Source organism: Nonomuraea sp. NPDC052634 (assembly GCF_040678535.1).
In the GTDB taxonomy this organism is placed as follows: domain Bacteria; phylum Actinomycetota; class Actinomycetes; order Streptosporangiales; family Streptosporangiaceae; genus Nonomuraea; species Nonomuraea fastidiosa.
The window spans coordinates 56,528-100,610 of the sequence record NZ_JBFATY010000013.1; the positions used below are offsets into that span (position 1 = coordinate 56,528).

At 71.0% G+C, this 44,083-nt stretch carries 36 protein-coding genes (1 of these 36 only partly in view); 21 read left to right on the forward strand and 15 right to left on the reverse strand.

Features of this window, described 5'->3' with window-relative positions:
* On the forward strand, positions 1-377 hold the end of the coding sequence (locus AB0K67_RS35455; RefSeq protein WP_364068876.1) for a 4-hydroxy-3-methylbut-2-enyl diphosphate reductase. The gene continues 592 nt to the left of window position 1, outside the view; the window shows 377 of its 969 coding nt (coding positions 593-969); the start codon falls outside the window, past its left edge; it ends in the stop codon at positions 375-377.
* A gap of 4 nt (positions 378-381) precedes the next feature.
* On the opposite strand, the gene AB0K67_RS35460 is transcribed toward AB0K67_RS35455, so the two are convergent.
* Positions 382-891 carry a DUF6542 domain-containing protein gene (locus AB0K67_RS35460; RefSeq protein WP_364068878.1) on the reverse strand — a complete coding sequence of 170 codons (510 nt, stop codon included), beginning with the start codon at positions 889-891 and terminating at the stop codon, positions 382-384.
* Between the two features lie 17 nt (positions 892-908).
* Entirely contained in the window at positions 909-2,165 is a 1,257-nt protein-coding gene (locus AB0K67_RS35465) for a DNA recombination protein RmuC (RefSeq protein WP_364068880.1), read from the reverse strand.
* A gap of 96 nt (positions 2,166-2,261) precedes the next feature.
* Between AB0K67_RS35465 and AB0K67_RS35470 the strand changes: the two genes are divergently transcribed.
* The 11 genes from AB0K67_RS35470 (at position 2,262) to AB0K67_RS35520 (ending at position 17,629) form a co-directional block, all read left to right on the forward strand.
* Positions 2,262-2,984: a hypothetical protein gene (locus AB0K67_RS35470; RefSeq protein ID WP_364068882.1), complete on the forward strand. Its 723-nt coding sequence runs from the start codon at positions 2,262-2,264 to the stop codon at positions 2,982-2,984.
* 76 nt (positions 2,985-3,060) lie between these two features.
* The gene (gene ychF, locus AB0K67_RS35475) at positions 3,061-4,137 is read left to right on the forward strand and encodes a redox-regulated ATPase YchF (RefSeq protein ID WP_364068884.1); all 1,077 of its coding nucleotides are present in this window, start codon (positions 3,061-3,063) and stop codon (positions 4,135-4,137) included.
* A 217-nt stretch (positions 4,138-4,354) separates the two neighbouring features.
* Positions 4,355-4,654: a hypothetical protein gene (locus AB0K67_RS35480; protein ID WP_364068886.1), complete on the forward strand. Its 300-nt coding sequence runs from the start codon at positions 4,355-4,357 to the stop codon at positions 4,652-4,654.
* A 962-nt stretch (positions 4,655-5,616) separates the two neighbouring features.
* On the forward strand, positions 5,617-6,333 hold the full coding sequence (locus AB0K67_RS35485; protein WP_364068888.1) for a conjugal transfer protein: 717 nt from the start codon (positions 5,617-5,619) through the stop codon (positions 6,331-6,333).
* A 75-nt stretch (positions 6,334-6,408) separates the two neighbouring features.
* The gene (locus AB0K67_RS35490; RefSeq protein WP_364069128.1) at positions 6,409-6,660 is read left to right on the forward strand and encodes a hypothetical protein; all 252 of its coding nucleotides are present in this window, start codon (positions 6,409-6,411) and stop codon (positions 6,658-6,660) included.
* A gap of 55 nt (positions 6,661-6,715) precedes the next feature.
* Complete coding sequence (locus AB0K67_RS35495; RefSeq protein WP_364068890.1) at positions 6,716-10,717, forward strand: TcpE family conjugal transfer membrane protein; 4,002 nt, start codon at positions 6,716-6,718, stop codon at positions 10,715-10,717.
* A gap of 47 nt (positions 10,718-10,764) precedes the next feature.
* On the forward strand, positions 10,765-13,242 hold the full coding sequence (locus AB0K67_RS35500) for an ATP-binding protein (protein WP_364068892.1): 2,478 nt from the start codon (positions 10,765-10,767) through the stop codon (positions 13,240-13,242).
* Entirely contained in the window at positions 13,239-15,506 is a 2,268-nt protein-coding gene (locus AB0K67_RS35505; RefSeq protein ID WP_364068894.1) for a type IV secretion system protein, read from the forward strand. Before AB0K67_RS35500 ends, AB0K67_RS35505 begins: the two co-directional genes overlap by 4 nt.
* Positions 15,507-15,525: 19 nt before the next feature.
* Positions 15,526-16,152, forward strand: coding sequence for a hypothetical protein (locus AB0K67_RS35510; protein ID WP_364068896.1), 627 nt, complete (start codon positions 15,526-15,528; stop codon positions 16,150-16,152).
* Positions 16,149-17,243 carry a bifunctional lytic transglycosylase/C40 family peptidase gene (locus tag AB0K67_RS35515; protein ID WP_364068898.1) on the forward strand — a complete coding sequence of 365 codons (1,095 nt, stop codon included), beginning with the start codon at positions 16,149-16,151 and terminating at the stop codon, positions 17,241-17,243. The genes AB0K67_RS35510 and AB0K67_RS35515 overlap by 4 nt, the downstream gene beginning before the upstream one ends.
* Complete coding sequence (locus tag AB0K67_RS35520) at positions 17,240-17,629, forward strand: (deoxy)nucleoside triphosphate pyrophosphohydrolase (protein ID WP_364068900.1); 390 nt, start codon at positions 17,240-17,242, stop codon at positions 17,627-17,629. The genes AB0K67_RS35515 and AB0K67_RS35520 overlap by 4 nt, the downstream gene beginning before the upstream one ends.
* 639 nt (positions 17,630-18,268) lie before the next feature.
* On the opposite strand, the gene AB0K67_RS35525 is transcribed toward AB0K67_RS35520, so the two are convergent.
* Positions 18,269-18,703: a hypothetical protein gene (locus AB0K67_RS35525; RefSeq protein WP_364068902.1), complete on the reverse strand. Its 435-nt coding sequence runs from the start codon at positions 18,701-18,703 to the stop codon at positions 18,269-18,271.
* Positions 18,704-19,885: 1,182 nt separating this feature from the next.
* Here AB0K67_RS35525 and AB0K67_RS35530 point away from each other — a divergent pair.
* The gene (locus tag AB0K67_RS35530) at positions 19,886-21,244 is read left to right on the forward strand and encodes a hypothetical protein (protein WP_364068904.1); all 1,359 of its coding nucleotides are present in this window, start codon (positions 19,886-19,888) and stop codon (positions 21,242-21,244) included.
* Positions 21,245-21,417: 173 nt separating this feature from the next.
* On the opposite strand, the gene AB0K67_RS35535 is transcribed toward AB0K67_RS35530, so the two are convergent.
* From AB0K67_RS35535 to AB0K67_RS35565, 7 genes are all read right to left on the reverse strand, one after another.
* Positions 21,418-22,191 carry a succinate dehydrogenase/fumarate reductase iron-sulfur subunit gene (locus AB0K67_RS35535; protein ID WP_364068906.1) on the reverse strand — a complete coding sequence of 258 codons (774 nt, stop codon included), beginning with the start codon at positions 22,189-22,191 and terminating at the stop codon, positions 21,418-21,420.
* Positions 22,188-24,092 (reverse strand): fumarate reductase/succinate dehydrogenase flavoprotein subunit, encoded by a 1,905-nt coding sequence (locus AB0K67_RS35540; RefSeq protein ID WP_364068908.1) that lies wholly within the window; start codon positions 24,090-24,092, stop codon positions 22,188-22,190. The genes AB0K67_RS35535 and AB0K67_RS35540 overlap by 4 nt, the downstream gene beginning before the upstream one ends.
* Before the next feature lie 13 nt (positions 24,093-24,105).
* The gene (locus AB0K67_RS35545; RefSeq protein ID WP_364068910.1) at positions 24,106-24,894 is read right to left on the reverse strand and encodes a hypothetical protein; all 789 of its coding nucleotides are present in this window, start codon (positions 24,892-24,894) and stop codon (positions 24,106-24,108) included.
* A gap of 193 nt (positions 24,895-25,087) precedes the next feature.
* Positions 25,088-25,537, reverse strand: a complete 450-nt coding sequence (locus AB0K67_RS35550) for a response regulator (protein WP_364068912.1) — start codon at positions 25,535-25,537, stop codon at positions 25,088-25,090.
* A complete protein-coding gene (locus tag AB0K67_RS35555) occupies positions 25,537-26,685 on the reverse strand; it encodes an ATP-binding protein (protein ID WP_364068914.1) in 1,149 nt (382 codons plus the stop codon). The genes AB0K67_RS35550 and AB0K67_RS35555 overlap by 1 nt, the downstream gene beginning before the upstream one ends.
* A complete protein-coding gene (locus tag AB0K67_RS35560) occupies positions 26,682-27,815 on the reverse strand; it encodes a fused response regulator/phosphatase (protein WP_364068916.1) in 1,134 nt (377 codons plus the stop codon). Before AB0K67_RS35560 ends, AB0K67_RS35555 begins: the two co-directional genes overlap by 4 nt.
* A 45-nt stretch (positions 27,816-27,860) precedes the next feature.
* Positions 27,861-28,790, reverse strand: a complete 930-nt coding sequence (locus tag AB0K67_RS35565; RefSeq protein WP_364068918.1) for a LysR substrate-binding domain-containing protein — start codon at positions 28,788-28,790, stop codon at positions 27,861-27,863.
* A 133-nt stretch (positions 28,791-28,923) separates the two neighbouring features.
* On the opposite strand from AB0K67_RS35565, the gene AB0K67_RS35570 reads away from it, so the two are divergent.
* From AB0K67_RS35570 to AB0K67_RS35590, 5 genes are all read left to right on the forward strand, one after another.
* Complete coding sequence (locus AB0K67_RS35570) at positions 28,924-29,673, forward strand: succinate dehydrogenase cytochrome b subunit (RefSeq protein WP_364068920.1); 750 nt, start codon at positions 28,924-28,926, stop codon at positions 29,671-29,673.
* A complete protein-coding gene (locus AB0K67_RS35575) occupies positions 29,670-31,592 on the forward strand; it encodes a fumarate reductase/succinate dehydrogenase flavoprotein subunit (protein ID WP_364068922.1) in 1,923 nt (640 codons plus the stop codon). Before AB0K67_RS35570 ends, AB0K67_RS35575 begins: the two co-directional genes overlap by 4 nt.
* Entirely contained in the window at positions 31,589-32,329 is a 741-nt protein-coding gene (locus AB0K67_RS35580; protein WP_364068924.1) for a succinate dehydrogenase/fumarate reductase iron-sulfur subunit, read from the forward strand. Before AB0K67_RS35575 ends, AB0K67_RS35580 begins: the two co-directional genes overlap by 4 nt.
* Before the next feature lie 511 nt (positions 32,330-32,840).
* A complete protein-coding gene (locus AB0K67_RS35585; protein WP_364068926.1) occupies positions 32,841-33,263 on the forward strand; it encodes a hypothetical protein in 423 nt (140 codons plus the stop codon).
* A gap of 334 nt (positions 33,264-33,597) precedes the next feature.
* The gene (locus AB0K67_RS35590; protein ID WP_364068928.1) at positions 33,598-35,064 is read left to right on the forward strand and encodes an ATP-binding protein; all 1,467 of its coding nucleotides are present in this window, start codon (positions 33,598-33,600) and stop codon (positions 35,062-35,064) included.
* 120 nt (positions 35,065-35,184) lie between these two features.
* On the opposite strand, the gene AB0K67_RS35595 is transcribed toward AB0K67_RS35590, so the two are convergent.
* Positions 35,185-35,805, reverse strand: a complete 621-nt coding sequence (locus AB0K67_RS35595; protein ID WP_364068930.1) for a TetR/AcrR family transcriptional regulator — start codon at positions 35,803-35,805, stop codon at positions 35,185-35,187.
* A gap of 79 nt (positions 35,806-35,884) precedes the next feature.
* Between AB0K67_RS35595 and AB0K67_RS35600 the strand changes: the two genes are divergently transcribed.
* Positions 35,885-37,327: a DHA2 family efflux MFS transporter permease subunit gene (locus AB0K67_RS35600; RefSeq protein ID WP_364068932.1), complete on the forward strand. Its 1,443-nt coding sequence runs from the start codon at positions 35,885-35,887 to the stop codon at positions 37,325-37,327.
* Here AB0K67_RS35600 and AB0K67_RS35605 read toward each other — a convergent pair.
* From AB0K67_RS35605 to AB0K67_RS35620, 4 genes are all read right to left on the reverse strand, one after another.
* Entirely contained in the window at positions 37,273-37,671 is a 399-nt protein-coding gene (locus AB0K67_RS35605) for a hypothetical protein (RefSeq protein ID WP_364068934.1), read from the reverse strand. The genes AB0K67_RS35600 and AB0K67_RS35605 overlap by 55 nt on opposite strands.
* Before the next feature lie 4 nt (positions 37,672-37,675).
* On the reverse strand, positions 37,676-38,830 hold the full coding sequence (locus AB0K67_RS35610; RefSeq protein ID WP_364068936.1) for an RtcB family protein: 1,155 nt from the start codon (positions 38,828-38,830) through the stop codon (positions 37,676-37,678).
* A gap of 228 nt (positions 38,831-39,058) precedes the next feature.
* Complete coding sequence (locus tag AB0K67_RS35615; RefSeq protein ID WP_364068938.1) at positions 39,059-39,862, reverse strand: NAD(P)H-binding protein; 804 nt, start codon at positions 39,860-39,862, stop codon at positions 39,059-39,061.
* Positions 39,863-39,957: 95 nt separating this feature from the next.
* Complete coding sequence (locus AB0K67_RS35620) at positions 39,958-40,578, reverse strand: phosphotransferase (protein WP_364068940.1); 621 nt, start codon at positions 40,576-40,578, stop codon at positions 39,958-39,960.
* Between the two features lie 272 nt (positions 40,579-40,850).
* Here AB0K67_RS35620 and AB0K67_RS35625 point away from each other — a divergent pair, with 272 nt between their 5' ends.
* Both AB0K67_RS35625 and AB0K67_RS35630 read left to right on the forward strand, forming a co-directional pair.
* Positions 40,851-42,539 carry an ABC transporter ATP-binding protein gene (locus AB0K67_RS35625; protein ID WP_364068942.1) on the forward strand — a complete coding sequence of 563 codons (1,689 nt, stop codon included), beginning with the start codon at positions 40,851-40,853 and terminating at the stop codon, positions 42,537-42,539.
* A 6-nt stretch (positions 42,540-42,545) separates the two neighbouring features.
* A partial coding sequence (locus tag AB0K67_RS35630) for an ABC transporter ATP-binding protein (protein WP_364068944.1) occupies positions 42,546-44,083 on the forward strand: 1,538 nt, incomplete at its 3' end.

The following is a 44,083-nucleotide window of genomic DNA, read 5'->3' on the forward strand; positions in this document are numbered from 1 at the left end:
GCGACGACATCTGCTACGCCACCCAGAATCGCCAGAGCGCGGTGAAGGAGATCGCGGCCGAGGCGCAGCTCGTCATCGTCGTCGGCTCTGAGAACTCCTCCAACTCCAAGCGGCTGGTCGAGGTGGCGAAGGACTACGGCGCCGACGCGGCGTACCTCGTCGACAACGCCGACTACATCCAGGACGAGTGGCTCGAAGGCGTCACCACGGTGGGCGTCACCAGCGGCGCGTCGGTGCCGGAAGAGCTGGTGCAGGGGGTGCTGGCGCGGCTGGCCCGCCACGGGTTCGACGACGTCACCGAGGTCGAGCCGGTGCAGGAGAGCATGCGCTTCGCGCTGCCCCACGAGCTGCGCAAGGACTTGCGGGTCGTCTCCTAAGTCTTCAGTCCTCGCCGCGCGGGGTGCCGTAGACCCGGGGCTCGAAGTAGCCCTCGGGCTCGGGTACGAACGTCTGGCGCGGGCGCGCCGCCTCGGCGCCCGCCCGCAGCTCTTCGCGCAGCTCGCGTACGTTGTCGCGCAGGCCGCGCCGCCAGGCGATGCCGAGCACGATGGCCGAGCCGGCGAAGAGCCACGGCGCGCCGCGCGTCATCGAGGTGTAGAGGCCGAGCGCCAGCGACTGCACGATCGACACCGATCCGAACGCCCTCCCGAGCTCGACGAAGAGCGTGGCGCAGAAGAACGTCAGCGGCGGGGTCACCACCAGCGACAGCAGGTCGCGCTTGTTGACCATCAGCACGCCGAGCGTGCTCGCGAGTACGAACGCGGCCCCCACGATGTGCTCGACGCCGAGCAGGGCGGCGAGCACGTAGCCCGCCAGAGTGGCGACCAGGGCGAGCGCGATGGCACCACGAGCCGTCAGCCTGACGGCGGAACGCCTGCCCTTCTCAGCCACGGTTGGCCCACCCCCATTTACTGCGACCCGTTGGCCAACTTACCGTTCGCGTGGGTTATCGGAGATGAGGTTTCGAGCAGTTCGGGGGAGGCCAGGGGCCTGGGCAGCCCTTCGAGCATCTCGGGAGTGTCGAGTTCGCCCTCGACGACGCCCAGCTCGTTAAGTTTGCGCGCGGTGACCAGGACGCGGCTTTCGAGCGATCCGACCGACTTGTTGTACGCCTCCACCGTCCGGGTCAGCGCCCGGCCCAGCGACTCGACGTTCCTGCCCAGCGAGGCCAGCCGCTCGTACAGCTCCTTGCCCAGCTCGAACACGGTCCGCGCGTTCTGGCTGAGCGCCGCCTGCTGCCAGGCGTAGTGCGCGGTGCGCAGCATTGTGATCAGCGTGGTCGGGGTGGCGATGTGCACCCGGCGCGCCATCGCGTACTCCAGCAGCCCGGGGTCGCGTTCGAGCGCCGGGGCCAGGAACGCCTCACCGGGGATGAACAGCACCACGAACTCCGGCGACGGGTTGAACCCCTGCCAGTACGACTTGGCCGCGAGCCGGTCGATGTGCTCGCGCACGTGCCTTGCGTGGGCGTCGAGCCGGGCCGAGGCGATCGCCTCGTCGTCGGTCTCGGCCGCCTCCAGGTAGGCCGCGAGCGAGACCTTGGAGTCGACCACGATGTTCTTGCCGCCGGCGAGCCTGACGACCATGTCGGGCCGCATGGAGCCCTCGGTGACCTGCTCGTCGAAGTCGCAGTAGCGCTGCATGCCGGCGATCTCGGCGACCCTGCGCAGTTGCAGCTCGCCCCACCGCCCCCGCGCCTCGGGCCGCTGCAGCGCCCTGACCAGCGCGGTCGTCTGGGCGCGCAGCTGCTCGTTGCTCTGCCTGACGAACTCGATCTGCTTGGCCAGCTCCGCCCTGGCCACCCGCTGGCCCGTCTCGGTGTCGCGCAGCTGCTCCTCGACCCGGGCGAGCGCGTCCTTCAGCGGCTCGACCAGGTGCTCGACGGCCTGCTTGCGCTGCTCCAGCTCGCCCGCCGCCTCCGCGCGGGTGGCGGCCAGCCGGGTCTCGGCGAGCTCGAGGAACCGTACGTTGTTGACGTCGAGCGCGCGGGTGGACAGCGCCTGGAAGCGTTCGGCGAGCTGCTCCTCGACGTAGACGAGCTTCTCCTCGGCGGCCCTGGCCCTGGCGTCCGCCTCGGCCACCCGCACGGCCGCGCGGGTGCGCGCCACGAGGAACCCGACGAGCAGCCCGATGGCGAGACCGATGACAAGCGCGACGACGTCCATCCCAGCGATGATGGCAAAACTTGGGCCCGCGCTTCTTCCCGACACGCTTGGGCGTTCCGCTTGTGCCGCCGGTTCGCGGTCACGCAGAGTGAAGCAATGGATACGCTTGCGAAGGCGGCGGCCGCCTGCGGGGCCGTGACGTCCGTGCTGATCGCGCTGGCCGGGGCCGTCATCGCATGCGCGCCGGCGAGCGGGCGCGAGACCCAGCGGCCCGTGCTGCGCTGGTCGCCGGGCGCGTGCGTGACGGCCGAGTACGCGCTGACCGCGTGCAACGGCGGACGCTCCGAGGTGATCGCGATGGCCTCCGACCCGCCGGGGCCGGGCGACTGCCCAGAGGACACCGATGACGTGCTGCGCGTCGGCCAGGGCAGGGCGGCGTGCGTACGCAACTTCGTCGAGCCGCACCCCGGCGCGCCCGGAGGCGGCGGTGGCCTGCTCAGATCCGGCGACTGCGTCTCGCTCGACGGCCGCGAGCTCCCCTGCTCGGGCCCCGGCTGGTACGGCCGCGCCATCGCACTCGCCACCGACCAGGACGCCTGCCCGCCCGGCACCCTCGACACGCTCGAAGCCGGCTCCCAGGTCGTCTGCCTCGGGCGGGGCGGGCAGGTGCTCGACAGGGGCGCCTGCGTGGCCAGGCCGCCCGCCGACGTGACCGCGAGGTCCGCGCTCGTCCGCGTCCCCTGCGACGATCCGCGCGCCTGGGCGAAGGTGCTCGCGTTCACCACCTCGCCCGAGGACTGCCCCCGGCGCTCGGGCCACTACCTCCGCGCCGCCCGTGGCTATCGTCCGGTTACCTGTCTGTACGTCGCCAGCGGATAAACTCGCTGACCGTGAACGAGCGCAGCCAGGCGACCACCAGCAGTCAGAGACCTCAGCGAGAGACGGAGCCGCTCCGATGAGTCTGTCCATCGGCATCGTCGGGCTTCCCAACGTCGGCAAGTCCACGCTGTTCAACGCCCTGACCAAGTCCGGCAACGCGCTCGCGGCCAACTACCCGTTCGCCACCATCGAGCCCAACGTCGGCATCGTCGGCGTGCCCGACGACCGGCTCCCCGTGCTGGCCAAGATCTTCGGCTCGGCCCGCATCCTGCCCGCCAAGGTCGAGTTCGTCGACATCGCGGGGCTGGTCAAGGGCGCGTCCGAGGGCCAGGGGCGAGGCAACCAGTTCCTCGCCAACATCCGTGAGACCGACGCGATCTGCCAGGTCATCCGCGTCTTCAGCGACCCCGACGTCACCCACGTCGACGGCGAGATCTCTCCCAAGCGCGACATCGAGACCATCAACACCGAGCTGATCATGGCCGATCTGCAGACGGTGGAGAAGACACTGCCGCGCCTGCAGAAGGAGGCCCGCCACAACAAGGACAAGAAGGCCGCGCTCGAAGCCGCCGAGGCCGCGAAGTCCGTCCTGGAGACCGGCAAGACCATCTTCGAAAGCGGCCTCGACGGCGCGGAGCTGCGCGAGCTCCACCTGCTGACCGCCAAGCCGTTCCTGTACGTGTTCAACCTCGACGCCGACGAGCTGACCGACACCGCGCTCAGGGAGCAGCTGTCGGCGCTGGTGGCCCCGGCCGAGGCGGTGTTCCTCGACGCCAAGATCGAGTCCGAGCTGGTCGAGCTCGACGAGGAGGAGGCGCTGGAGCTGCTGCAGTCGGTCGGCCAGGAGGAGTCGGGGCTGCGCCAGCTCGCCCGGGTCGGGTTCGAGACGCTGGGCCTGCAGACGTACCTGACGGCCGGGCCGAAGGAGACCAGGGCCTGGACGATCCGCAAGGGCGCCACCGCGCCGGAGGCGGCCGGCGTGATCCACACCGACTTCCAGCGCGGCTTCATCAAGGCCGAGGTGGTCTCCTTCGACGACCTGGTGGAGGCCGGTTCCATCGCCGCCGCCCGCGCCGCCGGCAAGGCCAGGATCGAGGGCAAGGACTACGTCATGCAGGACGGCGACGTCGTCGAGTTCCGCTTCAACGTCTGAGCCGTCCCGTCACTGACACCCCGGCCGCCGTCAATCACCCTGAGTGATCTTTCCTTGCGGTAGGTTACCGACGGCGGTCGGCGGTGCAGCCCGTCTTCGGCGCGTGATCTCCCGGTGGTGGCCGGATGTCTGCCGCCGGGAACGCTGACGCGTCAACCGTTTTGGGCCCCCGCGCGTCGAATCGTCACGGCGTTCACGCTGACTCGGGAGGCCCTCAATGATCCGGCGCATCATCAGGAAACGACGCCCGGCACCCACACTGACCGGCATCAGCCTGGAGGAGGAGCTGGCCCTCATCAGGGTCGAGCTCATGTACGGCCTGCGCGTCGACCGCGAGGAGTACCTCCGCAGGAAAGTGGACGAGCGCAACGAGATGGTCACCCGCATGCGCGAGCGTGAGCCCGCCGAGATGCTCGCCGACCTGCGCGGCTCGCTGGAGCGCACGGTCCGCCCGACCGTCGTCGACCTCCACAGCCGCCGCCAGGCGCGCAGCCACCAGGACCCCGAACCGGCCTGACGGGGACGTTTCCGTACGCTTCCGTACGGTCCTCCGCCAGGCCGCCGGGCTGTACCGGCCGCCGGGTGTACCGGCCGGCGGGCTGAACCGGCCGGCGGGCCGTCCTCCGCTAGGCCGCACCGGCCGCCGGGCTGTACCGGCCGCCGGGGCGTCCTCCGCCGCACCGCCCGCCAGGCCGTACCGCCCGGCGGATCGGTGCCGCCGCTGGCCGCCGGGCGGAACCCCTCCGCCGATCGTCGGGTGGGACCTCGACGTGCCGGGCGGAACCTTGATCGACACCTCCGAGTGAACTCCCCAGGGGAGATCGATCCGGACCTGAGACGCGGGGCTTGTAGCGGGTACGTGGTCACTTGTGCACGACTCATGCCGAATCCGCAGGTCGCGACAGTCCATGCCTGTTTTGGACAGGAATCCGTGGCCGCCACGCTACCGGTTTTTAGGCATCTGGCCTGGTCAAAAGCCGTTTCTTCCGGGAACTGACAGGAATCGGCACTGTGGCCTGTCATACGGGCTCGGTTTGCCGTGCGGACTGTCATGCCGCAGCATGGGCGTGGCTTTCCTGGAAGAATGGCGGAGACCGGATAGGGTGACTACTTCACCGCGGATGATGGGGATCGGCACTGGACGACACCGCGCCAGCCGGGGGGATCGGCGCGAGCGGAGGCGTGATGGCTCGTAGGTCTACCGTCCACGATCCTCGGATCGCTGACGGCCCCGGGCTTCCCGCAACCCTTGACTCAGCTGACTTCGACGCGCCGCCACCGCGCAGGCCGCGGCGCGGCGGCTGGTCGGGTGGCGGCGGACGCTGGCTGGTGTGGACCGGCCGCGTCATTCTATGGGCGCTTATTGTGGTTATCGTGGTGAATGGGATTCGTGCCCCATTTGAGCGGTTTACCCAGCAAGAGCCCGCGACGTCCAATGGCGCCGCACCAGCCGACCATGGATTCCCAACCGAGCGGGGCATGGCATTCGCCGCCCAGTTCGCCGGGGTCTATCTGAATTTCAACCCGGAAGACGCCGCGAGCAGGTCGGGCAAGCTCGCCGCATTCCTCGCCGCGGGCATGGACCCGCAGATGGGCTGGGACGGCTACGGCAAGCTGTCCGCCGTCGCCATCCAGCCGTACGACATCGAGGTGAGCGACGCCCAGAACGCCGTGGTCAGCGTGGCCTTCCAGACAGGGCCGCGCCGCATGATCCTCACCGTGCCCATCTACTACTCCGGCGACTCCAGCGGGCGCTTCGCCGTCTCGGGCCGCCCCGCCGTCCTGCCCGCGCCCGCGCCCGCCGACGTGCCCCAGGCCGCCGCACCGGAGACCGACGACGCGGCGGCGGCGGAGCTCAAGCCCCAGCTCGAAGGTTTCTTCAAGGAATACGCGTCCGGCGACACGGCCGGGCTGCAGCGTTACGTCGCCGCCGGCAAGAGCCTGCCCAGCTTCGGCGGCGCGTTCACCTTCTCGCAGCTCAAGGAAGTCGTGGTGCCTGTGGGGGGTGCCACAAGAGAGATCCAGGCGGTCGTGGTGTGGGCCGTGCCGAACGGCAGTGCGACGCCCTCTCCCGACGCCACCGACCCCGCCGCGGTCGGCGGCACGCTGGAGCAGGCCTACCGGCTGACCGTCGAGAAGCAGGGCGACAAATGGTTCGTCGCCGACATCCGCGGCGGCGGCCGATCCGTTGGATAGACGCACGGCCGCGCTGCTGAACGGTACCCCCCGGGAGGACAAGAAGTGATCTTGAAGACCATAGTGCTCACCTTGATGGAGATGACGCCGACGCCGACCTCCACGGGCATCGACACCGGGGGTCTCGCCGACTTCCTGCGGGCGTTCTTCGCGCCGCTGTTCCTCGTTGTCGTCTCCGTGGTCGCGCTCTTCTTCCTCTTCACGCGGGAGATCACCCGTTTTGTGCAGTTCCTGATCCTGGCCGTGGCCATCGGCGTGATCTTCTACGTTCCCAACATCATCGAGGTGACGGCGAGGGCGATCGCGGGCGCACTAGGCATCAGGTAAGGGTTGAGACCGTTCTCCGGCGGTCATTAACGAGCGGGTGGAGAGGAGGACCGCGTTGGACCTGCCCACGTATACGAACATCTGGCGTATCGAGAAGCGGCTCTACAAGCTGTACGACCTGCGCCTGCCGATGCCGCTGCCCATCGTCTGGATCGGCGTGTTCGTCGGGGTGTTCGTCCCGTGGTCCCTCCTGCTGGTCCTGATCGGCGTGCCGGTGGAGATGCCCTGGCACGTGCTGTTCCTGGTGCCGCCCGGCATCGTCACGTGGCTGTCCACCCGTCCCGTCATCGAGGGCAAGCGCCTCACCGAGCTGCTGGAGTCCCAGCTGCGCTACCTCGGCGAGCCCAAGGCCTGGTACCGCCTCGCGCCCTCCTCCGAGCCCGACGTCGTCACCTTCTCCGGGCGCGTCTGGCGTGCCGCGCCGCGCCGCGCCAAGGCCACGAAGGCCACGCGGGCGGGCAAGGTCGCCAAGACGGCGCGCAAGGAACGCCAGGCGGAGCGCCGGCGCGCGGGCCGTCCGGTCACCGGGCCGCGCCAGGTCCGTCCCGCCGTCGCCGCCGCTGCCGCCGCCGCGTCGCAGGCACCCGTGGCCGAGCCGACGTCCGCCCGTACGGGGTGGGGGTCGCGCAGGGGGACAGCGCCCGCTCTGAAGGCTTCGGGGCTGCCCGCGGGCACCGGGGCCGGGGGCGGGTCTGTACGGCGCGAGGAGGGGCTCTCAGGGGGCTCTGGGCGTGCTCAGGAGCTTCAGGAGCCGGTGCCGCTCGTGGACGAGGTCGTCGGCACCGCCCGCCGCACCGGAGCCACCGATCGGGCCGTGCCGCGCGACGCCGATCACGCCGTACTTCCGGACCTCGACGACTTCACCGAGCCCGCTGACTTCGAGCCGGACACCCCTCGTGAGGGGACGCCGGACGCCTCCGGTGGGGCGACGCGCGACTTCGAACCGGACGCCTTTGGCGGGGCGACGCGCGACTCCGAGGCGGACACCTCTGGCGATGCGGCGCACTCCTCCGACAGCGCGAGAGCGAGTGACCGTGGAACGGGAAGCCCTACGCGCGGAACCCCGGTGGGCGGAAGCTCAGCGGGAGGAAGCTCCGCGCGGGGAAGCTCTGTGGGAGGCAAGCCGATCGACACGGAGGCGCTGCGGCGGCTGCGCAAGCTGGCGGCCAGCGCCGACGCACCGTCCGAGTCGGCGGGCCGCGCCGATCCGGCGGCACGGGCGGACGCGGCGCCCCGTGCCGAGGATGACGCGCGTACGCAGGACGCACGGCACGAGGAAGAGATCGCCCGCGACCAGCACAGGAGAGGCCAGCCGCCCCGGCTCAACCCCGCGCTGCTGCTGTCGGGCACGCATCGCGTCTGGCCTCCGCTCAACGCGAACGCCAAGCCCGCCCCGCGCCCGTCCCGCCGCGAGGACGCCGACCAGACGGCCCGCCCCACCGAGACCGCCCGCGACACCACCACCGACCTCACCCCGACTGCGACCGACGCGCCGGTCGGTCCGGCCGACGCCACGCACGCCCCTGCCGACGCGACGAGCGCCCGGGCAGACGTCGCGGGCGGCCCGAACGAGGCGACGAGCGCCCGGGCAGACGTCGCGGGCGGCCCGAAAGAGGCGACGGGCGCCCGAGCGGCCGTGGCGAGCGATGCGGCTGCGGGCGGCCCTGCGAAGGGCACGGTCGGCCCTGCGGAGCACGACGCTCTCCCGCCGCTCCCCAAGATGCCCGTCGACGAGTCCAGGCCGCGCGAGCGTGCGGTGGCGGGCGAGGTCCCGGCTCGGACGCCCGCCCACGACACCACCCCGGCGGACGGCACGGACGGCGGCCGGGCGATCGGTGAGGATGCCGAGCCGGCTACCGAGCCGGCTACCGAGCCGGACACCGCCCAGCCGGACAGCGCACAGGACGTGGTGCTGCGCACGGGCGAGCAGCAGGTCGCGCCCGCGGAGGACGGTGCCGACGACGCTCGGAGTGCCACCGCCTCGGAGAGCCGGGTTGACGATGGCCAGCGCGATGTCTCCTCGCAGCAGAGGGCCGACGATGGCCGGCTTGAGGCGCCCGCGAAGGCTCGGACCAACGACGGTCGGAGTGCTGCCGCCTCGGAGAGCCGGGTTGGCGATGATCAACGCGACGCCGGCTCGGAGGCCGGTGACGGCGAGCGAGGTGCTTCGACGGCGGACCCGGCGGGTGACCTGCGAGACGCCCCGGTCGCCGAGCAGGCGGGCCCCGACCGGCAGAAGGATGCCGCGGTCGAGCCGAGCCCGGCCACGAGCGATCCCGGCGAGCGCACAGTCGAGCCGGCGGTCGCGGAGACCGTGGAAGACGACCAAGCCGACCGGGAAGCGGCCCCCGCAGCCGTGGCGGCCCGCGCTGAGGCGGCAGGCGAGCACGAAACCCCGTCGGTGACCGCCGCCGAAGAGACCGTCAGCCACCCGGCCGGCGCGGCGGCTCCCGAGGGTCGTGGTGAGCACGCGGCTGAGCCGACGGACGGCGAGCAGGCCCCGCAGGCGGCCGAGGGTGAGCAACCGGCGACCACAGTCCGCGGGCGGTCGCGCTCGGCGGCCGGCCGTAAGGCGGCTGCTGAGCGGGCGGTTGCGGGCAGCGAGCCGGGGACGGCTGGACGGTCGGCCGCTGGTGATGAGCCGGAGGCGGCTGGGCGGTCGGTCGCTGGCGGTGAGCCGGAGGCGGCTGGGCAGTGGGTCGCCGGTGGTGAGCCGGACGCGGCTGAGCGGGCGGTTGCCGCCCGTGAGGTCGCCGTTCGTGAAGCCGAAGCGGTTGAAGCGCGGGTGATCCCGCTGGAGCGGGAGCGTCGTGCGCACAGGGAGGCCGCCGTTGAGCGCTCGGGCGAGGCGGCCCGTGAGCGTCCGAGGCGTGCGGCGGACTCGCAGGAGTCCGGACGCGGCGCGGCGGCGCAGGAGTCCGGACGTGGCGCGGCGCGGCAGGCCGAGGCAGGTGGCCGGCAGGCGGAGGCCGGCGATCGTCAGGCTGGGCGTGAGGCGGCGCGGCACACCGAGGCCGACGGACGGCAGGCAGGACGGCAGGTGGCGCGGCAGCGGGGGGATGTGGCCGCGCCGGTGCCGGGGCCGAGGGCCGGGGAAGGCCGGGTGCGCAGGGTCGAGTCCGTGGTGGGGCGCGACTCCGGCGGCTGGCGGCGGATCGCCCAGGTGGTCGTCGGCGGCGCCAGTGTCCGTACGGACGGCTCGGAGCTCGACGAGGCGCGGGCGAAAGCCGTGTTCAGCGGCAGCCGCAGGATCGTCGTCCTGGGCTGCACCGGCGGCGCCGGGCAGAGTACGACGGCGCTCATGCTGGGCCACACGTTCGCGCAGTACCGGGACGACCGGGTGGTCGCGGTCGACGCGAGCACCGGCGGGGGCGGACTCACCAGCAAGATCGAGCCGGAGACCCCGGAGACCCTGACGTCGTTGCTGTCGGGTCTCGACCGGGTCAGCGGCTATCTCACGATGCGGGGATACACCACGCGGACCGCCTCGGGGCTCGAGGTGATCAGCGCGGACACCGACGCGGGCGCCGAGCAGCGGCTCGCGGACCGGTCCTTCTTCTCCGACCGCCGGATCGGCGAATCCATGCGCCTGCTCGACCGCCACTACAAGCTGGCCGTCATCGACCCGGCCGCCTCGCTGGCGGCCAGGCTGCTGCCGTACGCCGACCAGCTCGTGCTGGTGGTGCCGGCGAGCGAGGAGGCGCCGGAAGCGGTCGCGATGACGTACGAGTGGCTCGACGGGCACGGCTGCGCGGAGCTGCGCAGGCGCGCGGTGATGGTGGTCAACGGCGTCAGCAGGCGTTCGATGGCCGACGTCGAGCAGGCGGAGTCGGTGGCCAGGGGCAGGTGCCGGGCCATCGTCAGGGTCCCCTGGGAGGACGACCTGGCGCCCGGCGGTGCCGAGGTGGTCGATCCCGGGCAGTTGCGCGCGGCCGGGCGGCGGGCCTATCTCGCCCTCGCCGGTGTGGTGGTCGCGGGCTTCGCGGCGCAGACCGTACGACCGAGCGAAGAGGAGATGGCGAGTGACCCCCCGGGCACGAGAATCGGTGAGCGATAAGTGAACAAGCGAGCAGGTCTGGCCCGTTCATGCGCCGAGGGGGCGGCATGAGCAGGGCGTCCCGAGCGCATCAGCGCCTCGCGGTCCGCTACTTCGACGACCGCATCCTGCTCACGGACACCTGCGCATGGGCGTACTTCCGGCTTCCGACGGTCAGCTACGAGTTCGTCACTCCGGAGGAGCGCGAGGCGCTGGCCACCAACATCACGATCGCGCTGGCCGCGATCAGGATGCCCGACGCCGAGGTCCATCTGCGGGTCGCGCACCGGGCGTATCCGGCGGCGGAGTGGGCGATGGCGCTGAATGCCACCTCCGACGAGGGGCCCGGCTGGCGCGACTACCTGGAGGAGATGTACCGGCACGTCTGGGCGAAGGACTTCTGGACCAAGGAGGTCTACCTGGGCGTGCGGCTCGGGCCGCGCGGCAAGCAGCTCGGCAGCGGCGTGCTCTCCCAGCTCTTCGGCTTCTACCAGAAGACGGAGAAGGCGCTGGGCATGGAGGACGACCACGTGCCCGACAGCGAGATCAGCCGGTGGACCGAGTCCGCGGAACGCCTCGGCAGGGCGCTCGCGTCCAGCGCGCTGTACGCCCGTCACGCCACCTCCACAGAGGTGGCGTGGCTGTTCCAGCACGCGGCGGCGGGGGCGATCGGCGATCCGCCGCCGTCGGCGAGCCCAAGGCGGCGCTGGGGCAGGGGCGAGATCGAGTCGCTGGTCGAGGGCGAGATCCACAACGGCAGGTCGCTGCTGCGGATCGTGCAGCCGCAGGGCGACTCGTACGTGGCGTACCTGTCGTTCGCGCGCTTTCCCGACCTGATGCCGTTCCCGGACGGCGAGCCGTGGATGCACTTCGCGGACCAGCTGCCGTTCCCGGTGGAGATCTCCTCGCGGATGCGGCTCATCCCGCCGGTCAAGGCGTCGAAGGACGTGGCGCGCAAGCTGGCGCACGCCCGCGACATGGACCACCACATCCGTGAGGCGGGCGCGGAGGCGCCGCTGGCGCTGGCCGAGCAGATCGACGCCGCGCGCATGCTGGAGCACGGCATCACCAAGGAGCGCCTGCCCTTCGTGTACGGCTGGCACCGCCTGATCGTCTCGGCCCCCACCGAGGACATCTGCGTGCAGCGGGTGGAGGCGGTGGTCGAGCACTACCGCGACATGGGCATCGACGTGGTCAACTCGACGGGCGACCAGTTCTCGCTGTTCTGCGAGTCGCTGCCGGGCGAGAAGGTCAGGGTCAACGCCTACGCCCAGCGTCAGCCGCTGCGCACGATCGCGGGCGGCATGGCCACGGCCACGGTGGAGCTGGGCGACCGGCTGGGCGAGGGCAGCGAGGGCTGGCTGGGCCCGTACATCGGGGAGACGGTCGGCAGGGCGCGCAGCATCGTGCACTTCGACCCGCTGGTGGCGGCGACCCGCAACCGGCCGACGGCCATCGCGATCACCGGGGAGCCGGGCGGCGGCAAGACCACGCTCGCGCTGCTGATGATCTACCAGATGGCGCTGCGCGGCGTGACGGTCGCGGTGATCGACCCGAAGGGCGACGCGGAGTCGCTGGTGAAGCTGCTGGAGAAGCGCGGGCGCAAGGCGAGGGTGATCCCGCTCGGCTCGGCGGCGCCGGGACTGCTCGACCCGTTCTCGTTCGGCGACGACATCGCGGCGAAGAAGACGATGGCCACCGAGACGCTGCGGCTGCTGCTGCCGCGCATGTCGGAGGAGCGCGAGTCGGCGATGATCCAGGCGGTGGCGGCGGTCTCCAACGGCCCGAACCCGTCGCTCGGCAAGGTCGTCGACTATCTGGAGCAGGCCGACGACGCCGCGTCGAAGAACCTGGGCGCGGTGCTGCGCTCGATGTCGGAGATGCATCTGGCGCGGCTCTGCTTCGACCCCTCGGGCGGCGAGCAGATCGACACCGAGGGCTGGACGACGGTGTTCACGCTGGGCGGGCTGACCCTGCCCGACGTGGCCACCAGCAGGGAGGACTACTCCTACGAGCAGCGCCTCTCGGTGGCCCTGCTCTACCTGGTCTCCCAGTTCGCGCGCAGGCTGATGAACGGCCTCGACCGGCGCGCGCCCAAGGCGATCTTCCTGGACGAGGCGTGGGCGATCACCTCCACGCCGGAGGGCGCCAAGCTGGTGCCCGAGGTGAGCAGGATGGGCCGCTCCCGCAACACGGCGCTCGTCCTGGTCTCGCAGAACGCCGGAGACCTGCTGAACGAACAGGTGACCAACTGCCTGTCGTCGGTCTTCGCCTTCAGGTCCACCGAACGGGTGGAGGTGGACCACGTCATGTCCCTGCTCGGGGTGGAACCGCTGGAAGAGCACAAGGCCGTGCTGCGCTCGCTGGGCAACGGCGAATGCATATTCCGCGATCTGGATGGCAGGGCGGGCCGTATCGGAGTAGACCTGATCTCCGAGGAGCTGCTCCGCTGGCTCGACACGAACCCGACACACGACAAACCCGACGGCGCCGGGCATGATGATCTTCAAGGGGGCGTGGGCAGGGCGCAGGAGGTACGGTCATGAAGATCCGACTACCCAGACGGCTGGCACTGGCGCTCGCGCTCGTCACCGGGATCCTGGTGGTGCCGATCGTGGTGGGCGCCGCCTCCACGCCGGCGGCCGCGGCCCCCTGTGACCTGTCGGGCCCGCTGTCGCCCGAGATGGTGGGCAGCGGCGTCGACGGCCTGATCCAGCCGCCCCCGCCCGAGGGCGGCCCGCAGGCCCCGACCACCAACTACGCCCAGTTCGGCATGAGCGGGCAGTTCTGGCACACGCACGAGCTGACCTGCTCCGATTACGTGGCCGTGCTGGGCAACATGTGGGCCAACGGCATCTTCACCGCGGCCAAGGCGATCGACCGGCTCACGATCACGACCTATCAGGCGGCGGCGACCGAGGGCCCGCTCCAGTCGATCAAGGACGTCGTCGACGACATCGTCACGAACCTGGCCAACGCCATGTACTGGCCGTACCTGCGGCCGATCGTCATCCTCGGCGCCATCTGGCTGGCCTGGTACGGTCTGATCCGCAAGCGGGCCACCACCACCGCGGAAGGCGTCATCTGGATGGTGCTGGCGGTCACCGTGGCGGTCTGGTTCTTCAGCCGTCCCGGCGACTTCACCGGCCTCGGCAAGGTCGTCACGGACAAGACGGGCGAGGTCGTCAACTCCGCCTTCGCCGGTCTGCCCGGCGCGGGCGGCGCGTCCTGCCTGCAGCCGCCGGGACAGCCCGACGCGCAGGTCAAGGCGGGCGGCTACGCGCAGGCCGGCACGCCCGGCGTTGAGCAGAACGCCGACGCCCTGTGGTCCACGCTGGTCTGCAAGCCGTGGCTGGTCGGCCTGTTCGGCACCTCCGACCCGCAGCAGCCCATCGTGCGCGACTGGGGCCGCAAGGTGCTGGAGATGCAGTCGGTCCCGCAGGCCGTGGCCGGGCAACCGGCGCCCGACGTGGGCGCCCGCCAGTCCGAGTACGCCGACTTCGCCGACAAGCTGCGCAACGACCCCCGCTACGCGACCTTCTCGGGCCGCGACTGGTCCAACCGGCTCGGCGTGGCCGTCGGCGCGTTCATCGCCGCGCTGGTGGCCGGGCTGCTCATCTTCCTCGTGGCGGTCTCGCTGCTGGTGCTGAAGGTGGGCTTCCTGCTGCTGCTGATACTCGGGCCGATCTTCCTGCTGATCGGCGTGCATCCGGGCAGCGGCCGCATTATCGCCATGCGCTGGGTCGAGATGCTCATCGGCACGCTGCTGCGGCAGGCCGTGCTGACCATCGTGCTGAGCGTGCTCATCTACGGGTACGCGCTGATCATCTCCACCGCCATGCCGTGGGGCATGCAGGTGCTGTTCATGGCGCTGCTGACGATCGCGGTGTTCTTCTACCGGCGGCCGTTCCAGCACCTGTTCGCCTCGATCAACGGCCACACCGTCACCACCCGCATGCTGGGCGAGGCGGCCAGCTCGCCGGTGCTCGAGCGGTCGGCCGGCGTGCTGCCGCCGGTCGCCTCGGCCAGGATCGGCCGCTGGGGCCTGCGCAAGGCCGAGCCGGTCATCAGGGCGGCCGGCATGGTCAGCGGCACGGGCGCGGCGGCCTCGGCGGCATCCGCGGCCGCGGCCGGGCAGGTTCGCGTACAGGAAGGCGAGGGCACGCCCTCCGGCGCCCGCGTGCCCGCGACGGCGGCCCCGCTGGACACCGACCAGCAGGGCGGCAAGGCGGCGGGACGGGCGGTTCCCGAGCCGCGCAGGGGCACCGCGCCGCCGCTCAACCTGGGCGGCACCTCCGGGCGTACGCGGGGTCCCGGCGGCCCGCGGGTCGGCGGTTCCGGCTCCAACGGCTCGTCCGGCGGCTCCGGTGTCGCGGCCGGGTCGGGCGGCGGCTCCGGCGGCGGCTGGTTCGGCGGCGGGTCAGGCGGCGGGTCAGGCGGCGGCTGGGCTCGGCGCGGCGGATCCGCGAACGGCACCCGTAGCACCCGTACGTCCCGCTTCAGCGGATCGGGCTCCGGAGGCTCCCGGTCGGGCGGCAGCCTGTTCGGCGGCGGGTCGCGCTCGGGCGGCAACGGCTCACGCTCCGGCGGCGGGCTGTTCGGCGGCTCGTCACGCTCCTCCTCCGGCGGCGGCAGGTCGGGCGGCGGTACCTCGCCGGGCACCCGGATCTTCGGCTCCGGCGAGACGTCATCCCGCGCATCGGAAGCGCCTCCGCTGTGGCTGCGCAGCAGCCGCGACGGCGGCGACTCCGGAGGCGACAGCCCTTCCGTGCCGTTCTGGCTCAAGCCGAGCAACCCCGACAAGGACTGAGACCCCGGAGAACTGAGATATGGCGCAGCCAGGTGACAGGCGGGGGGTGGCCTTCGCCGCCGTCGTCGTGGTCATCGCGGCGGTCGGCATCTACCTGACCATGTGGCCCGACTCGCCCGACCAGGAGGCGGCGGAGCCGGCGGCCCCCAGCGCCACCAGCACCGTCGTGGCGACCAGCACGCCGCTGGCGACCGCGAGCTCCGCGCCGTTCGACGTGTACGCGTACCTGCCGATGACCAAGGAGCAGCTCGCGGCGGCGGCGGATCTCGCCGAGCGGTTCACCGCCGAGTACGGCACCTTCCGCTACGACGAGGACCCGGCGGCGTACGCGGCCAGGCTCAAGGCGTACACCACGCCCGAGCTCGGCAACACGCTGGCCAGGACCCTCACGTCGGCGGGCACCGTCGAGCAGAACCACGACGACGAGATCGTCTCCACCGCCACCGCCCAGCTCAAGGAGATCAGGCAGGTCGAGAAGAACTCCATCGTGTTCGTCGTCACCGCCACCAGGCAGATCTCCGCCAAGAGCGGCGAGAAGCAGGCGAACGAGGAATACGCCGTCACGGTCAGCCAGTCCGGCAGCGACTGGCGGATCTACGACATCCTTCCGTCCACCGAGGGCCAGGAGGGAGACACCTCGGGGTGAAGCTCACACGAGGCCGCATCGCACTGCTCCTCGGCCTGGCCGGGTTACTGCTCCTGGCCGCGGTCGTCGTCTCGCCGCTGCTGCTCATGTCGATGCCGTCGTTCCTCAGCAACGGCGGCACCACCGTCGACTGCGAGGACCAGGTGCAGGTGGAGGAGGCGTCCGACTCGGCCACCTCCGACATCCCGCCCGAGTACTTGGAGCTGTACAAGGAGTACGGCAAGAAGATCGGCGTCCAGTGGAACGTGCTGGCCGCGGTGGGCAAGCGCGAGACCGACCACGGCCGCTCCAACCTGCCCGGCGTCAAGAGCGGCACCAACCACGCGGGCGCGGCGGGGCCGATGCAGTTCCTCATCTCCACGTGGGGCGGCAAGGCCAGGATCTCGATGTCGTCGAAGTTCAACGGCTACGCCTCCGACGGCGACGGCGACGGCATCGGCGACGTCTACAACCCGGCCGACGCCATCCTCGGCGCCGCCAAGATGCTCAAGCGCAACGGCGCGCCGGAGAACGTGCGGCGGGCGCTGTTCGTCTACAACCGCGCCTGGTGGTACGTCGACCAGGTCGAGGAGATCGCCAGGAAGTACGCCAAGTCGGGTGAGGTGAAGGTGCCGCCGCAGGCGACCGACGACTGCGACGACCCCCTCGTCGAGGCGGCGCCGAGCGACGTGGTGGCCAAGATCCTCCAGTACGCGCTGGCGCAGCGCGGCAAGCCGTACCTGTGGGGCGGCACCGGTCCCGACGCGTTCGACTGCTCCGGCGTCATCTACGCGGCCTACCGGGAGGCGGGGCTGTCGATCCCGCGTACGACGTTCGGTCAGTGGCCGTTCGGCGTACGCATCAAGGAGGGCGACGAGCAGCCCGGCGACCTGGTGTTCTTCAACTCCGGGCCGGGCACCTCGCCGGACAACCCCGGCCATGTCGGCCTCGTCGTCTCCAAGGGCAAGATGCTGGAGGCGCGCTGCCGGCTGTGCGGGCCCATCAAGGTCACCAGCTACATGGCCAGGCAGGACCGCGTCGGCTTCACCCGTCCCCTGCAGAACCCCGATGTGCAGGAGCAGCTGAAGAAGCTGCAGAATCCAGCGCTATGAGAACAGTCGTCGCCGCCGTCATCGTGGCTCCGGGCGGGCGGGTGCTGGCCGCGCAGCGCGCCGAACCCGCCGCGCTGGCGGGCGGCTGGGAGTTCCCCGGCGGCAAGGTGGACCCCGGCGAGAGCGACGAGGCGGCGCTCATCCGCGAGTGCCGCGAGGAGCTCGGGGTCGAGGTCACGGTCGGCCGCCGGGTGGGCGCCGACTGGCCGCTCGCCGAGGGGTACGTCATGCGCGTCTGGCTCTGCTCGCTGGCCGCCGGCGAGCCCGTCGCCAAGGAGCACCTGGCGCTGCGGTGGCTCGGGCCGGGCGAGTACTACGACGTCGCGTGGCTTTCGGCTGATCTGCCCATCATGCGGGCGGTGGAGAACCTACTCCCGCAGGATTAGGACATCACCCTCTGTGACACAATGATAACTACTTGTCATTTGTCGTCGCGGTGGGGGAGTGGGAGCGATGCGGCGTGGGTGGATCGTCGCCGGCGTGCTGACCCTGGTGGCGGTGCCGTCCGTGCCCGTGGCGGCGGCCGGGGTGTCGCTGGTGCTCGAGCGGGTCAGCGGAGGCGAGGACGTCGGCAAGTGGGTCAGGACCGGGGACGTCCAGCGCTTCCGGGTGCGGCTGAACGGGATGGGCAAGGGCGCCAAGGTGGCGGTCGCGGCCAACCCGGTGGAGGCGCTGACCGAGGTTTCGTGTGCCGCCGATGCCCGAGCTGTGACCGGTGGCGGGCATGGGTCGGGCTCTCAGACGACGGGTTCCAGGGCTGCGGGCTCCGGAGCTGCCGGGGCGTCCGGTTCCGTGGCATCTGGTGCTGCGGCGTCTGATTTTGCGGCGTCTGATTATGCGGCGTCTGATTATGCGGCGTCTGATTTTGCGGTGGCGGGTGGCGGGCCGGCGGCCTCCGGGGTGGCGGGCTCCGAGGCGGTCGGTCCCAAGGCGGCGGGGAGGCTGGCGGCGCGGGCGCTGATCGCCGCCGGGGCGGCCGAGCCGACCGGTCCCGTGCCTCTGAGCGCGGCACTCGCCCCGTCCGCTCAGCAGGCCCTGCCGAGCGGTACGGCTTCCTCGGGCACGACGCTGGGCGAGCAGGCGTCCTCCGGCGCGAGCCTGCACGGGACGGCGGCCGGGGCGGGGGCGAGCGGGACCGTGCCCACCGGTCCGACTGCGGGTGCGACGGTGGCCGAGGGCGCGGTCGTGCCGGGCGCTCGCGTGTGCGCGCTGGGCAAGGTCTCCGGGACGAAGGCGGTCGACGTGACCGTGCGGGCGCCGGAGGGGTCCAAGCGCGTGGTGGTCGCGGCGGTGGCCAGGGTGCGGGACGGCGGGAAGCTGACGACCATGAGCAAGACGGCCGCCGTACGGGTGCGGGGGCCGATCACCGGTGACGCCGCCACCTTCAGCGGCCCCGCCCAGCGCCTGCCCGCCACCGCCGCACGAGCCGCCCAGGGCTCGCACCCGGCCCAGTCCGCCACCCCGCACAGGGACCTGACACGCGCGGCCGGGAGCCAGGCGGACGCGACACAGGCGGGCGGAACGCCCGCGAGAGCAGACGGAACGCCCGCCGGGCCAGGTGGAACACCCGCCAGGGCAGACGGAATGCCTGCGAGGGCAGGCGGAACGTCCGCGAGGGCGGCGCAACAGGGCGAGGCGCAGGCCGGCGCGACTCAGACGGGCGAGGCTCACACCGACGTGGCACGTACCGGACGGGCGCACGTCGCGGCGACTCCGCGCGACGCGGATCGCGACGTCTCGGGCGCGAAGCCCGGAAGGCGGACGCGCACGAGCACGGGCGCGTCACCAGGCAGGCGGACGCGCGCCGGTGCGGCGAACGCGAGACGAACCACGCGCGGCGGCGGAACGGCGAACGCCGGAAAACGCGCACGCGCCGACGCGGCGGCCTCGCCGGCCACCGGGCCCGCGACCACGACCGGTGACGCGGGCACGAAAGCGGCGAGCGGTGCGCACAGGGCTGCGGCCCGAGCGGCGGGGGACGCGAGCGCGGATGCGGCGAGCGGCGCGAACGGGGGCGCAGCGGCCCGAGCGGCGGAAGACGCGAGCGCGCAGAAGGACGTGGGCGCGGGTACCACCGGAAGCGTGAGCCCAGGGACGACCGGAGACGTGACGGGCGGAGCGCCGGGGCTGGTGTTGCCGGACGCCGCGCCCGGAGGGGCGGCCGGCACGGGGAGCGCGTCCGGCGACGTCACGGGTTCCGTGCCGGGCGTAGGCGGATGGCCCGGCGTGCCTGGTGCCGCTGGGGGTGGATGGGCTGCTGCGCCTGGTGGGGCGGGTGGTCAGCAGGCCGTCGCGCCCAGTGTCGCGCCGCCTGGGAGTACGGCGGGTGACGCCGGAGGTGCCGGGGCGTTGCCGGGAGGTGAAGCTCCGTTGCCGTGGGAAATGGGCGTACGGGCGAAGCCGGCCAAGCCAATCGCGTGGGTGAGCCCCATTGATGGCCCGAAGGCGTTTCCCCTGGTCGTGGCGGCCATCGGCGTTCTGATGTGCGGCTTGTGGCTCGTTGTCACGGTACAAAAACGGCGTAACCGGAGAAAGGTGCTCTAATTTCGTCTTTACTGTTACTTTGACCCGACTAGTATTCCCTTGACCAATGTTTCGGGAGTACGCGGAGGGCATCGGTGGCACGCACACGAGCGACAGCCGTGTCCGCTATCGTCCTTGCGCTCGGGCTGTCGGGTGCCGGTGCCGCGCCGTTCATCATGCAGAGCGCGAGCGCCTCCGTAGTCGCAGCCGACCCGGTCGAGCCGTGTGACGTGGGTCAGGTGTGCGATCTCGACCCGCCCGACGACGTCACCGTCACGGTCACCACTACCATCGGTGAGCCGCCACCGCCCGAGGAGGAGCAGGAGGCCCCGGCGACGACGGTCACCAAGACCGTCACCGCGAGCCCCGAGCCCACGACGACCAAGACGGTCACGGCGAAGCCCACCAAGACCACGAGCACGCCCACCCCGACCAAGCCGAGCACCCCGGCCACCACCCAGGCGCCGCCGCAGCAGCCGCTGCCCACGCAGCCGGACATCGAGGTCCCCCCGGTGACCCCGACGTCCAGCACGCCCACGCCTGACGCGGCGGTCGAGATGCCGACGGTCGCGCCGACCGACCCGGTCACCACCGCGCCGCCGCCCAGCCAGTCGCAGGCCGCCTCCACCGAGGAGGTACCGCTCGAGCTGCGGCAGGCCGCCCCCGAGTACGACCAGCGCACGCTGACGCAGAAGCTCAGCATCCCGGCGCTGGTGCTGGTGCTGCTGGCGCTGTTCGGTGTGCTCATCTTCGAGGGACGGCTGCGCAGGATGGCCCACGCGGCGGCCGTGCGGAAGGCGGGCCCGCAGCTGCCCCCGGACGCGCAGCCCATGCCGCCCGGCGGCTACCCGGCGGGCCCCGGCTACGCGACGGCGCACATCGCCGCCCCCGGCTACCCGGGCGGCACGGCGTACGCGCCCATCATCAGCTTCGTGCCGGTGCAGACGTTCCCGACCGCTCCGCCGCCCGGCTACCAGGACCCCAACCAGCCCTACCCGCACGGCTACGCGCAGGAGCCGGCGCCGCCCGCCGAGCAGCCGCAGGAACCGGTGGTGCTCGGCCCGGACCAGTTCGACTCCTACAGCGAGCCGCCGAAGTCCCGTGAGCGCGACCTGTTCGAGCCGGCGATCCCGCCGGAGCCGCCGGCCTCGGACATTCCGCCGGGCGGGGCCGGCCCGTTCGATCCTGACAAGGACCAGCCGCTCGGGCCGGCCTCGGCTGCGGAGCCGGGTGACTCCGAGCCGTGGCAGCAGCACCAGCGCGGGCTGTTCGAACCGGCCAAGGAGTACGAGCCGCCTCCCTACCTGCCGGCCGACGGGGAGGCGACGACCGTGCAGCCCGTTGCGCAGCAGCCCCAGCCGGAGCCGCCGCAGGCTCAGGCGGAAGAGCAGCAGCAGGAGGCGCAGCAGCAGGACGCGACCCAGGTGATGCCAGAGGCCGGCGCCAAGCGCCGCCTCTTCGGCAGGAAGAAGAAGTAGCGTCCCGCCGCCTCTTCCACGGCAAGCAGCGAAAGCGAAGGGCCGGAAGCCCCAGTCGGGGTTCCGGCCCTTCGCCTTGTACGAGACCCTTCGTCTGGTACGCGGCGGCCCATGCGCGGGCCCCGGCGGGCGAGCCACGTGGGCGGCCCGCCGGGATCGCGGCGGCCCTGCGGCTACGGCTTGGTGGTGCCGGAGCTCGCGCCGCGCTTAAAGATCTTGTTGCCCAGCCACACCAGCGGGTCGTACTTGCGGTCCACCACGCGCTCCTTCATCGGGATCAGCGCGTTGTCGGTGATCTTGATGTGCTCGGGGCAGACCTCGGTGCAGCACTTGGTGATGTTGCAGTAGCCGAGCCCGTGGTCCTGCTGCGCGGACTCCTTGCGGTCGGCCACGTCGTACGGGTGCATGTCCAGCTCGGCGATCCGCATGAGGAAGCGGGGACCGGAGAAGTTGGTCTTGTTCTCCTCGTGGTCACGGATGACGTGGCAGACGTTGTTGCACATGAAGCACTCGATGCACTTGCGGAACTCCTGCGAGCGCTCGACGTCCACCTGCTTCATCCGGTATTCGCCCGGCCGGACGTCGGCGGGCGGTGTGAAGGACGGGATCTCCCGGGCCTTCTGGTAGTTGTAGGACACGTCGGTGACGAGGTCCTTGATGACGGGGAACGTCCGCATCGGCGTGACCGTGATGGTCTCGTCCTCTGAGAAGGTGGACATCCGGGTCATGCAGCCGAGCCGCGGCTTGCCGTTGATCTCCATGCTGCACGAGCCGCACTTGCCGGCCTTGCAGTTCCACCGTACGGCGAGGTCGGGTGCCTGGGTCGCCTGGAGGCGGTGCAGGATGTCGAGGACGACCTCGCCCTCGTTCACTTCGACCGTGAAGTCCTCGAGCCGGCCCTCGCCGCCCTCACCGCGCCAGACCTTGAACTTTGCCTTGTAGCTCATGACGTCTTCGCTATCCTGTCGAATTCGGCCATCTCTTCGTCGGTGAGGTACTTCTTCAGCTCGTCACGGTCGAACAGGGTGATGAGGTCGTCGCGCATCGGCGGCTGGACCTTCACCTCCACGTTGATCGTCGAGCCGTCCTCGGTGGAGCAGACGAGCAGCTTGCGGCGCCATTCCGGGTCCATCGCGGGGAAGTCGTCGCGGGTGTGACCGCCGCGGCTCTCCTCGCGCATGAGCGCGGCGCGTGCCACGCACTCCGACACCAGCACCATGTTGCGCAGGTCGATGGCGAGGTGCCAGCCGGGGTTGTAGATGCGCGAGCCGCCCGCGCCGACCATGCGGACGCGCTCCTTCAGCTTCTCGATCACACCGAGGGCCTCGGTGATCTCGTTGGCCTTGCGGATGATGCCGACCAGGTCGTTCATCGTCCGCTGGAGCTCGTGGTGCACCTCGTACGGGTTCTCGCCGCTGCGGCCGAGCGGCGCCAGCGCCTCCTCCTTCGCGGCATCGACCTGCTCGGCGGCGACCTTGGGCCGGGCGGGCAGCGAGTCGACGTACGCGGCCGCGCCCGCGCCCGCGCGGCGGCCGAAGACCAGCAGGTCGGACAGCGAGTTGCCGCCCAGCCGGTTGGAGCCGTGCATGCCGCCGGACACCTCGCCGGCCGCGAACAGGCCGGGCACGCAGGACGAGCCGGTGTCGGCGTCGACCTCGACGCCGCCCATGATGTAGTGGCAGGTCGGGCCCACCTGCATGGGCTCGGCGGTGATGTCGACGTCGGCCAGCTCCTTGAACTGGTGGTGCATCGACGGCAGCCGCCGCTTGATCTCCTCGGCGGGCAGCCGGGTGGAGACGTCGAGGAAGACGCCGCCCTGGGGGGAGCCGCGCCCTGCCTTCACCTCGGCGTTGATGGCCCTGGCGACCTCGTCACGGGGCAGCAGCTCCGGCGGGCGCCGGTTGTTGGCCTGGTCGGTGTACCAGCGGTCGGCCTCTTCCTCCGTGGTCGCGTACTTGTCCTTGAAGACCTCGGGGATGTAGTCGAACATGAAGCGCTTGCCCTCGGAGTTGCGCAGCACGCCGCCGTCGCCGCGGACGGACTCGGTGACGAGGATGCCGCGCACGGAGGGCGGCCAGACCATCCCGGTGGGGTGGAACTGGATGAACTCCATGTTGATGAGCTTCGCGCCGGCGAGCAGGGCCAGCGCGTGGCCGTCGCCGGTGTACTCCCAGGAGTTGGAGGTCACGACGTACGACTTGCCGATGCCGCCGGTGGCGAGGACGACGGCGGGCGCGTCGAAGAGCACGAAGTTGCCGCTCTCGCGCCAGTAGCCGAACGCGCCGGAGATCGCGTCGCCGTCCTTCAGCAGCCGCGTGATCGTGCACTCGGCGAAGACCTTGATGTAGGCCTCGTAGTCGCCGTGCTTTTCGTAGTCCTCCTGCTGGAGCGCGACGACGCGCTGCTGCAGGGTGCGGATGAGCTCCAGGCCGGTACGGTCGCCCACGTGTGCGAGCCGCGGGTACTCGTGACCGCCGAAGTTCCGCTGGCTGATCTTGCCGTCCTTGGTGCGGTCGAACAGCGCGCCCCACGCCTCCAGCTCCCAGACGCGGTCGGGAGCCTCCTTGGCGTGCAGCTCGGCCATCCGCCAGTTGTTGAGGAACTTGCCGCCCCGCATGGTGTCACGGAAGTGCACCATCCAGTTGTCGTCGGGGTTGACGTTGCCCATCGCGGCGGCGGCGCCGCCCTCGGCCATGACCGTGTGCGCCTTGCCGAACAGCGACTTGCAGACGATGGCCGTGCGCTTGCCCTGCTGGCGGGCCTCGATCGCGGCCCGCAGGCCGGCGCCTCCTGCGCCGATGACGACGACGTCGTACTCGTGGCGCTCGATGTTGTGCGTGTTTTCCACTTGAAAGCTGTCCTTACGCGTACGGGAAGGCGATGATGCCCTTGGCCACCAGGCGGACGTACAGGTCGGCACCCATGACCGAGAACATCGAGGCCCACGCGAGCTGCTGGTGCTTGGCGTTGAGCTTGGAGACGAACGTCCACGCCTTGTAGCGCAGCGGGTGGCGGGAGAAGTGGTTGAGCCGGCCCGCCGTGATGTGCCGGCAGGAGTGGCAGGAGATCGTGTAGGCGTTGATCAGCACCGCGTTGAGTATCAGGATCCAGGTGCCCAGGCCGAGCGGCTTGTGCACGAGCGCCAGCACCGCGTCGTAGGCCAGGACGAGGCCGATGACGATGGCCGCGTAGAAGAAGTAGCGGTGGATGTTCTGCAGGATGAGCGGGAAGCGCCGCTCACCGGTGTACTTGCCGTGCGGCTCCTGCACCGCGCAGGCGGGCGGCGACAGCCAGAACGAGCGGTAGTAGGACTTGCGGTAGTAGTAGCACGTGAGACGGAACCCGCCGGGCAGGCCCAGGATGAGCAGGCCGGGCGAGAGCGTGTACCAGTCGCCGATCGGCGCCCATCCGAACAGCTGGGCACCTTCCGGGCACGTCGCCGCCGCAAGGCACGGCGAGGCGAACGGGGCGATGTACGGATCGTAGAAGATGCTGTTGTCGATGATCGCCCATACGCCGTAGACGAGGAAGGAGGCGAGCCCGAGGAACGTCACGAGCGGGGCCAGCCACCATCTGTCTGTTCGCAGGGTGCGTACTCTGACTTGCGCACGCTGCCGTCGAACCGGAGCTTCGGGCGTCGTCTGGGTCATCGCGGACCTCTCCACCTCCCGCGGACCCTTCGCGCAGGGGGTCCGTGGTGTCGTTTCGCTGGGCGCGCTCACACGGCGGGATCCGCTCGGGCGCGCGTTGGTGGGGGATACGTTACGACGACAGGATCGTTTTTTGTGAGCGAGGTCACTCACTTTTTCGATGACTTGCTGTGATTCCCGTCACGTACCCGTGTCAGAGGCGCTGCCCCTGCGCCGGCAACTTAACCACCGTCACGAAAAAATCATCGATTTGCCGGACAACACGGATAAACTGCTCGAAATCTACTGGTTTTGTGACATAAGCATTGGCGTGGAGGCGGTAGCTCCGGAGAATGTCCTCCTCCGCCTCTGAGGTGGTCAGCACCACCACCGGGATCGTCCGCAGCACGGCGTCCGCCTTGACCTCACGCAGCACCTCCGTCCCGCTCATGCGCGGCAGGTTGAGGTCGAGCAGGATCAGGTCGGGGCGCGGCGCGTCCGCGTAGGCGCCCTCCCGCCGCAGGAACGCCATCGCCTGCTCGCCGTCGTTGACCACGCTGAGCCGGTTGCGCACCTTGTTGAGGTCGAACGCCTCCTTGGTCAGCAGGATGTCACCGGGGTCGTCCTCCACCAGGAGCACCTCGATGGGCCGCCATTCGTTCATCACGTGTCTCCCGCGGCGGGCAGCGTCCAGCGGAACGTGGCGCCGTGGCCGCCGGGCCCGGTCGCGTCGCCGTCGAGCCAGAGCCGCCCGCCGTGATACTCGACGATCTTCCGGCACAGCGCCAGCCCGATGCCGGTGCCGGGGTAGACGTCGCGGGCGTGCAGCCGCTGGAAGATGAGGAAGATGCGGTCGGCGTACTTGGACTCGACCCCGATGCCGTTGTCGGAGCAGCGAAACTCCCACATGCCGCCGTCGCGCCTGACCCCGATGTGGACGCGCGGCGGCTCCTCGGAGCGGAATTTCACGGCGTTCTCGATGAGGTTCTGGAAGAGCTGGGTGAGCTGCGTCTGGTTCCCCAGGACCGTGGGCAGCTCGTCACGGGTGATCGTGGCCCCCGACTCCTCGATCGCGGCCGACAGGTTGTCCAGCGCCCGGTCCAGCGCCGCGCCCGACTCGGTCGGCGTGCGCCCGCCGGTGACCCTGCCCACCCGGGAGAAGTCCAGCAGGTCGTTGATGAGCGCCTGCATCCGCTTGGCGCCGTCCACGGCGAAGTGGATGTACTGCCTGGCCCGGTCGTCGAGCCGGTCGGCGTAACGCTGCTCCAGCATCTGGGTGAAGCTCGCCACCTTGCGCAGCGGTTCTTGGAGGTCGTGGCTGGCCACGTACGCGAACTGCTCGAGCTCGCCGTTGGACCGGCGCAGCTCCTCGGCCTGGTCCTGGGCCGTCCGCCAGCCCGACAGGATGCGGCCGCGCATGGAGTCGATGTGGCTGGACAGCTCGGCCAGCTCGGCGGGGCGGTCCACGTGCAGGTCGCGGTCGAAGTCGCCGGCGGCCACCGCGCGCACCTGGTCGGTGAGCTGATCGATGGGCTTGAGCACCGCGTACCTGACGACCAGCGCGAGGCCCGCGGCGCAGACCAGCAGCAGCACGAACACCACGATCAGCGCCACGATCAGCCGGTCTACCTGGTCGGCCACCTCGCGGCGCGGGTTCAGCTCGGCCGTGCGCGCGGCCATCGTCATCACCGTCGCCACCCCGGCGGCGAACGTCAGCCCGGCCAGCGCCCCGAACAGCAGGAACCAGCGGGCGACCGGCACCCGGCCGAGCCCAATCGGCTCCTTGGGGGGAGGAAGCGGGTGGATGCTCACGTCTTCTTCCTCCTCAGCATGACCACGGCCAGGTCGTCGGTGAGGGTGCCGACCTGGCCGATCAAAGCGTCGAGGTCGGCGATGCCGTGCGCGCGTACCAGGCCGACCAGGCCCTCCACGCCGAGCATCCGGCCCTGCTCGTGCGCCGACGCCTCGATCAGGCCGTCGGTGTAGAGCATCATCGACCACTCCTCGCCCAGCGGCACGTCGATGACCGACCACGCGGCGTCGGGGAAGATGCCGAGCGGCGGCCCGGACGGCGTGCCGTCCACCACCTCGACCGTGCCCTCCCGCACCAGCACGGGCGGCGGGTGGCCGACCACGCGCATGGTGGCCTGGCGCAGATCGGGCGAGATCGTGGCCATGCACAGGGTGGTGAAGATCTCGGGCGCCTGGCGCTCGGCCCGCAGCAGCGCGTCCAGCGTGCGCAGCAGCGTGTCGCCGGTCTGCCCGGACAGCACCAGCGTGCGCCAGGCGATGCGCAGCGCCACGCCGAGCGCGGCCTCGTCGGGGCCGTGCCCGCACACGTCGCCGATCACCACGTGCACCGAGCCGTCGGGGGTCTGCACGGTGTCGAAGAAGTCGCCGGCCAGCGTGCCGCCGCTGCCGGGCAGATAGCGGGTGACGTGCTCGATCTCCCGCGTACGCAGCAGCGGATCGGGCAGCAGCGCGCCCTCCAGCCGCGCGTTCTCCTTGGCGGTCAGCTCCGCCTGGACGAGCTTGAGCTGCGCCACGTCGGCGCGCTTGCGCTCCATCGCGTACCGGATGGACCTGGCCAGCAGCCTCGCGTCCACGTCGCCCTTGACCAGGTAGTCCTGCGCGCCGGACTGCACGGCCGCGACGCCCACGTGGACGTCCCTGAGCCCGGTCAGCACCAGCACGGCGGTGAACGGCGCGAGCGCGATGACCTCCTCCAGCGCCTCCAGCCTGCTGGCGTCGGGCAGCGACAGGTCCACCAGCACGCACTGGATCTCGGGGGTCAGCTTCTGCCGCGCCTCGCTCAGGCTGCGCGCGCGGAAGATGCGGGGCGGCGCCGCCGCCTCCTTCAGCAGCTCTTCGACCAGGAAGGCGTCACCGTCGTCATCCTCGATGAGGAGCAACGTCAGCGTTTCGGAGAGATTGGCCGTCAAAACACCTCTTCGGGGAGTGCGGCGCCCAGGCGGTGCCCTTGGTGCTCATTCTGCGATGAGCTCGACCCCCTGCGGAAGCGTGCCGTCCCGGCCGGCCTCCACCACGTACGACAGCAGCGTCTGCCGGAACGCCTGCGCGGCGCTGGTCGGCTCCACGTCCTTGCGGTGCGCCAGCGCGATCGTCCTGCTCAGCCCCGGCGGCGCGAGCGGCGTGCCGCGCAGCCCCGGACGGCCGTCGAGCACCATCGACGGCACCACCGCCACGCCCAGCCCGGCCTCGACGAAGCGCAGCACCGCGTCCATCTCGCCGCCCTGCACCGCGAGCTGCGGCTCGAACCCGGCCTGCCGGCAGGCCGCGAGCGTCGCCTCGCGCAGGTCGTAACCGCGCCTGAACATCACCATCTGCCGGTTCCGCAGGTCTTCGATGTGCAGGTAGGGGCCCTTGAGCCGCTCGTGCACGGGCGCGACGACGACGAGGTTCTCACGCAGGATCTCCTCGGTGACCAGCGAGGGGTCGTCGCTCTGCAGCGGCATGATGATCAGCGACAGGTCGAGCTGCCCCCTGGCCAGCGCCTTGACCAGGTCACGTGAGCCGCCCTCCTCGACCAGCAGCTCGATGCCGGGGTACGAGCGGTGGAAGCGGGCGAGCGCGTCGGCCACCAGCCCGGCGCACAGCGAGGGCGTGGCGCCCAGGCGTACCCGGCCCCTGCGCAGCCCGGCGAGCTGGGCCACCTCCTGCCTGGCGGTGTCGGCGTCGGCCAGGATGCGGCGCGCCAGCGGCAGCAGCGCCTCACCCGCCGCCGTCAGCGTGACGTTGCCCCGGGCGCGGGAGAACAGCCGGGCCCCGAGATCCTCCTCCAGCGCCTTGATCTGCTTGCTCAGCGAGGGCTGCGCGACCCGCATGCGCTCGGCCGCCTGGGTGAAGTGCCGGGTCTCCGCGACCGCCACAAAGTACGCGAGCTGCTGGAACTGCATGTGATTTTCCTCGCATCCGCGCGTGACGGGAACTCCGAGAAAGCCTCATCTACCCGCATCATAGCCCTGAGCTATCGAAACCAGGTCCACGATGACTTGGACGGATCATTGCTGGATACCTAGCTTTTGGGATGTGACTGCCACGATAGAGCGCGGCTCCGCCACCGCGCCTGTTTCAGCCCCCAAGAAAACCCCGGCGGGCAAGAGGCCCGGCGGGTTCTTCAGTTCGTCCAACGGCAAGAAAGTCGTCATGGCCGTCACGGGCGCCGTGATGGTGCTCTTTCTCGTCGGCCATATGCTCGGCAACCTGAAGATCTTCTTCGGCCGTGAGTCCTTCAACGAGTACGCCCACGCGCTGCGCACGCTGCTCGAGCCCCTCGCGCCCTACCGCACGCTGCTGACCATCGTCGAGATCGTCCTCGTCGCCTCGGTCGCGCTGCACATGTGGGCCGCGATCTCGCTCTCCCGCCGCGCGGGCAAGGCCAGGCCGGTCAAGTACGTGACCAAGAAGTCCCAGGCGAGCGGCTACACCACGCACATCATGCGCTGGGGTGGCGTGACGATCGTGCTCTTCGTGATCTGGCACCTGCTCGACCTGACCTTCGGCGTCGTCAACCCCAAGGGCTTCGACTCCGAGCCCGCCGACCGGATGATCGCCGGCTTCGACGCCTCCCGGTGGTGGGTGACCCTGATCTACCTCGTCGCGGTCGTCATGGTCGGCCTGCACCTGCGTCACGGCATCTGGAGCGCCTTCCAGACGCTCGGCTGGGCCAACCGCAACCGCTACCGCGTCCTGCGCGCGACCGCCGGCGTCGTCTCGGCCCTGCTGGTCCTCGGCTTCGTGGCCCCGCCCCTCGCGATCACGTTCGGAGTAGTCAAGTGAAGTACACCGAAGGCCCCGAGATCCGGGACACCAAGGCTCCCTCCGGGCCCATCGAGGAGCGCTGGGAGAAGCGCAAGTTCAGCGCCCGCCTGGTGAACCCGGCCAACAAGCGCAAGCTCAACGTGATCGTCGTCGGCACCGGCCTGGCGGGCGGCTCCGCCGCCGCCACCCTCGGCGAGCTGGGCTACAACGTCAAGTCCTTCTGCTACCAGGACTCGCCGCGCCGCGCCCACTCCATCGCCGCCCAGGGCGGCATCAACGCCGCCAAGAACTACCGCGGTGACGGCGACTCGATTTACCGGCTCTTCTACGACACCGTCAAGGGCGGCGACTTCCGCTCCCGCGAGTCGAACGTCTACCGCCTCGCCCAGGTCTCGGTGAACATCATCGACCAGGCCGTGGCGCAGGGCGTGCCGTTCGCCCGCGAGTACGGCGGCCTGCTCGACACCCGCTCCTTCGGCGGCGCCCAGGTCTCCCGCACCTTCTACGCCCGCGGCCAGACGGGCCAGCAGCTCCTGCTGGGCGCGTACCAGGCGCTCGAGCGGCAGATCGCGGCCGGGACCGTCACCATGTACGCCCGCCACGAGATGCTCGACCTGATCGTCTCCGACGGCCGGGCGCGCGGCATCATCGTGCGCGACATGGTCACCGGCGAGATCGAGCGGCACTTCGCCGACGCCGTCGTGCTCGCCACCGGCGGCTACGGCAACGTCTTCTACCTGTCGACGAACGCCAAGGGCTGCAACACCACCGCCATCTGGCGGGCCCACGAGCGCGGCGCGTACTTCGCCAACCCCTGCTTCACGCAGATCCACCCGACCTGCATCCCGGTGTCGGGCGAGTACCAGTCGAAGCTCACCCTCATGTCGGAGTCGCTGCGCAACGACGGCCGCGTCTGGGTGCCGAAGCGCAAGAACGACACCCGCGCCCCCGGCGACATCCCGGAGGAGGAGCGCGACTACTACCTGGAGCGCATCTACCCCGCCTTCGGCAACCTGGTGCCGCGTGACATCGCCTCCCGCGCCGCCAAGAACGTCTGCGACGAAGGCCGCGGCGTCGGCCCCGGCGGGCTCGGCGTCTACCTCGACTTCCGCGACGCCATCAACCGGCTCGGCCGCGAAGCCGTCGAGAAGAAGTACGGCAACCTCTTCGAGATGTACGAGCGCATCACCGGCGAGAACCCGTACGACGTGCCGATGCGCATCTACCCCGCCGTCCACTACACGATGGGCGGCCTGTGGGTGGACTACGACCTGCAGTCCACCATCCCCGGCCTGTTCGTCATCGGCGAGGCCAACTTCTCCGACCACGGCGCCAACCGCCTCGGCGCGTCCGCCCTCATGCAGGGCCTCGCCGACGGCTACTTCGTGCTGCCGACCACCATCGGCGACTACCTCGCCGACGGCCCGTTCGGCGACGTGGACGAGGAGGCCGTGGCCGAGGCCGAGATCCGCGTCCGCAGCAAGATCGACCGGCTCATGTCCGTGAACGGCACCAGGACGCCCGACTCCTTCCACCGCGAGCTCGGCAAGCTCATGTGGGACTACTGCGGCATGGAGCGCACCGAGGAGTCGCTGCGCAAGGCCCTCGAGCGCATCCCCGAGCTGCGCGAGGAGTTCTGGAACAACGTCAAGGTGACCGGCACCGCCGAAGAGCTCAACCAGGTGCTGGAGAAGGCCGGCCGGGTGGCCGACTTCTTCGACCTGGCCGAGCTCATGTGCCTGGACGCCCTCGTCCGCACCGAGTCCTGCGGCGGCCACTTCCGCGCCGAATCCCAGACCGACGACGGCGAGGCGCTGCGCGACGACGAGAACTTCGCGCACGTGTCCGCCTGGGAGTACACCCCCGACGGGCCGGTCCTGCACAAGGAACCGCTCGAGTACGAGTACGTCAAGATGACCCAGCGGAGCTACAAGTGAACCTGACCCTACACGTCTGGCGTCAGAAGGGCCCTTCGGACGAGGGTCGCATGGTGACGTACAAGGTTGAGGACGTCTCCCCGGACATGTCGTTCCTGGAGATGCTGGACGTGCTCAACGAGCGCCTCATCCTCGAAGGCGACGACCCGATCGCCTTCGACCACGACTGCCGCGAGGGCATCTGCGGCATGTGCGGCATGGTCATCAACGGCGTACCCCACGGCGAGCAGCGCGCCACCACGACGTGCCAGCTCCACATGCGCCACTTCGAGGACGGCGCCGAGATCACCATCGAGCCGTGGCGCGCCGCGCCGTTCCCGGTCGTCAAGGACCTGGTGGTGGACCGCAGCGCGTTCGACCGCATCATCCAGGCGGGCGGCTTCGTCTCCGTACCGGCCGGGTCGGCGCCCGACGCCCACAGCATCCCGGTCCGCAAGGAGGACGCCGACGCCGCCTTCGACGCGGCCACCTGCATCGGCTGCGGCGCCTGCGTGGCGGCCTGCCCCAACGGCTCGGCCTCCCTCTTCGTCGCCGCCAAGATCACCCACCTCGGCCTGCTTCCGCAGGGCCAGCCCGAGCGCCTGTCCCGCGCCAAGGCCATGGTGGACCAGATGGACGCCGAGGGCTTCGGCGGCTGCACGAACACCGGCGAGTGCACCGCCGTCTGCCCGAAGGGGATCCCGCTGGACGCGATCGCGCGGATGAACAGCGACTACCTGAAGGCGAACTCCAAGTAGCCCTTTTCGCGTAAGGGGTGGGTGGGCCTGGCTCCACCCACCCCTTGCCCTTTTTCCGTGGTCGCCTGGCTGATTCCCGCCCTTGGTCCAAAGGGCTTCGCTTCGGGGGCGCTTAGCGCCGGGTGGGCAAAGGCTGTTTTGTTCTGTGGCGCCTGTCGGCGCACGCCTTCGGCTGGTGGTTCATCCCACCCCGTTGCCCGCCGATGCGGTGGGCCTGCGATGCCCACCCCGGACCGCGGGAGCGTCCCTTCGGAGGTGACCGGGGGAGTCCCTGCGGGTGTGGGCTGGGGGTGTTTCTGTGGGTAGTTGACCGAGGGAGTCCTTTGGGGGTTGGCCGGGCCGGGACGCTGGATGTCGGCTGAGGTGTCTTTGAGTGGTTGACCGCGGTGGGCCTTAGGGCTTCGGCCTGGGCCACGATCGCCGTGTCCGCCTTCGAGGACTATCGGCCGGAGCGGCCGTTCGGGCTGCTGCTCAGCGCGCAGGTCTGGCACTGGATCGATCCGGAGATCCGTTGGGAGCGGGCGGTCGCGGCGCTCGCTCCGGGCGGGGTGCTGGCTCTGTTCTGGAACGCGACCACCTCAAGGATCCCGAGCAGGCGGCCGAGGTGCTTGCCGCGCATCGCCGGTATGCCCCGCACATCACCCCTAAGACCGAGCCTGCCGACGACGGCTTGTTCTCCAGATCGTGGTGGTACACCGACCTGGAGAAGCTGCCTGAGTTCGGGGACCTGTCGACGCGTTTCTACCGGTCGGAGCGGACGCTCTCAGGGGCCGACTACGTCGCGTACCTGTCCACGCAGTCGGCCTATCGGATGCTCGACGACGCCACCCGCGCGGATCTCTTCGCTGCGCTCGAGGAGGCGGTCGGCGAGCAGGTGACGATGGGTGTCGACACCGCCCTGTACCTGGCCCGCCGCACGCGCTTCACCGGCTGAGTGTCCTCCCGGTCCGGGGCGCCGGCGGCCGATCCGGCTGTCATGGAGACAGCCGCCGGTCTGCTCGCCTCCCGCTCCGCCTGCGTCCGTTCGGTCGTCGTCTCGTCCGTCGGCCGTCCGGGACCTCCATCGCCTGGTCACGCTGCTGGACCGCGAGCCGTGCGTGATGGGAGCCGACAGCTGGTCGAGGTCGAGCGATCGTCAGGGGCATGCGGCCAACCGGAGCCTCGGCCCCGAGCCCCGATAGTCACGAGCAGCAGATGGCAGGGCTAGCAATGATTGTTATACCTATTATAGTTGCAGCCATCATTCTCAGCGTCAATAAGGGGCCATCATGGACAAGCCGGCGCGGTTGTTCGGGCGGGACGAGGAGTGGGCGGCGCTCGCCGACTTCGTCGAGGCGCCCACCGAGGGCGCGACGCTTGGCCTGGTCTACGGGCGGCGCCGCCAGGGCAAGACGCTCATGCTCGAACTCCTCGCCCAGGCCACGGGCGGTCTGCTGTTCGCGGCGACCCAGCAGAGCGAGACGCAGAACCTCGCCGATCTGGGCGCAGCCTACGCCGCCCATCGCGGGCTGCGGCAGCCGGTGTCGTTCCGCGACTGGCGGGAAGGGCTCGACGAGCTGCTGCGCCTCGGCGATGAGCGCGCCGTGCCCGTGATCATCGATGAGTTCCCGTATCTCATCGCCGCCACCCCGGCGCTGCCGTCGTATCTGCAGCAGGCGCTCAGCCCCACGGGGCACGCCAAGGAGCGGACCCGCACGCGTCTGATCCTGTGCGGCAGCGCGCTCACCACGATGGCCGAGCTGCTGGGCGGGGGAGCACCGCTGCGCGGGCGGGCGGTGCTCGAACTGGTGGTGCGGCCCTTCGGGTTCAGGGACGCGGGTGCGTTCTGGGGGCTGACGGAGGATCCCGAGCTGGCCTTCCGGGTCCATGCGCTGGTCGGCGGCACTCCCGCGTACCGGGAGATGTGCGGTGGCTCGGGCCCGGACGGAGTCGACGCCTTCGACGGCTGGGTGCAGCGCCGGTTGCTGAACCCGGCGTCGGCGATGTTCCGCGAGGGCGGGCTGCTGCTGCGGGAGGAGCCGTCGATCGCCGACCCCACCTCGTACGCCGCCGTCCTGGCCGCCATCAGTGCGGGCAACCACCGCCGCACGGAGATCGCCGCCGCCTTGGGACGGCCCGTCAGCGCGCTGGGCCACCTGCTCTCCGGCCTGCGCGGCATCGGGCTGGTCGAGCAGGTGGACGACGCCCTGCGGCAGAAGCGCAGCGTCTTCAAGATCGCCGAGCCGATCGTCCGGCTGCACCAGCTGGTCACGCAGCGGCGGGAGCCCGAGCTGGTCGCCGGCAAGGCGGAGCAGGTCTGGCGGTCGAGCGCCGACACCGTGGCGTCCAAGATCTACGGCCCGCACTTCGAGGATCTCGCCCGCGAGTGGTGCTTCCTGCACGCCTCGGCCGACACGCTGGGCGGATTCGCGAGCGCCGTGCGGCCCAGCGAGGTGAGCTGCCGGGCGCACCGGTGCGGGCACGAGCTCGATCTCGTGGTCACCGAGACGAACGCGTCCGAGGCCGACCGCATCATCGCCATCGGCGAGGCCAAGGGCACGCTGACTCCGATGGACGTTCCGCAGCTGCAGCGGCTTGAGCATCTGCGCGCGCTGCTGCCCGACGCCCAGGTGGACGCGCCGCCGAAATTGCTGCTGTTCGCCAGGGCAGGGTTCACGGGCGAGCTGGTGGAGGCGGCGCGGGGGCGGCGGGACGTGGAGCTGGTGGATCTGCGGCGGCTCTACTCAGGCGACTGAAGGCCCGGGTTTCTCCCGGTGCGCCGGTAACGATGAGGCGGTTCGGACCACTTCCCAGTGTCAGGAAGAACGGTGATCCGAACGAAGGGGCTGGGCGGTGGCGCCCTTAGCGGGGCGAGGTCAGGAGACGTCCCAGGCGCGGGCGAACGCGTCGACGGCCGCCTGCGCCATGGCGTCCAGCTCCGCCTCCGGCAGCGTCCGGGTGCCGAGCTGGGTGCGGGCCTCAAGAGGGCCGAGCAGCAGCGCGAGGAACTGTTCGGCGGCGAGGTCGGGGTCGCCGGCGCGGAGGCGGCCGGCGAGGGTGAGCCTGGCCAGCCGGTCGGCGAGCGCCCGGGTGAGCCGGTCGGGCCCGCTGTCCTTGACGATGTCGAGGATGTCGGGGAAGTGGGTGACCTCGGAGTAGAGCAGCCGCCGCAGCGCGCATGAGCGCCCGTCGGTGTGCAGCCGGAGCAGGCGGCCGGCCGCCTGCTGCAGGGCGGCGCGCAGGTCGTCGCCGGGGTCGGCGAGCGGTTCGAGCGCGGCGATGCGCTCGTCGAGCACGGCCCGCGCGGCGGCCTCCAGGGAGTGCCGGAACAGCGTGGCCTTGTCGGTCATGTGGTTGTAGACCGTCGGCTTGGCCACCCCGGCCTCGCGGGCGATGGCCTGCACGCACGCCTGCGCGTAGCCCTCACGGGCGAAGACGGTGAACGCGCCTTCCAGGATCGCCTGGCGCTTGTCGATCCGGCCGCGAGTGGTGCTCATGCCCTCGATTGTACTCATGAGTTCAGATCGGTGAACGAGAGGGTTGTGCTCAGACGGATGAGGTCATTACGTTGAACCCATGAGTTCAAATGAAGACGGCCGGATGGACGGGCGGTTGCTCGCCACCATCGCCGTGGTGCTGCTCGGCGGCATGCTGGGCATCCTCAACAGCACGATGGCCGCCGTCGCCACCGAGAGCCTGGCCTCGATCTTCGCGACCTCGCTGAGCACGGTCGGCTGGGCGTCCACCGGGTTCCTGCTCGCGGTGACGGCCACCATCCCGTTCACCACCTGGGCCGTCGACCGGTACGGCGGCAAACGGCTGTGGCTCGCCGGGCTCGGCGTGTTCATCGCCGCATCGCTGGCCGCCGGGCTGGCGCGGGACGTGGGCAGCCTGATCGCGTTCCGGGTGGTGCAGGGCTTCGGCGCGGGCCTGCTCGACCCGCTCGTGCTGATCCTGCTCGCCAGGGCAGCGGGACCGCGCAGGGCCGGGCGCGTGATGGGCCTCATGGGCGTGGTGCTGTCACTCGGACCCGTACTCGGGCCGATCGCCGGCGGGGCGATACTCGGATCGCTGTCGTGGCGGGCGATGTTCCTGCTCAGCGTGGCCGTCGGAGCCGTCGCGCTGGTGCTCGCCGTGCGCGTGATCCCACCCGACCCGCAGGAGGGCACGGATCCCGCGCGGCTCGACGTGCTGGGCCTCGCGCTGCTCGGCCCCGGGTTCGCGGCCGTCGTGCTGGGGCTGTCGCAGACGGCGGAGCAGGGCGGGTTCGGGGCCTGGCAGGTGCTGTTGCCGCTGGTCGCGGGGGCCGCGCTGCTCGTCGCGTACGGCGGGCACGCCCGGCGCGGCGAGCGCCCGCTCATCGACCTGGGGTTGTTCCGCAGCCGCGGCTTCACCGCCAGCGTCACGATCATGGGGCTCGGCGGCATGGGCCTGTACGCCGGTCTCTTCGCGCTGCCCCTGTACTACCAGCAGGCGCACGGGCACGGCGTGCTCGCGGCCGGGCTGCTCATGGCGCCGCTCGGGCTCGGCGGCTCCATCGCCATGCCGCTGGCCGGCCGGTTGTCGGACCGGCTGGGCGCGCGCGGCCTGGCCACGGGAGGCGCGGTCGTGGCGCTGCTCAGCGCGTACGGGCTGACGCTGATCGGACCTGGCACGCCCGAGGTGTGGCCCGCGCTGGCGGCGCTCGCGTTCGGCCTGGGCAGCGGCTGCTTCAGCGCGCCCACCATGGGCTCGCTCTACCGGACGCTCCCCGGGCCGATGGTGGCCCAGGGCAGCTCCGTGCTGTACATGCTCAACCAGCTCGGCGCCGCCCTGGGGGTCGCCGTCGTCACGCTCGTCGTCCAGACCGCGGCCGGGACCATGAGCGGGCTGCGCGGCGTGTTCTGGATCTCGTTCGCCACCGTCGCCATCGTCCTGGCGCTCATCCCGCTGCTGCCCGGCCGGGCGGCGGCTCAGGCGCCTGCTCAGGCGGAGGCCGGACGCTCCCGGATGAAACCCCACAAGAAGGGGATCAGGTAGTCCGGCGGCCCGCCCAGGAACGCGGTGAGGTCGTCCTCGGTGACCTCCAGCCTCATGGCGCGCCCCGGCCGTCCGGGGTCCCAGCCCTGCTCCAGCGCCCGCCTGATGGAGGCGGCCACCAGAGCGGGCGTGACCGGGATCGTGCGCCGGCCCAGCCAGTTGTCCGGCCGGGCGCACGGCAGCGACACCACCAGGAGGTTGCCCGGCGCCTCCGTCCGTTCGACGGAGAACGTCAGCGGCGTCCAGGCGTTGCCCTGGCAGGAGGACGGCTTGCGGCGCACCCGCCAGCGGTAGTCACCGCCGTCGACGGTGATGCGCCGCGAGCCCTTCTTCGGCATCGCCACCGGCTCACCCCTTGTAGTTGAAGATCTGGCGCAGCGTGTGCTGCACCTCGACCAGGTCCTGCTGGTCGGCCATGACCTGGTCGATCGGCTTGTACGCGTCCGGGTGCTCGTCCACCAGGGCCGCCGCCCGGTCGGCGTTCCAGGTGCGGCCGCTCATGGCCTCGGTCAGCGACTTCACCGACAGCTCACGCTTGGCCTTCGTCCGCGACATGCGGCGTCCCGCGCCGTGCGAGCACGAGTTGTAGGAGTCGGGGTTGCCGCGCCCGCGCACGATGTACGAGCGGGTGCCCATCGACCCCGGGATCACGCCCTCGTCACCGCGGTCGGCCTTGATGGCGCCCTTGCGGGTGATCCACAACGACTTGCCGAAGTGGGTCTCCTGCTGGGTGAAGTTGTGGTGGCAGTTGATCGTCCTGACCCGCTGCCCCTTGCCGACGACCTTGAACAGCGCGTCGATCAGCACCCGGTCCATCCGTGCGCGCGAGGCCATCGCGTAGCGCTGCGCCCACAGCATGTCCTCGATGTACGCGGTGAACTCCGGCGTGCTCTGCACCAGGTAGGCCAGGTCGGGGTCTTCGAGCCCGACCTGCTGCTTCTTCATCAGCTTCTTGGCGTTCGTGATGTGGTACTGGGCGAGCTGGTTGCCGATGCCGCGCGAACCCGAGTGCAGCACCGTCCAGACCCGGTCGCGCTCGTCGAGGCAGACCTCGACGAAGTGGTTGCCGGAGCCGAGGGTGCCGAACTGGTCGGCGACCTTCTTGGTCTGCTTCGGGCTGAGGTCGGTGTGGGGCAGGCCGAGGTCGCTCAGCGTACGGTCGATGCCGGGATCGTCGTGACCCTTGCCGACGCCGGCCGGGATGCGCCGCTCGACCAGCGGCATCAGCGCGGCGAGCGAGTCGGGCAGGTCGGCGGCCGTGAGCGTGGTCTCGGTCGCCACCATGCCGCAGCCGATGTCCACGCCGACGGCGGCGGGGATGATCGCGTTCTCGGTCGGGATCACCGAGCCGACCGTCGCACCGATGCCGACGTGAGCGTCCGGCATGAGAGCGACGTGACCGGCGACGAACGGCAGGCGGGCAGTGCGTGCGGCCTGCATGATCGCGCCTTCGTCGATCTCGCTGGCCCACGACAGCAGATTGGGTGCGGGCTGGTTCGGCATGAAAGGGATCTCCTCACTGAGTCGTGATCAGTGTGTCGTGACCAGAGAGGATTTCCCACCTATTTTACGGTTCGGGGGGTTGCGCGCCCGGGGGCGATCGCCGTACGGGCGCGCCGAAACGCCAGGTCAGGCTGTTGGTGGGGCGCCGCCCGCATGGGTGGCCGGCGGCCCCAGCGAAGCAAGCCCCCGTTGGGCGGTCCCGGCGAGGCAGGCTCCCGCTCGGCGGTTTCAGCGCCAGGCCCCTGCGGCGGCGGCCTCCCGCGCGTACGACTCGAAGGACTTCGGCGGGCGTCCCGTCACCTGCTCGACCGCGTCGGAGGCCGGCTGATCGCCGAGCGCGCGCAGCGCGGCGAACGCCTTCGCCGCCTCGATCGCCTCCTCCGCGAACTCGTTGACCGCGATGTAGTCCTCCTCGCCGCCCCGGTAGCGCACCTCACGGCCGATCGCGCGGCCGATGATCTCCGTGGCCTCGCCGAACGACAGCGCGCGCGGGCCGGTGATCTCGTACGAGCGGCCGGCGTGACCGTCCTGCGTCAGCGCCGCCGCGGCCATCGCCGCGATGTCGCCCGCGTCCACGAACGCCTGCCGCACCTCGCCGAGCGGCAGCACCAGCTCGCCCGCCATCACCGCGGGCCGCAGGAAACCCTCGTCGAAGTTCTGGTCGAACCAGCTCGGTCGCAAGATCGTCCACGCCGCGCCGCAGCCGCGCACGGTGCGCTCGGCGGCCAGCAGGCGCTCGTCACGCATCGCCTCGATGGCGCCGCTGGACAGCAGCACCACCCGCTCGACGCCGCGGCTCACGGCCAGCGACACGAACTCGGAGTCGATCGGGACGCCGTCGGGCGCCATGAGGTAGACGGCCGACGCGCCGGTGACGGCAGGCTCCCAAGTGGCGGGGTCGGACCAGTCGAACCTGGTCTCGCCGCTCCTGGACGCGGCCCGCACGGTGTGCCCGCCGGCCCGCAGGATCTCCGCAACGCGGCGGCCGGTGGAGCCGGTGGCGCCGAGGACAAGGATCACGCTTTCCGTCATGCCCGCACCTAAGCAAAGGCCACCGACAAAACCGCACAACCTGTGGCCTGGGCGGGGGTACTCCGTCCAGGCGGCGGTGGCGCGCGGCCGTGGGGTCACTCGTTCCAGGCGGTGGTGGCGTCGAGGCGTTCGCGCCACAGCTTCTCGCCCTCGCCGCCCGGCTCCCATCGGGCGCAGAAGTCGAGCAGGGCCTGGCAGCGGTCGATCATGGCGGCGTGGCGCTCGGGCCAGGCGGGGGCCGGTTCGCCGTACGCGGCGAAGAAGCGGGGCAGTAGCGGCACGTGATCGGGGTGGTGGCTGCGGACGATCCACTCCACCCAGGCGATGTCCTCGACCGGCCGCCCCGGGTGCGCCCACTCCCAGTCGAGTATCGCGGCCGTCTCGTACGTGGCCGGGTCGAACAGCATGTTCTGGGGCCCGTAGTCGCCGTGGACGATGCCCAGCCGGTGGATGCGGGCCAGCATCCGCCCGCACTCGGTGAACACCTCCTCGGCCCGCCCCTCGTCGAGGAGGTCCTGGCCGTGCAGGCCGTCGACGTAGCGGGTGGTCAGGCTGGTGGCGGTGACCTGGTGGACGCGGGGGACGGGCAGGCGGCCGCGCAGGCGGCGCAGGTAGCGGCTCTCGGTGGTCAGCCTGAAGGCCGCCTCGGGACCCTGGTAGCACTTCACGACCAGGGCGCCGTCGCCGAACGTGCTGTTGGTGTACCCGTGCTTCACAAGGGTCGATTCTCGCCTACCCGTACCCCTGCCGGGCGCTCCGGCGCGCGATCCGGGCGGCCTCGATACACGATGTAAGAACGGAACAAATCGCCCAATAAGCCGGAAATCTCACGTGCTGCGGGGCTGGACGGGAAGAGCGCGGTGAAAGGCGTTCCGGGCGGGATGAGCACCATGTAAAGATCGCCGGGAGGACCCCTGCGAGGCTGTCCGTGTAACTGGATGAAAACGGTTTGCCGGTCCACGTGACGTCTTGTCAAGGTGGTCGGGCTATGCGCTCCCTTCCTGAGGCCGATCCCGGCGTGCCCGACATCCGCAGCCCGCTGCGCTACCTGTGGTGGAACGCCGGCCGCCAGGCGCCCTCCCTGCTCCTCGGCATCGGCTTCGGAGTCCTGTGGTGGGGGGTGCAGGCCCTCATGCCTGCCGTACTCGGGCAGGGCATCCAGGCCGTCACCGCCAAGGACACCTCGGCGCTGATCATGTGGTCGGCCGTGCTGTCCGGGCTGGGTCTCGTCCAGGCGTTCAGCGGGATCATGCGGCACCGCATGGCCGTCTACAACTGGCTCGCCGCCGCGTACCGCACCGTCCAGCTCACCTCCCGGCAGGCCGCCAGGCTCGGCGCCACGCTGCCCAAACGCCTGTCCACCGGCGAGGTCGTCAGCGTCGGAAACTCCGACATCGCCCACATCGGCGGCAGCATCGACATCCTGCTGCGCGGCAGCGGCGCGGTCGTCGCCATCGTCACCGTCACGGTCATCCTCCTGTCCACCTCGCTGCCGCTCGGCCTGCTCGTGCTGTTCGGGGTGCCGGTCATGGCCCTCGCCGTCTGGCCCCTGCTCCGCCCCTTGCACCTGCGCCAGCGCCGCCAGCGCGAGCTGACCGGCGAGCTGTCCACCCGCGCCGCCGACATCGTCGCCGGGCTGCGGGTGCTGCGCGGCGTCGGGGGCGAGCAGGTCTTCGCGCAGCGTTACCGCGAGGAGTCCCAGGAGGTGCGGCTGGCGGGCGTCCACGTGGCGCGTGTTGAGTCCGTACTCGAAGGCGCCCAGATCGTGCTGCCAGGACTGCTCATCGCCGTCGTCACCGGCATCGGCGCGAACGTCGCCGTCGCCGGCGACATCCCCACCGGGCAGCTCGTCTCCTTCTACCTGTACGCGGTCTTCCTCATCGGCCCTCTGCGCACCCTCACCGAGGCCGCCGACAAGCTCACCAAGGGCCACGTCGCCGCCGGCCGGGTGATCCGCATCCTGTCGATCCGCCCCGAGGTCACCGGCGGCAACGGCAGCAGCCCGGGCGGCGTACTGCGCGACTCTTACAGCGGAGTCACCCTCCAGCCGGGCTCGTTCACCGCCCTCGCCGCCGCCACCCCCGACGAAGCCGCCGCCATCGCCGACCGGCTCGGCCGCTACACCGAGGGCGACGTCACCTTCGGTCCCGCCGAACTGCGCACCCTCCCCGTCGACGAAGTACGCGCCCGCATCCTCGTCGCAGACAACGGCGCCCGCCTGTTCAACGGCCGCCTCCGCGACGAGCTCGACGTCCGGGGCGAGGCCACCGACGAGGACATCCACCGGGCCCTGCACGCCGCCTGCGCCACCGACATCGTCGAAGCCCTGCCCGACGGGCTCGACACCGAGGTGGCCGAGGCCGGGCGGGAGTTCTCCGGCGGGCAGCAGCAGCGGCTGCGGCTCGCCAGGGCCCTGCTCGCCGACCCTGAAGTGCTCATCCTCGTCGAGCCCACCAGCGCCGTCGACGCCCACAGCGAGGCCCGCATCGCCGAACGCCTCGCCGCCGCGCGCGCCGGACGTACCACGCTGATCTGCACCACCAGCCCCCTCGTGCTCGACCGGGCCCAGCACGTCATCCGCGTCGAAGACGGCCGCGTGTCCGCCGAGGGCACGCACCGGCAGCTGCTCGACTGCTCGCCCGCGTACGCGGCGACCGTGACCCGCGGGGAGAACTGAACACCCATGGCACGCGAGATCCTGCCGGTCGCCGACCGCGAACAGGTACGCGCCTACGCCAGGCGGCTCACCCTCAAATACCCGCGCGAGCTCGGCGTCGCCGTCCTCTTGCACGGCCTGGCCGCCGTCGCGGGCCTGCTCGCCCCGTGGCAGCTCGGCGAGCTGGTGCAGAACGTCCAGTACGGCGTCGCCGTCAACGTGCCGCTCGTCGCCGCCGCCATCGGCGCGTTCCTGCTGCTCCAGGGCGTCCTCATACGGTATGCCGTGCTCGCCTCCGCCAAACTCGGCGAGAAGGTGCTCGCCGAGCTGCGCGAGGAGTTCGTGGACCGGGTGCTCTCCCTGCCCCTGTCCACCGTCGAACGCGCCGGATCCGGCGATCTCATCACCCGCACTTCCCGCGACGTCGACGCCCTGTCGCGCACCGTGCGCCATGCCGTGCCCGAGACCCTCATCGCCATGGTCACGTTCGTGATCACGGTCGGCGCGCTGCTGCTCGTCAGCCCGCTGCTCATGCTCCCCATGCTGGCCGCCGGGCCCATCCTCTACATCGCCACCCGCTGGTACCTCGCCCGCGCCCGCGACGGCTACCTGCGCGAGAACGCCGCCTACGCCGACATCACCGAAGGGCTCGCCGAGACCATCGAAGGCGCCAGGGCCGTCGAAGCGCTCGGCCTGCGCGAGCGCCGGCGGGTGCGTACCGACCGCGACATCGCCCGCTCGTACGCCGCCGAACGCTACACGCTCGGCCTGCGCACCACCTGGTATCCCGCCGTCGAGCTCGGCTACGTCATCCCCGTCGTCGCCGCCCTCCTCGTCGGCGGCCTCTTCTACACCAGCGATTGGGTGACCCTGTCGCAGGTCACCACCGCCGCCCTCTACGCCCAGCAGCTCATCGACCCGCTCGACCGGTTCCTGATGTGGATCGACGAACTCCAGGTGGGCGGCGCGTCGATGGCCCGCCTCCTGGGCGTCTCCAACGTCCCGAATGACCGCCACCCCAAAGCATCGATCACTTCGCCCGCTGGCCCTGCCACAACCCCCACCGCCGGAGTTGGGGCGACTGGCTCGGTTGCGGCTCTTGCCGCCGGCGTGGGGACGACCACCCCGGCCGCCAGCACCGCTGCCGACGCAGCGACCGTCGCCACCGGTCCGACGCCTGCAACCGGCAGCTCCACGTCCTCGGCCGCTGGCGCGGGCATCGCAGCCGGATCGGCGACAGCCTCGCACGACACCGCCACTGGTGTGTCGGCCGCGCTCGGCAGCATCGGCGCCGGTCCCGTTTCCGCCCCCGACGACACTTCTGCTGTCGGTGCGCCCCCGGCCGCAGCCGCCGCCGACCGGACGTCTGCCACCAGCGCTGCGGCCGCTGCCACCGGTGCTGTGACCGCCGCCACGAGTTCGGCGACCGCCTCGAGCAGCACAGTCCCCGCCCTCGCCTCCGCTGGTTCTGCGGCCGCTGCCACCGGTGCTGTGACCGCCGCCACGAGCCCGGCGACCGCCTCGAGCAGCACAGTCCCCGCCCTCGCCTCCGCTGGTTCTGCGGC

Excerpts from the sequence above, each read along its gene's own strand:
- AB0K67_RS35470 (WP_364068882.1), top strand. The coding sequence starts at position 2,262 with ATGGATACGCTTGCGAAGGCGGCGGCCGCCTGCGGGGCCGTGACGTCC.
- AB0K67_RS35480 (WP_364068886.1), top strand. The coding sequence starts at position 4,355 with ATGATCCGGCGCATCATCAGGAAACGACGCCCGGCACCCACACTGACC.
- AB0K67_RS35520 (WP_364068900.1), top strand. The coding sequence starts at position 17,240 with ATGAGAACAGTCGTCGCCGCCGTCATCGTGGCTCCGGGCGGGCGGGTG.
- AB0K67_RS35565 (WP_364068918.1), bottom strand. The coding sequence starts at position 28,790 with ATGCAGTTCCAGCAGCTCGCGTACTTTGTGGCGGTCGCGGAGACCCGG.
- AB0K67_RS35550 (WP_364068912.1), bottom strand. The coding sequence starts at position 25,537 with ATGAACGAATGGCGGCCCATCGAGGTGCTCCTGGTGGAGGACGACCCC.
- AB0K67_RS35500 (WP_364068892.1), top strand. The coding sequence starts at position 10,765 with ATGAGCAGGGCGTCCCGAGCGCATCAGCGCCTCGCGGTCCGCTACTTC.
- ychF (WP_364068884.1), top strand. The coding sequence starts at position 3,061 with ATGAGTCTGTCCATCGGCATCGTCGGGCTTCCCAACGTCGGCAAGTCC.
- AB0K67_RS35600 (WP_364068932.1), top strand. The coding sequence starts at position 35,885 with ATGAGTTCAAATGAAGACGGCCGGATGGACGGGCGGTTGCTCGCCACC.
- AB0K67_RS35615 (WP_364068938.1), bottom strand. The coding sequence starts at position 39,862 with ATGACGGAAAGCGTGATCCTTGTCCTCGGCGCCACCGGCTCCACCGGC.
- AB0K67_RS35535 (WP_364068906.1), bottom strand. The coding sequence starts at position 22,191 with ATGAGCTACAAGGCAAAGTTCAAGGTCTGGCGCGGTGAGGGCGGCGAG.
- AB0K67_RS35595 (WP_364068930.1), bottom strand. The coding sequence starts at position 35,805 with ATGAGCACCACTCGCGGCCGGATCGACAAGCGCCAGGCGATCCTGGAA.
- AB0K67_RS35465 (WP_364068880.1), bottom strand. The coding sequence starts at position 2,165 with ATGGACGTCGTCGCGCTTGTCATCGGTCTCGCCATCGGGCTGCTCGTC.
- AB0K67_RS35610 (WP_364068936.1), bottom strand. The coding sequence starts at position 38,830 with ATGCCGAACCAGCCCGCACCCAATCTGCTGTCGTGGGCCAGCGAGATC.
- AB0K67_RS35485 (WP_364068888.1), top strand. The coding sequence starts at position 5,617 with ATGGCATTCGCCGCCCAGTTCGCCGGGGTCTATCTGAATTTCAACCCG.
- AB0K67_RS35545 (WP_364068910.1), bottom strand. The coding sequence starts at position 24,894 with ATGACCCAGACGACGCCCGAAGCTCCGGTTCGACGGCAGCGTGCGCAA.
- AB0K67_RS35590 (WP_364068928.1), top strand. The coding sequence starts at position 33,598 with ATGGACAAGCCGGCGCGGTTGTTCGGGCGGGACGAGGAGTGGGCGGCG.
- AB0K67_RS35505 (WP_364068894.1), top strand. The coding sequence starts at position 13,239 with ATGAAGATCCGACTACCCAGACGGCTGGCACTGGCGCTCGCGCTCGTC.
- AB0K67_RS35490 (WP_364069128.1), top strand. The coding sequence starts at position 6,409 with ATGGAGATGACGCCGACGCCGACCTCCACGGGCATCGACACCGGGGGT.
- AB0K67_RS35510 (WP_364068896.1), top strand. The coding sequence starts at position 15,526 with ATGGCGCAGCCAGGTGACAGGCGGGGGGTGGCCTTCGCCGCCGTCGTC.
- AB0K67_RS35625 (WP_364068942.1), top strand. The coding sequence starts at position 40,851 with ATGCGCTCCCTTCCTGAGGCCGATCCCGGCGTGCCCGACATCCGCAGC.